The sequence below is a fragment of the Colwellia chukchiensis genome (assembly GCF_002104455.1).
Taxonomy (GTDB): domain Bacteria; phylum Pseudomonadota; class Gammaproteobacteria; order Enterobacterales; family Alteromonadaceae; genus Cognaticolwellia; species Cognaticolwellia chukchiensis.
Map to the genome: position 1 here is coordinate 173,015 of NZ_NBOC01000001.1, position 57,671 is coordinate 230,685.

Genomic DNA, 57,671 nt, shown 5'->3' on the forward strand with positions numbered 1-57,671 from the left:
ATTGACGTAAATGAAACTGTTACTCAGGCACTAGGCTCAGCCGCTGCTGAATATGAGAGTGTCAGGGAAGCTTTGCAGCAAAACCGTGAGCAAGCTCGAGAGTTAAGAGAGCAGCAACGTGACTTAGCCTATAGTTTACGAGAAATTGCCCGCGAAAAACGTGATCTAAGCTACCAACTTGCCCGTGCTAATGATGACGATAAAGCAGAGCTCGAACAAGCATTAGCTAAGTTAGCTGAAAAAGAAAAAGCGCTACAAGATGAGCAACAATCTTTACATCAAATCGGCCAGGAAATGGCTATGGCGCAAAAAGCCAAGCAAGCTGCAAAGGCGAAAGCGCGTAGTGAGCAATATCAGCAACTTACGCAAAGTTTAGTCGCGACCTTATGTTTATATGGTAATGGCCTAAAAGCGTTACCTAGCAATGAGCATGTCAGTATCATTGTTAAATCAGCAGGAGAAAAGTCAGAGCGAGGCTACCAAGATAGAATTATGGTGTTTAGCCAAAAAGATATTGCCCGTTGTGCTAAAGATAGCATTAATGCACAAACACTGATGGAAAGCGCCAATGCTTATCAGTTTTAAGGGTGAATAATATATTAAGCGCAGGTGGGGTTATTTAATTACAGCGCTAATGTTGATGAAAAAAGTCGCTACTAAGCGACTTTTTTGTTGATAAGCTACAGATTAAAGCTAAGGGTTAACTTTTTGCTGCTCTTAGCTACTGCTTTTAGCGCGGCAGGTTGTTATTGGTTTTTTCGCTGTAACTTGGCTAATTAAATAGCTATTTTCAGCTCTAGGGCTTTCATTATAAGATTTATTTTTGCCATCACTCTCTGCTGATGACAAGTCAAAAAAGGCCAGTATTTGTTGCAGCGTATCGTTAAATTTTGCCGCAAATTCAAAGATAGAGTTTTTTTTCTGAATGCCGTTTGGCGTTATTATGGCAAAATCGACGACTTCGATGCCAGCTAATGGTTTTACAGGCGCTTTGGGTAACGAGATGAATCCCTGACTTGGATAGGAAATAAAAACTTCACTCGTCAGGCTAGGGTAGGCACTATTGCCAGCTAAACTGGGTACTTTTGGCACAAGTTGATAGGCGCTGATACTTGCTAGCGCGTTGTTTATCGTATGAGGGGCGGCTAGTATATTGGAATTATATAAGCCAAGGGTCGACAAAAGTGTGATAGATAAGGTTATCTTTATTTGTTTGTTCATCTCAACTCCCCCATAATATTTTCGCAGCCTCAATCCTTGATGACGGCGCTATAGTACTAAATTGTTACAAATTAATATAGTGTGGTGTTGGCAATTGCGCGACAAAAATAAGATAAAAGGTACTGTTTTTCAGACCAACAGCGCAGTAACCACTGTAACAACAAGGCCGAGTCACTTTTCTGACTAAGCGTTGTGATAGTTATAACTGCTAGCTAAGCGCCTGAGCTAAGCATCTATTATAAGAACCCGATATCCGCAAATAAATTTCACCATAGCGTAACGAAACTTAATCATGCTAACGGCTGATCGCAAACTTAACTAGCCCAAGCTGATGAAGAGCTTGGGCTTAGTTAGCATGGCTGAGAGTTATTGTTGTTTAGTGAGCTTGAGCCACGCTTTTAAATAACGCTCTATTTTTATGCAGCAGGGGTTCGGTATAGCCATTAGGTTGTAAATGTCCTTCAAACACTAAGGATAATGCAGTTTGAAAGGCAATATTATTGTCAAAATCAACAGCCATGGCGTGATATTGGCTGTCATTTTGATTTTGCTTGTCGACAACCCGCGCCATTTTTTTCATGCTGGCTAACACTTGCTCAGGTGTACAAATGTTATGTTGTAGCCAATTCGCCATGTGCTGACTCGATATGCGTAAAGTTGCGCGATCTTCCATTAAACCAACGTTATTGATATCAGGAACTTTTGAACAGCCCACGCCTTGGTCAATCCAGCGCACTACATAGCCTAAAATGCCCTGAGCATTATTATCTAACTCGTCGCTGATTTCTTGACTTGTCCAGTTGCTATGCTCGGCTAATGGTATTGTTAAAATATCATCCAAGCGCGCAGGTGGCCGTCGCTTTAGCTGTTGTTGTAATTTAAAAACGTCAACTTTATGGTAATGCAAAGCGTGTAAGGTTGCGGCGGTTGGCGAAGGCACCCAAGCCGTATTTGCGCCTGCCTCGACATGGTTGATTTTTGTCGCCAACATATTGGCCATTTGATCCGGTACTGGCCACATACCTTTGCCGATTTGCGCCTTACCACTGAAACCGCAGGCTAGGCCAACGTCAACATTGTTGTCTTCATAAGCGCTGATCCACTTAGTTAATTTGATATCGGCTTTTCGTGCCATAACACCAGCTGCCATTGAAGTATGAATTTCATCACCGGTGCGATCAAGAAAGCCAGTGTTGATAAAGACAACGCGCGCTTTAGCTTGATAAATACAGGCTTTTAGGTTGACACTGGTGCGGCGTTCCTCATCCATAATCCCCATTTTAATGGTGTTGCGCGGTAGCGATAGTAAGTCTTCTGTGCGGTCAAATAACTCATTAGCAAAAGCCACTTCATCGGGGCCGTGCATTTTGGGTTTAACTATGTAGATAGAGCCGGTGGCACTATTGGTTAAGGCATTTTTTTGTTTGACATCATAGCTAGCAATTAATGCCGTGATCACCGCATCCATGATACCTTCAGGTACCTCAAGGCCTTGCTGATCAAGTATCGCATTATTGGTCATCAAGTGGCCAACATTGCGTACAAACATTAAGCTACGGGCTTTAAGTGTCGCTTTACTGTCATTAAGTGTTTGGTACTCTATATCTTGGTGCATAGCACGGGTTTGTTGTTGGCCAGATTTTTCAAAGGTTTCCGTTAATGTACCTTGATTTAAGCCAAGCCAATTTTGATAGGCAATGACTTTATCCTCAGCATCGACTGCCGCAACGGAGTCTTCACAATCCATTATCGTGGTTAGTGCAGACTCGACCGCAATATCACTAATACCTGCGATATCGCTTTGCGCTATGGCGCTTGCTTGCTCAAATTCGATGATAAAATGTAAATCGTGATGTTTAAACACTAAGCCTTGTGGACAGTCTTTGGCTCCAAGGTAGCCGATAAATAATGCGGGCTCAACTAACTGGGTTACTTGATCGTTGTTTAATACAACCGTAAGGGTGTTATCAACAATGTGATAACCTTTGCTTTCGTGATGAGAGCCGGCTTGTAAAGGAATGGTTTGATCTAAAAAGTCGCGGGCAAAAGCGATAACCTTGCCACCTCGAACTGGATTATAGGCTTTATTCTTTTCTGCACCATGATCGCTACTAATAACATCTGAGCCATATAGTGCATCATATAAACTGCCCCAGCGCGCATTGACCGCATTTAACGCAAAGCGGGCGTTCATAACTGGCACTACCAATTGTGGTCCAGCGATGGTGGCTAGCTCGGCGTCGACATTGTCAGTGCTAATGGTAAAGTCTGCAACTTCGGGCGCTAAATACCCAATACGCGTTAAAAACGCTTTATAGTCATTAAAATCAAAGTCACTTGCGGATTGCTGTTGATGATAGTCGTTAATTTGCTGCTGTAAACTGATGCGTGTTTGTAATAGCGCGTGATTTTTTGGGCTGAGATCGGCAATAATTTTCGCAAAACCAGCCCAAAAACTCGCTTCAGTAATCGCTAAACCAGGCAGTACTTGCTTGTTAACAAATTGATATAAAGATTCTGCAACTTGCAAGTTTTCAATGGTAATTCGTTTTGTCATGGGGCACCTTTTTTAAAAAAGTAAGCAAGCTGTTTGAATAAACTACGCGCTTTAAAGAACTTATAGTTGCAATGTAAAAATATTAATCGGCTTATGCAATAGCACTGCGCGCGCTGATTGCTATATTAAAACGCCATGTGCAAGCATTTTAATAAAGTTCGAAGTTTTAAGTCTTTGTAAGTTATGGATTAAAAAGTTAAAGCAGCACTTTTGAAAATAGGTGTATTCATAGTATTGTTTGTTACTATTATTATCATTCATATCGTGAATGTTTGGGTGGGTTCTGCAAATCATACCGCTAAGAGAAGACTGGATAAAAAGTTAATGATAAACGGGCTGGTTAATGCGGTGATCACGGCAGAAACAATCAGCGCTAGTGAGCTATAGGCAGCATGTTGGTAGCTAATATTGCTAACCGTTGCTGTGCCTATGGCATGACTTGCCGCGCCTATGGCTAAACCTTGTACTTTTGCAGAGTTTACGTTAAGAAACTTTAGCCAAGGTGGGCCGATAATGGCGCCAAAAATACCGGCCAATATAATCGCAAACGCAGTAATAGCAGTATTGCCATCGAGCTGGCCTGCGATTGCCAGTGCAATCGGTGTGGTGACCGACTTTAGAGCTAACGCCACCGCTATGCTGTGATCAGCGATGATAGCGATAGTGAGCAAAAAACTGCTGATAATGGCCGTGAAAGCGCCAATACATAACACTAACAGGATAGCTTTCCACTGTTTTATTATGGTGCCTAAATGCTGATAAAGTGGAAAACCCAAGGCGACAACCGCCGGCTCTAATAATGCATTGAGCAGCCAGGCGTTTGAAAAATACTGCTCGAAGCTAATACCTTGCCAAAGCATAATGGCGATAAGGGCTAAAATAGTCATTAGCATTGGCTGTAGCCAAATCAATCGCAGTCTTTGCTGTAGCCGGGCAAATAACTGAAACAATATAATGGTGCCACCGACCGCCAATATGGACGAAAACAGGTGGTGAGAAATAAAGCCTGTCATTATTGCCTGCCTAGTTTTTCTCTTGGCTGCACTGCTGATAGCAAAGCGCAACTAAGGTTAAAAGCAAGAAAGTTGTGGCAAAGGTTATGGCAATAATAGTCAACCCAAATTGCTTTAGCAGCTCAAAATGGTTGATAATGCCAACACCGGCCGGCACAAAGCATACCGCCATATGCTTAATGCTCCAAACCACACTGGCTTTGATCTGATCGGCGTTAAATAACCGAAAATGCAAGGTCAGGGTAAAAATAATCAGGCCGTACAGACTTGCCGGTAAAATAGGGGCGAGTAAAGCGCAAAGCTTACCTAAACCTAGACAAGTCATGATAGCAAAAACACTATATAACACCTGAGCCATGTGGTTTTTAAACATGGTTACACGCATGGCCATATCGTTTCGTTTTACCCTTCATTGGCCGCTTCAATTACTAATTGTCGAAACCAAATATGGCTAGCGTCGTGATGTAGTAGCGGGCTCCAGATCATTTTTAACTCAATATCTGGAATATCAAAGGGGGGGTTGACTATGGTGTAATTACTGTCATTCTTATGAATCAGCGCGGCACGAGAAGGCAAAGTGGCGACCAACTCGTCTTCAAATGCCAGTTGCATAGCAACATGGTAATTACGGGTAAAGACTTTAATATCGCGCTTTTTGCCTAATCGCGCTAGTGCCTCATCAACCCAGCCAAGCTTCTGTACGTCTTTGGGGTCCATACCCACACCGACACCAAAGCCTGTTTTTGATACCCAAACATGCTTAGCGCTGAGGTAAGAATTAAGATTAAACTTTGCCACTACGGGGTTGTCGGCACTTAATAAGCAAGAAAACGAATCGCGCCAGATGGTTTTTTGGTGAAAAGACTGTGGTAATTCATCAAAGCGATTAATTGCCATATCAATTTTTCCCGCTTCAACGTCGTGAAAGGTCACATCACTTGGCGTCATAATATCAATAGTAACATTAGGCGCAATTTGATTAATACGTTTTAACAATTTAGGGAGTAGTGTTGATGCTGCATAATCGCTAGCCATAATGCGAAATACACGCTGACTATGTTGTTCATTAAACTCTTCTTCTCCTTGAAGTGCTTCTTCTAGCTCTAATAATATTTTTCGAATGGTCGGCGCTAACGCCCGAGCTCGTTCTGTCGGCACCATGCCATCAGAGGTACGAACCAATATCGGATCATTAAATAGCGTGCGTAAACGCTTCAAACCATTACTCATGGCTGGTTGCGTAATGTTTAATTGACCAGCCGCGCGAGTGACGTTTTTTTCGCGTAGTAAGACATCAAGATAAATAAGCAGGTTTAAATCAATTTTTGAGATATTCATATTACTAATAATTTAGCGGAAAAATATAACTCAAATATATGTCATGGCTAAAAATGATAATCAAGTAAATTTATGAAATAAATGCCTTTAGTAGGCTAAAGTTTGCGCCAACCGATAATGGCTAAGTCAAGATGGTGAAAAACTACACTAACTAACCAGACATAGATGTTGTGTATATAATGATGTATTCATGGTGTGAATGATAAGGATGTTTGGTATGTATTTTGTTTATTTCTATATTGTGGTTTAGTATTAATGGTGTTCGGTATCACAGCATACCCCAAGCATCAGCATGATCATAAATCGAGTCAGTTAAGACTTTTTGGAGAACCACTATGTCGAATTATCAAAGCGCAATAGCAGCAGTACGAGCAATTAAAGAAAAAGCAGGCAGCTCTTGGGATGCCATTAATCCAGAATCTGTGGCTCGTATGCGGGTGCAGAATAAGTTTAAAACCGGTTTGGAAATAGCACAATATACCGCTGATATTATGCGACGAGATATGGACGCGTATGATGCTGACAGTTCTAAATATACTCAGTCGTTAGGTTGTTGGCATGGTTTTGTTGGTCAACAAAAAATGATTTCGATTAAAAAACACTTTGGTGGCAATACTGACCGTCGTTATTTATACCTGTCTGGTTGGATGGTAGCGGCCTTACGCAGTGAGTTTGGTCCATTACCCGATCAGTCCATGCACGAGAAAACAACGGTTGCTGACTTAGTAAGAGAGCTATATACCTTTTTGCGTCAAGCTGATGCTCGTGAATTAGGTGATTTATTTCGTGCCTTAGATGCGGCAAGCAGTGAGAGCGAAAAAGCGGCAATACAAGATCAAATTGACAACCATGTCACGCATGTCGTGCCGATTATTGCCGATATTGATGCGGGTTTTGGTAATGCTGAAGCTACCTACTTAATGGCAAAGCAAATGATAGAAGCTGGTGCTTGTGCACTGCAAATTGAAAACCAAGTGGCAGATGAAAAACAATGTGGTCACCAAGACGGTAAAGTAACCGTACCACACGCTGATTTTCATGCCAAAATTCGTGCACTGCGCCATGCGTTCTTAGAGCTGGGTATTGACAACGGCATTATTGTGGCGCGCACCGACTCTGAAGGGGCGGGGTTGACCAAAGAAATTGCCGTTGTAAAAGAGCCTGGCGATCAAGGTGATCAATATAACTCTTACTTGGATGTTGAAGAAATCGATGTAGCTGATATGGCTGAAGGAGATGTATGTTTTAATCGCAATGGTAAACTTGTGCGCCCTAAGCGCTTACCTTCCGGTTTATACCAATTTCGTCCAGGGACAGGTGAGGCGCGTTGTGTATTTGACAGCGTAGAAGCCATTAAAGCCGGTGCTGATTTGATTTGGATTGAAACCGCGACACCGAATGTGGCTGATATTACCGCCATGATGACAGAAGTGCGTAAAGAGATCCCTAATGCTAAGTTAGTGTATAACAATAGTCCGTCATTTAACTGGACCTTGAACTTCCGTCAACAAGCTTATGATGCCATGGTTGAAGCAGGCGAAGATGTCTCTGAATATGTGCGTGACGACTTAATGAATGTTGAATACGATAACAGTGAACTTGCTAAGCGTGCAGATGATAAAATTCGTAGCTTCCAAGCTGATACGGCCAGAGAAGCGGGTATTTTCCATCACCTGATCACCTTACCAACCTACCATACCACAGCATTATCAGTGGATAATCTAGCGAAAGAGTACTTTGGTGATGCGGCGATGCTAGGCTATGTTGAAGGGGTACAACGTAAGGAAATTCGTCAAGGTATTGCCTGTGTTAAACATCAAAACATGTCTGGCTCTGACATTGGCGATGATCACAAAGAATATTTTGCTGGTGAAAACGCTTTAAAAGCTGCTGGCGAGAAAAACACCTCAAATCAATTTAACTAAGCTCTCCTTAGTTAGCCAAGGTAAAGCACTGTTATTTAACATGTCGTCATTTAACAGTGCTATTTACCATTAATGCAATAAAAAACCAGCGCCTAGGCACTGGTTTTTTTTAATGTTTACTTACTTTTGAATTAGCTTTTAGAAGCTGTAGACCAAAGTCATGGCAGTTTCAGTATTTAAGTTTTCTTTGTCCTCATCAACCTCTGTGTTGTAATCCAAGGTTAAGCTAAACTTAAGCTGTAAGGTTTCAATTAATTTAGTTGAAATTGAGGTGCGTGCTTTATAGGTACTGTTTTCACCTGATTTAGGCGAATACTTAGCAACAAGTAATTGTCTAAATAACACATGCTCATTAATCTGACGTTTGTATAGCGCTTGTGCCTGAATGATAAAGGCAGAGTTGGTCTCTTCTGGTTCGGTATTCGTCGCTCGTAATACATCACGTTTGTAACCTGGACCAATATCGGCATCTAGCGTGGCTTTTTCAGTTTCAAACCAACGACGACCCCAACCAGTTGAAATCGAACTTTGGCTTTCAAAGCTACTAAAGCGATTATCTTCATAGGAAACGTTACCATAGATATAGTTTGGGCTGGCTTTATCTAAGGTGTAGTTGGTTTGTGCCACAGCGGTCCATTTCTGGTCACTGGTGATAAAATGATCTTCACCGTTGTCATCTTCCTGCTCACTTTTTTTCACGAGTAGGTCTAACTGTAGTGTAGATTTCCAGCGTTCAAGCTCATGCGTTAAGTCAAAGCCTGCCTTAATATCTGCGCTTTTTGTATCACCGGTTTTAAATAATAAACCTAACTCGGCCGAAGCGGTATATGGCGACTTGGCTTTTTCAATTTTTGCTTCTTCAGCAGCTGTTGCCAGTGAAACACAGCATAGCGCGGCTGAAATTAATTTATGACGCATGTTTTTCCTCTTTATTCATATGAATAGATACTTGTGGGTAGGGTATTTCGATGCCTGCATCGTCTAATGCGATTTTGATTTTTTCCAGCAAATCGCGATGTAAAGGCCAGTAGTCGCCCGAGGCTACCCAAGGGCGAACGACAAAGTTGACTGAGCTTTCGGCTAACTCCTGCACCCCAATAACCACTTCTTTATCTTTTAAAACTAACTCATGCTCACTGGTTAGCTTGGTAAGTAGCGCTTTGGTTTTTGCTAGATCTGCGTCATAACTGACCCCTATCACTAAATCTAGACGTCGCTCAGGCTTAGTTGAAAAATTGGTGATAGTGTTAGAGGTTATTTTATTATTTGGAATAATCACCGCTTTATTATCGCCGGTGCGTAATTTAGTTGAAAAGACATGTATTTCTTCTACTATGCCAGACACACCCGAAACATCAATAAAATCGCCGGCTTTAAAGGGTTTAAAAACAATCAGCAAAACACCAGACGCAAAGTTAGATAATGAGCCTTGTAATGCTAAACCTATCGCTAGACCAGCGGCACCGACAATGGCGACTAATGAGGTGGTATTAAAGCCTAAATGAGAAATAGCAGCAACAATAACGATAAAAAACAGCATGCTATAAAGTAGGCTACCGATAAAAGAAATGATCGCAGGATCTATACCTTTGAGGCGTAAAACTTTTACCACCCCTTGGCGGATTATATTAGCGACCAGTTTACCAATTAACACAATGGCGATAGCTGCCAATAATTTAAGGCTAAAATCATACAGAATTTGTTGGTTGTTAATTAGCCAGTTTTGTATCGTTTCCATGGTTTACCTTACAGCAGTGTGCGAAATGTCAAATTATAATCAACATGTCATCAAAAATCATTAGCTTATGTTTGCTTTTTTAAGGGATACATTCATTATTTACAGCACTATGGCCCGATAAAAAGCAAAAGACGACCTTGAGGTCGTCTTGTTATTATTTTAGCTCGCTGTTAGCGCTTTACTTGATTATGGCATCCAATTTACCCGACTCGTATTGCATAAACATATTCTCTAACGAAATAGGTTTAATTTTGTCGGCTTGACCAACAGCACCGAAAGCTTCGTAGCGAGCTTTACAAATTTCAGACATGGCTTGTGTTGACGCTTTTAAGAATTTTCTCGGGTCAAATTCGCTTGGATTTTCTGCTAAAAAGCGACGAACGGCACCGGTTGACGCTAAACGTAAATCAGTGTCGATATTAATTTTACGCACACCATTTTTTATACCTTCTTGAATTTGTTCAACCGGTACGCCGTAGGTTTCGGGTATTTTACCACCAAACTCGTTAATCACTGCTAACCAGTCTTGTGGTACTGAAGACGAGCCATGCATAACTAAGTGGGTATTTGGAATGCGGTTATGTATCGCTTTAATGCGATCGATGGCTAAAATATCACCTGTTGGTGGTCGGGTGAATTTGTAAGCGCCATGAGAGGTACCACAAGCAATAGCTAACGCGTCCACTTGGGTTTTTTGCACAAAGTCTGCCGCTTCTTCTGGGTCGGTTAGCATTTGTTCCATGGTTAATTTTCCGGCTGCACCAACGCCATCTTCTTCACCTGCTTCGCCAGTTTCCAGTGAGCCTAAACAGCCTAACTCACCTTCAACAGAGACGCCACATGCATGCGCCATTTCTACCACGCGACGAGTTACATCTACATTATATTCGTAACTAGACGGTGTTTTACCGTCAGACATTAATGAGCCGTCCATCATTACGGATGAAAAACCTAATTGGATAGAGCGTTGACAAACCGCAGGAGAAGTACCGTGATCTTGATGCATTACCACAGGAATATGAGGGAATTCTTCAATAGCCGCTAGGATCAAGTGACGTAAAAATGGCGCACCGGCATAGGCTCGTGCGCCAGCAGAGCCTTGCAAAATAACGGGGCTGTTGGTCTCATTAGCTGCAAGCATGATGGCTCTAACTTGTTCTAAATTGTTCACGTTAAAGGCTGGGATACCGTAACCATTTTCGGCGGCATGATCTAACATTTGGCGCATAGAAACTAAAGCCATGAACTAACTCCTGTGATTGAATATGGGCAATAATAAATTTCATGAAGTTTCGTAGTGAAACTTAACACTTTCATGTCGTAATTATATCAGATGGGTTTAACAATTTGCACTAGAAAAAATCGCCTTAGTCACAGGCTAAAGGCTATGATTTTGCTTATAGATCAATAATGTTTTTTTATTACTTTATAACGGTGAGTTTAAATGCTCTTAATGGTTGTAAAGAGCCTTTGATGTAATTTAATTACGAAAAATGATATTAAATAACAGCTGAGACCATGAAAAAACTTAACATGAAAAAACTTAAAACGGAGAGTGGTAAGTTCGAAGCTGTCAGTAAAAACAAAAAACAAAAAACAAAAAACAAAAACGGCCTGAATAGTTTATGCTCTGCAGACCGCTTATAACCTAAAGTTTTAACTGCTATTTTTAGTGTGCTTGCTTAGCTCGAGCCTCTAAAATTTCTACCGCCGGCAACTTCTTGCCTTCTAGAAACTCAAGGAAAGCGCCGCCACCTGTAGAGATATAAGAAATTTTATCGGCAATATCGTACTTATCCACGGCTGCTAAGGTATCACCACCGCCGGCAATCGAAAACGCTTTGCTGTTAGCAATGGCGTGAGCGATAACTTCTGTACCTTGGCCAAATTGATCAAACTCGAACACACCAACTGGACCGTTCCATACTATAGTACCGGCGTTTTTGATAATTTGTGCTAGTGCTTGCGCGCTGTCTGGACCAATATCAAAAATCATATCGCTATCGTCAACATCACTTACTTGTTTTAAAGTTGCTTGCGCAGTGGCAGAAAACTCTTGCCCTACCACCACATCACTCGGTACAGGAATGTCACCATTATTGTCTTTTGCTTGTTGTGTTAGGCGTTTTGCTTCAGGTACTAAGTCTGCTTCAAATAACGATTTGCCGACATTGTGGCCTTGGGCAGCAATAAAGGTATTAGCAATGCCACCACCGACAACAAGTTGGTCAACAATACCGGCTAATGAGTCAAGTACGGTCAGTTTAGTGGACACTTTCGAGCCACCAACAATTGCCACTAACGGACGAGCAGGGTTGTCTAATGCCTTTGATAATGCCGCTAATTCACCAGCTAGCAGCGGACCGGCACAGGCGATGGGGGCATATTTGGCCACGCCATGAGTACTGGCTTGCGCACGGTGTGCGGTACCAAAGGCGTCCATGACAAAGACATCACATAAGGCGGCTAATTTTTTTGATAAGGTTTCGTTGTTGTTTTTTTCACCGTCATTAAAACGAATATTTTCAAATAAGACTAACTCGCCAACGTTGACTTCTACGCCATCGAGGTAAGCTTTAACTAAGCGCACAGGGTAGTTTAGCGCGGCTGCAAGGTAGTCGGCAACGGGTTGTAAAGAATATTCTGGGTTGTATTCGCCTTCTGTTGGGCGGCCTAAGTGTGACATTACCATCACTTTAGCACCCGCTTCTAACGCCAACTTAAGGGTAGGTAACGCGGCTTTTAAACGAGCATCTGAGGTGATCTTGCCATCTTTAACGGGGACATTTAAGTCTTCACGGATCAGCACGCGCTGATTGCTAAGCGCTAAATCGGTCATTTTAATTACAGACATGTTATTTTCCTGTTGGTAAAAGTAAGGTATAAATTTATCTAGTTGTAAGCCGTGAGTCTGAGCTTGGCAAAGTTAACCTGCATCCGCCATGGCAGATGCAGTATCAAGCAAGCGATTGGCAAAGCCCCACTCGTTATCACACCATATCAACAACTTGACTAGGCGTTTATGGCTAACCCGTGTTTGGTTGCCATCGACAATACATGAGTGCGGATCATGATTAAAGTCAATGGAAACTAGCGGCTCAGTGGTATAGCCTAAAATGCCCGCTAAACCATTATTTTGAGCACTGACAATGGCGTTATTAATATCGGCAATACTAACATCGCTCGCTAAGTTAAGGCTAAGATCCATCGCGGTCACATTGATTGTAGGTACGCGTACCGCAATGGCTTCAAAGCGACCAGCAAACTTTGGCAGTATGCGTTCAATGCCTGCAGCGAGCTTAGTATCAACCGGAATAATGGATTGGCTGGCAGCGCGGGTACGACGCAAATCCGGGTGATAGGCGTCGATCACTTGTTGGTCATGCATTGATGAATGTATGGTGGTAATAGCGCCACTTTCGACACCAAAGGCTTTATCTAACACTTGAATTACCGGCACCACACAATTGGTGGTACACGAGCCATTAGATACCACTTTCTCGGCAGCGGTTAGTCGCTGGTGATTAATACCATAGATAATGGTGGCATCTAGATCTTGCGAGCCAGGGTGGGAAAACAACACTTTTTTCGCACCTTGAGCAATATGCTGTTGCCCATCAGCTTGGCTACCATATTTACCCGTACAATCAATAACAATATCAACTTGGTGTTGTTGCCACGGCAGTTGTGTTATATCGGCTTGATGGCTAAGCGCTATTTCATCACCTGCGATATAGAGCTTATCTTGATTCTCTTGTACAGCAAATGAAAAGCGACCATGGGTCGAGTCATACTTGAGCAAATGCGCTATTCCTGCAGGCTCAGCAAGCTCGTTGATGGCGACTAGCTTAAATTCGTCGGTTCTGGCGTTTTCATATAGCGCTCGAACCAAGTTTCTACCTATCCTGCCAAAGCCGTTTATCGCGATATTTATTGACATATTTTTCTAATGTGTAGCGCCTAGCGTTGAGTTAAAGCTCGACCTGAACGCCTAGCTGATTAGGAGTAAAATAGCCAGTTATATAGCAGTTAACTGGCTATTGCGCTCGGGTTATTTACAGGCTGTTAACGGTATTGATGACGTTATCAACCGTAAAGCCAAAGTGCTCTAACAATACGTTACCTGGCGCTGACTCGCCAAAGGTGGTCATGCCAACGACTTTACCGTTAAAACCAACGTACTTGTACCAGAAGTCAGTATGCGCTGCTTCAATGGCAACACGCTTGGTAACGCTTGCTGGCAATACAGACTCTTTATAAGCCGCGTCTTGAGCATCAAAGATGTTTGTTGATGGCATAGATACCACACGCACCTTATCACCTAAACTTGCTGCTGCTTTTAACGCTAAAGATACTTCCGAGCCAGTGGCAATCAAAATCACTTCTGGTGTGCCAACGCTATCTTTTAAGATGTAAGCCCCTTTAGCAATATCCGCTACTTGTGTTGCAGTGCGACTAAGTGCAGGTAACCCTTGGCGTGAGAAAACTAGTGAGGTTGGCGCATTTTGGCGCTGCACGGCATTTTTCCACGCAACCGCAGACTCTGTAGCATCGGCAGGGCGCCAGGTCACCATATTCGGTGTGGTGCGTAAATTAGTTAATTGCTCAATCGGTTGATGCGTTGGGCCATCTTCACCTTGACCAATTGAGTCATGGGTATAAACAAAAATGTTTTGAATGCCCATTAATGCTGACATGCGCACTGCGTTGCGGGCGTATTCCATAAACATCATGAAAGTTGCACCATAGTTGATAAAACCGCCGTGCAACGAAATACCGTTCATGATGCCGCTCATGCCAAATTCACGCACGCCGTAAAAAATGTAGTTACCGGCGGCGTCGTCTTGAATGCCTTTAGAGCCAGACCATAAGGTTAAGTTAGAGCCGGCTAAATCGGCTGAGCCACCTAATAATTCAGGTAAAATCGCACCAAAAGCTTCAATGGTGTTTTGCGAGGCTTTACGGGAGGCAACATTTTCTGCTTTTGCTTGACACTCGAGGATATAAGCATTGGCTTTTTCTTCAAACTCAGCGGGTAAATCACCCTTAAGTACACGTCTTTCATATTCTGCCGCTAGCTCAGGGTGCGCTGCTTGGTATGCGGCAAATTTTTCATCCCAATGGGTTTGTGCGGCACTGCCTTTTTCTTTTTGATCCCACTGTGCGTAAACATCAGCAGGCACTTCAAAGGGTGCATGTGGCCAATTTAAGAATTCACGGGTGGCAGCAATTTCATCGTCACCTAATGGTGCACCGTGACAATCATGAGTACCAGATTTATTCGGAGAACCAAAGCCGATCACAGTTTTGCAACAAATCATGGTTGGTTTATCCGTGACTGATTTAGCCTCGGCAATCGCTGCGGCAATCGCTGCGCTGTCATGACCATCAACATCACTGATGACATGCCAACCGTATGATGCAAAGCGAGCAGGGGTGTCGTCAGTAAACCAGCCTTCTACGTCACCATCAATTGAAATACCATTGTCATCCCAGAACGCGATAAGCTTGCCTAAGCCTAAGGTACCCGCTAATGAACAGGCTTCATGAGAAATACCTTCCATTAAACAGCCATCACCTAAAAACACATAGGTGTTATGATCGACTATGTTATGACCTTCACGGTTAAATTGTGCAGCTAAGGTTTTTTCCGCAATCGCCATACCTACGGCATTAGAAACACCCGCACCTAATGGCCCAGTGGTAGTTTCTACGCCTGGTGTATAACCGTACTCAGGGTGGCCTGGTGTTTTTGAGTGTAATTGACGGAAGTTTTTCAATTCGGCAATGGGTAAATCATAACCGGTTAAATGCAGCAATGAATAAATCAGCATTGAGCCATGGCCATTTGATAAAATAAAACGGTCACGGTCGGCCCAGTTAGGGTCGCTAGGGTTGTGCTTTAGAAAGTCACGCCAGAGAACTTCAGCGATATCTGCCATACCCATAGGGGCTCCAGGGTGTCCTGATTTAGCTTTTTGTACAGCATCCATGCTTAAAACTCGAATTGCATTGGCCAGTTGTTGACGCGACGGCATAATTGCTCCAATTAATGTTAATTTTGAAAGGATATAAATTGCGCTTATTTTCGCCTAGACCACACCATAACTGCAAATTTAATTGTCACTTTTTTGAAAATTATTTTTACTCGGTTACTTTTCCTATCTTTCATGTCTTAAATGCGGCGCAATTACTCGGATAAGTCTACGCAACGCCAATGTTTGATAAAAAGTCAAGGTGCTAAAGCTAGCCAAATCTTATGTTGGCTGGCAAAAGGTTACTTGGTATGAGAAAAAATTATGCGTAATTTTTCTAGGTTATTGAAATTAAAACGATGTTGCGCTAGTGTAATTAGGTTGTATGTACAAATAATAACTACAAAGATATAACCTGACATAGGAAAAAATCATGAACAGGTCGTCGTCACGCGGTTTTAAGCTGACTACGGTAATATTGGCGGTATTAATATTAGCTGTATCAGCGGTGTTGAGCAGTGGCTCAGCAGCAGGCGACAAGGACGTTGTTATAAAGCAAAGTAATATGGAACAAGTCAATACTGAGTCTGTAAACGAACTCAGTAATTAATATAAACCTCGCAATCGCGAGGTTTTTTTATGCGTAATTATTTGCTCAGTCGCGTTGGCGAAGTTGAAAAAAGAAAGCCCCAAAAATTTGCAAGCTGGCGTCCCCACCAGGACTCGAACCTGGAGCAGCGGCTTAGGAGGCCGCAGTTTTATCCAGTTAAACTATGAGGACTGACATAGCATCGCACTTTAGCTTGTTATTTTATTGTCAAATAGCCAAAAATCAATACAGATAAATGCAGTACAATTTAATAGCGCACCACGAGATCATTGATTTGAATATTGTCTAATATATGTTGTTCTTTAGTTGTGGCATGGGCGCTATCTTGACTTACAGCGTGAACAATCACCTTATAGGGGCTGATGTTAAAGCTTGGGTAAGAGCGTTGGTCGTCACTTATAATGTTGTGTAAATGTAGTAAAGAAAATTCATCGCCAACTTGCACGCCATGACGTTTGCCAAGATTGAAGGTTATTTGATTACCGTTAACTTGAACTATTCGGCCTTGGCTTGGCTGGCACATCATGTTCTCATCAATATCGTTGACCATGTCTTCAAGGGTAAAATTAATTTGTTGACCATAATCGCTTTGCCAAAAGTTATGACTCGTAACGTCAACTTGTTGGCGTTTATCAAAGCGCCAAGGAGCTGAGTTGTGGTATTGTTTCGTCAATAATCGTTCACCTGTGGCACCATCATGAATATAAAACGCAACTTTAAAGTGGCGTTGATAAACATTTTGTTGCCAAAATTGCCATGGGTTGTTTTCTTGCTCTGCCAGCGATAGATCTTGAATTTCTGAAAATAAAACATATTGGCTATCGGCCATAGCAGCGAGTGATTTGCTTAAGTTTTTCAGGTTTTGTGTTTGTAAGCTCTGATTTAAGCGTGAAAACTCTGTTTTTGTTTGTAATGCCAATGTGGTGTTTAAGTATAAGCCTTGTTGTTGTATTTTATTGGCAAGTTGTCGCATTAGCGTTTTATCTAAATTGTAAATCTTGCCTATGTTAGCTTGCTCGCGATGTAAAATGTTGCTGCGGGTTAATAACAGCGACTTTTTATAGTCTGCGGCAAAACATTGCTTTTCTTTGGGGAAGATATCGGCACGTATTGTGACTGTGACAGTATTGTTATTATATTGCTCGCGGACAAGTTCGAGTGAGTTGACGCTACCACTGGCGCGAATACTGATTTCATCTTGGGTTAGTAAACCATTGACGACCTGCTGAACGCTAGACACTGACGCGCCAGCAACCAATAAAGCTTTTTTAAGCGCGTTTTGCACTGCTTGGGCTTTTGCCGCTTTAGTATCACCATTTTTGATGCTAGCGATACCTTGTGATTCATACCACTGACTTGTCGCAGAAACACTAAATATAATTAAACCAAGGCAAAGTAAATATACGCGCATAATCTTCTCTTGTTAGCTTTATAACATGGGGTCGCTGTTTTATTTTAGCTTATGCAGTTTTTGTGCCTTTTTAAAAAGTCAGCTCAGATAAGCCGATATAGAAATATTGGCGCGGATCATGCTTTACTAATTCCATTCATATAAAGATATAGATATTAATTGAGGAGAGCTCAATGAAAAATGGCCTTATCGCAGCACTATTATTGACACTTATGTCATGCTCTATGGAGTCTAGTGATGATTTTTATCGCTCAACTTATGCCGATAAAAAAGAAATTAACAGCTATAAATTGCCACGCCATGCCATAAATGATGTGGTTAAAGGTTTAGCGTATCAAATGCTAGCTAGCAGTTCTTTTGTTAACCCAAAAACACCGATTGCGATTGCCTCGTTTGTTGATTTAAAAAACTTAGAGTCAACTAACTGGCTGGGTAATCAATTGTCAGAAAGTTTTGTTCATGAAATGCAGCGCCATGGTTTAGTGGTGATTGACTTTAAAACTACTGGACATATCAGGGTTACCGCCGATGGTGATTATGTGTTTAGTCGTGATTGGAAAGAGTTGCCCGAACGTCAGATAATTGACTATGTCGTTGCTGGTACTATGATGCAACAGCAAGATGGTATTTTAGTTAATGCCCGTATGATAGGCATGCAATCGCGGGTTGTAGTGGCGACCGCCCAGTCATTTATACCTGCATGGGTTGTGGGTGAAGACTTTAACCATAGTGAAAATGTGAAGATGAAAGACGGCATGATTTTGCGTGACAGCGCCATGTTGGTCGATGATGCTCGTGCGATTGCAATTCAGCAATAGTAGGGTTTTATTGCGTAAAGACAATAGCGAAGGTAAATAGTGATATGTTAAACAAATACATAAGCGTTTTATTTATTGTGGTGGGCTTAAGTGCATGTTCATCTATGTATGATAAACATGTGCAATGGCAACCCGTGAAGCCAGAGCGTTTTCCTGTGTTAACCGCAATAGGGCAGGCACCTATTAGTTTACAAAGCTCCGCTGACAAAACACAACGCATGCTAATGGCGATGAATGCTTCTAAAATAGCTGCGTATGCAGAATTAGCCGAGCAGGTTTATGGGCAACGTATTGATGGCAAAACAACTGTCTCTAATTTAGTGATCAATGACCAGCAACTTAAAGCGTCTGTTCAGGGGGTTATTCGTGGGGCTAAAGTGGTGAAAAGCTACCCAGTTGGTGACAGTTATACCACAGAGTTAAGTTTAGATTTTCGTGAAGTTTATGATTTGTATAACGCCAACGCAAATCGACAAGAAATAAAACGTATTTCTTATTATTAGCGCCGTGCTTTTATAGGGTTGACAGTGCTTGGATGCTTACGCCTTAATGCCCAAGCTATTGAGGCCGCCAGATGTTTTACCTTTATTATCATAGGTCATCGACGATTTATTGTGGTTTTCTAGCAGTGTGGTTTTCATGCGCTCAACGGCAAGTTGTGATTGGCTGATGATCAAACCATTAAGTTCATTTTGTTTTTTGCAACGGCTTAAACAAGCGTCAATTTCAGACATTTGCTCATTAAAGTTACCAGCTAGTCTTGCTTGTTTAAATTCAAAGCTTTGGCCAATGACGTTATCGACGTCTTGAATGGCCATTAATAAATTATTTTTTTCTTGTGTCAGTTGCAGCAGTGCTTCTGGATTTTGTTGTACAAGGATTTCTTTTTCCGTGTTTAATAGCGCCTCTAATTGCGTCAACTGTGATAATTGTTGAGCAACCATTTGCTCTGGCGTTAGCTTATCTGACACTCATTTACTCCGTTTTAACTTAGCTCAAACTCAAAGCTAGCTATACTGGCGGCAAGTTTTTCAGGGTTGATTTTGTACTCGCCGGCAGCAATCGCACTTTTGAGCTCAGCAATTTTCTTTTGATTTAATGCCGGTGCAGAGTCGCTGGCCTTTTTTTGCAGTTCATTCATCTGCTTTGCTTGTGGTGTTATTGAGACAGAATCACGCGCTGCTATTTTCGCTTGTTGCGATGTTTGCGCATTTTCGTTCACTTGTTGTTTGTTCTGAACTTGCTGCTCAAGCTTTTGTTTGACTTGATTGGTGTTACTCAAGTTGTTGATATTAATAGCCATTAGTTTGTCCTAGTTACAACAGGAATTAGTTTCTAATCTTTTATCGGCAATATTACAGAAAACTTAACCAATATTATAAATTAATTACAACTTGGTTGATAGCGCTAACTTGTCCTTGTACGACACGGCCTGATTTTTTATTTTTTACCGAAATTAGCTCGCCTAAGCTGCCGTCTTGTAAAGCCATTCCTGCTGACTTAATTTCAAAGCCAGCCGAAGATGCTACGATATTAACCGCTTGTCCTTTGCAAACAAAGCAGGTGTTGCGGTTGGTAATAGCACTGCCTTGCGACAGGTTTCTTTTGGTACGAGCGCCACTTATTTGCGCTATCTCACTAAGCGTTGTGCCGCGAATTTGTCCACTGTCTTTATAAACTACTTCAATATTATTGTGATCTAAGAGTGTCCCTTTGGCTAAACGCCTTTTGGTGACAACAATAGGGATAATGGTATGAATTTTTACCGGCACAAATAAATACCAAGACTGTTGATCAGGACAAACAATTTTAATATTTACGTTTCTACCGTTATGATTTTCAGGTATATTTGCCGTTAAGGGCGCAGAACAAGCTTGTAGGCTAATCCTAGGGTCTATTGGCGATACCTCAATTGATAACTTGCCATGCTCAGGCGCTTTGATTTGACTTTTCACATGTGTTTTTATGAAGTTATATAGGTAGTCACGATCTATTGTCATGGCATTAGCGAAATTTAATGCCGTTAAATAAATCACCATAAGTATTGTAAAAGTATATATTTTACTCATAAATTGTTTATTTGCCTGTTCGGGATAAAAGATACTCGTCTATGCTTATTAGTGGTTCAATACCAATTTTTTTGTGCTGCGGATACCTTTGCCGCGTTGCTTAAATTGTACTAACTGTAGCATTCTGGTGCTGATTTTATTATTGTTATTGATAAACTTAACTTGATGGTTGAAAACTAATAAGCTAAAGCTATCAGTACGTTAACTAGCACTTAGTTGAAAGTTAAATAAGCGCGGGTAAATAAATGTCATCAATCACCGAAAACGTCAAAATAATTACGTTATTGGTTGTTGATAAATACAATCAAGAATTGTGCCTTTGTTCTACTTTCATTGGCAATAGCGAGAGGTTTTTATGGCGGGTATATTAGATTCAGTGAACCAACGAACGCAATTAGTTGGTCAGAACAGACTTGAGCTGTTGTTATTTAAGCTGGTCGGTCGCCAACGTTTTGGTATCAATGTTTTTAAAGTGCGTGAAGTTATGCCATGCCCTCGGTTAACCGCGTTTCCTAAGCAAGATAAGTTCATCAAAGGCGTAGCACATATTCGCGGACAAACGATATCTGTAATTGACCTGAGTAAAGCGACCGGTGGGCCTGAGATTCAGCAAACGGAAAATAGTTTTGTGATCATAGCAGAATATAACCGCAGCGTGCAGGGCTTCCTTGTCTCAGGTGTTGAGCGCATTGTCACTTTGAGTTGGAAAGATATTATGCCACCGCCTGAAGGCGCGGGTAAGTCAAGTTACCTGACCGCAGTGACGGAAATTGACAAAGAAATGGTATCAATTTTAGATGTCGAAAAAATACTTAATGAAATTAGCCCTATCTCAACAGAATTAAGTGCAGGTGTTGCTGATGTGAGTGTCGGTAAAGAAGTAGGCGATCGCGTGATCATGATTGCCGACGACTCAACCGTGGCAAGAAACCAAGTGAAACGTGCACTTGAGCCGCTAGGTTTAAATATGTTGCTTGCCAAAAATGGTCATGATGCATTAATGCAGCTGCAAGATATTGCCGCAGAGTGTCAAAATTCTATCACCGAAAAGGTGGCGTTATTAATTTCAGATATAGAAATGCCGGAAATGGATGGCTATACCCTGACCGCAGAGATCAAGCAAAACGAACGAATGAAAGATATTCCGGTGATTTTACATACCTCGCTCAGTGGTGTGTTTAATAATGCTATGGTTGAGAAAGTGGGAGCTGAAGACTTTATTCCTAAGTTTCACCCAGATGAATTAGCCACGGCAGTTAAAAAGTGGTTAAAACATGATGAGATTTCTTAAATATTATAGAGTGACATAATTAAGATGGATTTTAGCGCGTGTTAACAAAACAACTTGATGATAAAAGTTATCTTCAATTTAGCACCTTTTTAGAGCAGCAATGCGGCATCGTTTTAGGTGCAAGCAAACAATATTTAGTGAAAATCCGCCTTGCCCCGCTGATGATAAAATTTAAGATCGCCTCGCTATCTGAATTAGTTGCGCAGACGCTAAACCCTGCCCAACGGCAATTACGCGCCGCTGTGATTGACGCTATGACCACCAATGAAACCCTTTGGTTTCGTGATGAATATCCCTTTGAATTACTGAAAAAACGTTTATTGCCTGAGCTTAAAGGTCAACGCACACCACTAAAAATTTGGTCAGCAGCAAGTTCGTCAGGGCAGGAGCCTTATTCCATTGCAATGACGGTTTATGAGTACTTGCAAAGTAATCCAGGCGCATTTCCAGCCGGTGTTCAAATTATTGGCACTGACATTTCAAATACTATGCTAAACCAGTGTAAAGACGCGCAATATGATAGCCTAGCTTTATCCAGAGGCTTATCTTTAGCGCGTAAAAAGCAATTCTTTCAAGCTTGTGATAATGGTATGTATCAAGTCAAAGATGCGATTAAAAACATGGTCAGCTTTCGCCAGCTGAACTTGTTAAACAGTTATAGCTTAATGGGGCGTTTTGACATCGTTTTTTGCCGCAACGTGCTGATTTACTTCTCTCCAGAGCTGAAAGCGAAAATAATTTCACAAATATATGGCGCGTTAAATCCTGGTCGCTATTTATTGCTTGGTGCTTCAGAATCTCTGGCGAGCATCAATCAAAATTTTACTATGGTGCGTTGTAACCCCGGTATTATTTACCAAAAAAAATAACCATGTCGCCAGCTCTGGCATAAATATTGAATGTCACTATTTATGTAATTGGAGGTATTCTTATGGCGATTAGTTTTGAAAAAGCATTTGGTATTCACCCACAAGGCCTGCAAGTGCGTGCCCAACGCGCTGAACTTATTGCTAGTAACATAGCGAATGCCGATACACCTGGCTATAAAGCCAAAGGCATGGATTTTAAAGCGGCATTGGCACAAGCAAGTGCTAAGCAGCAATCCGGTATGACTCGTACCAATGAAAAACACTTTGATGTTCGTACAAGCCTTAACAATGGTGTGGGATATCGCGTGCCTGATCAACCAGATACAGGTGATGGCAATACCGTAGATGTACAAGTGGAACGAAACTTGTATCTAGAAAATTCAATGGAGTATCAAGCAAGCCTTCAATTTCTTAACAGTAAAATTAAAGGCTTGAGAAAAGCAATCACTGGAGGGCAATAATCATGAGCCTATTTAACGTATTTTCTATTTCTGGTAGTGGTATGAGCGCACAGTCAGTGCGTTTGAATACCACCGCCAGTAATATTGCCAACGCAGATAGCGTCAGCAGTAGTGTTGATCAAACCTATCGAGCGCGCCACCCAGTTTTTGCCGCTGAGATGCAAAAAGCTGCCGCTGGGCAACAGCAAGCAACCGGCGTGCAGGTGTTAGGAGTGGTGGAAAGCGATAAACCACTGCAGGTGGAATATGCTCCTGACCACCCCATGGCCGACAAGGAAGGCTACATTTACAAGCCCAACGTGAATGTGATTGAAGAGATGACCAATATGATCTCAGCATCTCGTTCGTATCAAACCAATGTGCAACTAGCGGAGTCAGCAAAAAATATGCTCAATAAAACGCTAACACTGGGCCAACGTTAAGGGTAAATAGGAACGAACATGGATACAGTATCAGGTAGTAAGCCGCTGGATAATATGCGCTGGCAGCAAGAACCAACGACGCCAGAGAGCGATAAAAATCGTGGTATGTTAACGCAGGAAGACTTTTTCGCCTTATTAACCACAGAGCTTTCGCATCAAGATCCCACTAAGCCAGTTGAGAACAATGAAATGATTTCTCAAATGACGGCATTTTCAACCACAGATGGGGTCACTAAGCTAAACGATCAGTTTACCAACTTTGCCGCGGCCATGTCGTCCAGCCAAGCATTACAGGCATCGTCTTTGGTGGGGCGTAGTGTCTTAGTTGAAGACAATGTGTTTGGAATGGAAGCAGGACAAGAGGTTAAAGGTAAGCTTGTTACCGATAAACCGGCAAGTAATGTCAATATTTATGTTGAAAACGTGGCAGGTGAAATTATTCAAACGGTGCCAGTAGGTAGTGTTAAAGCCGGTGAGTTTACCTTTAATTGGGATGGTCAAAATGCCAATGGAGAGCCAGCACCAGCAGGGGCCTATCGTTTTCGGGTTGCGGGTTTAGTCGAAGGTGAAGCATCAGAGTTACAAGCCATGACTTACCGGAAAGTTGACAGTGTTACCTTGGCGGGAACGGGTGGCAGTATCTTATTAAACCTAAATGGTGGCAACACCATGAAGCTATCAGACGTTGTTGAAGTTACACAGGGCTAAACTAACAGAATTTATTACGAGGTGAAATTATGTCATTTAATATTGCATTGAGCGGATTAAACGCAGCTCAAAAAGATTTGGATGTAACATCCAATAACATTGCCAACGTCAACACTACTGGCTTTAAAGAGTCGCGTGCAGAGTTTGTTGATGTCTATGCCGCATCGTTGCTTTCCTCTGGTAAAACAAAGGTTGGCGATGGTGTGCTAACCGCAGATGTAGCACAGCAGTTTTCTCAAGGCAGTATTCAATTTACCAATAACGCCTTAGATTTAGCCATCACAGGTAATGGTTTTTTTGCCACCGTACCAGAATTGGGGAGTTTAGAAACTTCTTATACCCGAGCAGGGCAATTTAAATTAAATCAAGATAATTTTATTGTTAACTCGCAGGGCGGGCATTTACTTGGCTTTCCAGTTAACCCAGATGGCACATCAGCGTCAGTCAGTTTAAGTACTGCTGAACCGATTCGTATTCCTACCTCATCCGGTGCGCCGCAGCAGTCATCAGAAGTGGATATTCGCATGAACTTACCAGCAGGTGACGCATATATTTCAGGGGCGCCAGGCAATTTTGATCAAACCGATCCCTTGACTTTTAACCACTCAACATCGGTTACTGTCTTTGACTCACTCGGTGATAGTCATATCATGACGTATTACTTTGTCAAAGATGATCCATCCACCAACCCAAATGAGTGGAATGTGTTTGCGGCTATTGACGGCACTATGGTAGATCTAGTCGCCGATCCTGGTTTAAATAACCCTATTGGTGGTAATGCGTCTGGGCCATTATCAGCACGACCTTTACCGTCACCACCTTACGCAGCAGCAGATAGAGGTGTCGTTGGCGGCAAATTACAATTTGATTCGTCAGGCGACTTTATTAATCAGATTCCAAGTTTGGCCAATGGTGGTTTTATCACTAACCCATTTGGCGCGGGTATTCTTTCAAACGGCGCTGATCCAACGCAAACCGTTAAAATTGACTTCAACTTAGATGTTTTAGCACCTAACCCCAATGAGCCAACCCAGTTCGCCTCGAATTTTGAAGTGACCTCGTTGCAACAAGATGGTTTGGCGGTTGGTCGTTTAACTGGTATTGATATTGGCACCGACGGCTTAGTTCGAGCGACCTATAGTAATGGTACTTCAGAGCCATTATCTCGCATCGCTATGGTCAACTTTGCAAATGAGCAAGGCTTAACACAAGTGGGTAATACGGGTTGGAAAGAAAGCATTACCTCAGGTGAAGCGCTTGCCGGTGAAGGTGGCTCTGGCACCTTTGGTACCATAAACTCATCGGCGCTTGAGCAATCAAATGTCAATTTAACCACAGAGTTAATAGACTTAATTTCTGCACAGCGTAACTTCCAAGCCAACTCACGAGCGCTAGAAGTAGATAACCAGCTGAACCAAACTATTCTACAAATTCGTTAATTAACGAAACGTTAACGTAAATACCAGCCAGCTATTGTTACGCCATTAGCTGGCTTTTTTGTATTACATACACGCCCCTTAAAAACACATAACTTATCGCCATTTTATTATGGCACTTTAATTGCATTAATTGAGCTATAACTAACTTTTTAGGGTAAGTTCATTATGGATAAGATGCTGTATATAGCGATGAGCGGTGCTAAGCAAAACATGCACGCCTTATCAGTGAATGCCAATAATCTCGCCAATGCTAAAACCACAGGCTTTAAAGCCGACTTAGCTAATGCTCGCGCTATGCAAGCCTTTGGTGATGGTTTACCGACACGGGTATTTTCTATGACCGAACGGGCGGGCCAAAACTTTGACAGTGGTGCCTTGCTGACCACAGGGCGTGATCTCGATATTGCCATTCAAGGACAAGGATGGATGGCAGTGCAAACTCCCGATGGCAAGGAAGCTTATACCCGTAACGGACAATTACGACTTAACAACAATGGCGCCTTAGAAACCAATAATGGTGATCTAGTAATGGGCGCAAATGGTCCGGTGTTTTTACCGCTACCGGTTAATAACATTAATATTGCTAGCGACGGCACTATCATGGTTCAGCCGGAAGGCGCACCAAGCTCAGTGCAAGAAGAAGTGGCGCGTATTAAGTTTGTTAACCCAGATAATCGCTTGCTAGAAAAAGGCAATGATGGCCTGTTTCGTCGCAAAGATGGCAATAATGAAGCTGCTGATATTTCAGTTACTGTGGTTAATGGCGCGTTAGAGTCAAGTAACGTCAATCCTATTGGTGAAATGACCGATATGATCGCACTGCAGCGTCAATTTGAAATGCAGTTAAAAATGATGAAGACCGCCGAAGAAGTTGATGCCAGTGCCGCATCGTTATTACGCGCATTCTAAACAAATTATTACGAGGTGATGTATGAACCCAGCATTATGGATCAGTAAAACAGGCTTAGATGCACAAACAAAAGAAATTGCTGTTATTTCTAATAACTTAGCTAACGCCAGTACCGTTGGCTTTAAAAAGAGCCGTGCCGTATTTGAAGACTTACTCTATCAAAACATTAACCAGCCTGGCGGGCGCTCAGCACAAGACACCGAAATGCCCTCTGGTTTAATGTTAGGCGCTGGTACCAAAGTGGTGGCAACACAAAAGATACATACCCAAGGCGACATGCTCAATACCGATAATGCTTTGGACTTGATGATCCAAGGTGAAGGTATGTTTGAAATTTTAATGCCAGATGGCTCATCAGCCTATTCACGCAATGGCCAATTTACCATGGACGAAGAAGGCAATGTAGTGACACCGGGTGCTGGCTACTTAATGCAACCGCAAATTACCATCCCAGAAGATGCCTTAAGCATAATAGTCTCGCAAGATGGTGAGGTGTCGGTGACATTACAAGGGCAAGCCGAGCCGGCCGTGATTGGACAAATTAATACCGTTAATTTTGTTAACCCAACGGGCCTAGAGCCGATCGGACAAAACTTGTTTGTTGAAACAGCGGTCAGTGGCGCACCTCAAGAAGGCGTTCCAGGGCTAGAAGGTTACGGCATGATAGTGCAAGGGGCGCTAGAAACTTCCAATGTCAACACCACGGAAGAGCTAGTCAACCTGATCGAAAGTCAGCGTGTCTATGAAATGAACTCAAAAGTGATTTCTGCCGTTGACCAAATGCTGAGTTACATCAACCAACAGCTATAGGCTTAGGGAGCATATTATGAAAGGCAAGCCAGCTTCTTTATTTAACAGGCTAACTACCTTGGCAATATTGAGTGTTCTGTTTACAGGGTGCGCCAGTATAGAGCAAGCGAAAACCTTGCCAGATGACCCTGACTTTGCGCCTATTCTGCCTGAAGCCGAAGACCAACCGATAGTACCAACCGGTTCGCTATTTAAGGTTAATTACGTTAATAACATATATTCGGACTCAAAAGCACATCGAGTCGGCGATATTATCTCGGTGATTTTAAGTGAGAGTACACAAGCACAAAAAAATGCTAAAACCGAATTAAAGAAAGAAAACAGTGCTACTTTGAACCCAATCACGGGCTTTGGTGGCTCGCCGATCAATATTAAAAATAAAGCCATTCAATTTGGTTACGATCAAAACTCAGACTTTAAAGGTGATTCAAAAGCCAAACAAGGCAATAGCTTGTCAGGCAATATTTCTGTGCATGTGTTACGAGTTTTGCCCAATGGCAATTTAATGATCCGCGGCGAAAAGTGGCTGTCATTAAATAATGGTGATGAATATATACGTTTAACCGGCGTTGTGCGCTCGCAAGACATAAGCTCCAATAACACGGTTACCTCAAGCAAGGTTGCTAATGCACGAATTGAGTACGCTGGCACTGGCACTTTTGCCGATGTGCAAGAGCAAGGGTGGTTAGCAAAATTCTTCAGTAGTTCTTGGTGGCCGCTTTAGGTGGATAAAATGATGAAAACATATTTATATACAATAGCTTGTTTACTGCTGTTGGCTTTATCAACAGCAACTCATGCGCAGCGCATTAAAGACTTAGCTGATGTTGCGGGTGTGCGCAGTAATCAGTTGATTGGTTATGGTTTGGTGGTTGGTTTACCTGGCACAGGTGAGCAAAGCCCTTTTACTGAGCAAAGCTTTAAAACCATGCTCAGTAATTTCGGTATCACTATGCCGCCCAACTTAAAGCCGAAAATTAAAAACGTTGCTGCGGTGGCTGTACATGCGGAATTACCGGCGTTTGCTAAGCCAGGGCAAACTATAGATGTCACAGTTTCCTCTATGGGGAGCGCACAAAGTTTGCGTGGCGGCACTTTACTACAAACCATACTAATGGGCCTCGACGGCAACGCTTATGCGGTAGCACAAGGCAGTTTAGTGGTCAGTGGCTTAGGCGCCGAAGGTCTTGATGGCTCAAAAGTAATTGCTAATACGCCAACCGTCGGCCGAATTGCTAATGGTGCTATGGTAGAGCGAGAAGTGTTATCGCCTTTTACCTCAGGCGATCATATTACTTTTAATCTGCATAAGGCAGACTTTACCACTGCCAAACGACTCTCAGACACCATCAATAACTTAATTGCTGGCTCAGCACGAGCTGTGGATGCGACATCGGTTCAAGTTACCGCACCTAGAGATGCCGCGGACAGAGTCAGCTTTTTAGCAACATTAGAAAACCTAGAGTTTGAACCTGCCTCGCCAGCGGCAAAAATTATTGTTAATTCTCGCACCGGCACCATAGTGATTGGCGCGGACGTGCGTTTATTACCGGCAGCAATCACCCATGGTGGTATTACGGTAACCATTAATGAGCTTGAAAATGTATCTCAACCTAATGCTTTTGCAGAAGGTGAAACGGTTGCCACCAACCAATCCATAATAGACGTCAATCAAGACGACTCAAGGATGTTTGTGTTTAACCCCGGCGTTAGCCTAGATACCTTAGTACGCGCCATTAACCAAGTCGGTGCAGGCCCAGGTGACGTGATGGCGATACTTGAAGCCCTAGATCAAGCTGGCGCTTTACGAGGAGATTTGATCATTATTTAATGATCAAAAAATACCCAGATGACAACACGGATTGCAGACGCACAAAACTTTCTTGATATTAATGGTTTAAATGCCATTCGCCAAGACGCGAAAACAGGTGATAAAGCCAGTAAAGAAGCGGCATTAACGCAAGCGGCAAAACAGTTTGAAGCGATTTTTATGCAAATGCTGATGAAAAGTATGCGTCAAGCACAAGACGTGTTGGAGTCCGATAGCCCGTTTAACTCAGAATCGACCAAGTTTTATCGTCAAATGCATGATCAACAAATGTCATTGGAGCTTTCCAACAACGGTGCGCTTGGTTTGTCTGAGTTGATTGTGCGTCAACTTGGTGGCGACAGTGAAAACTTTACCCCGCACAGTATTTTACGATCAGACGGCAATATCGACAGCCGCGGCGGCAAACAGGTTAATAATCAAGCGCTGATAAAACCATTAGCAGCAGTCAATAATTCGTCAACCAAGCAAGTTGCAGCGCCGGATCGTCAAACTAATGGCAATATTGCCGCACAAGCGGCAAATATGTTGCAAAGTCCAGTTTTTGAGCAGCCGAAAGATTTTGTCAGCGCATTAACTGGCCCCGCAAAAAAAGTACAGCAAGTCATTGGCGTGCCTTTTCAAGTGGTGATTGCGCAAGCAGCACTGGAAACTGGGTGGGGACAAAAAATCATTAAAACCGACCAAGGCACCAGCTCAAATAACCTGTTTAATATTAAAGCTGATAGCCGTTGGGCGGGTGAAAAAACCCATAAAGAAACCTTAGAGTTTGAACAAGGCGCCATGGTGAAAAAGCGTGAGCCATTTCGCGTCTATAAAACACTGGCCGACAGCTTTAATGACTACCTCAAATTACTCACCACAAGTGATAGATATCAAGGCGCTTTAGAACAGGCTGGCAATGTGGAACAATTTCTGCATGGTTTACAAAGTGCTGGTTATGCCACTGATCCTAATTACGCGAAAAAAATAATGGGAACCCTGCGGACAGTAACTGGCTTATTAAATAAATAAGTGTACCGGTGACTTCAAGTATTAAGCGTTGAAGTTAGGGTTGGAGCAGGAGTTTACGTCATGTCGATTAATTTGTATCAAACTGGTGTCAGTGGCTTATTAGCTGCACAGCAACAGTTAGCGACGACTGGCCACAATATCGCCAATGTCAATACTGAAGGATACAATCGCCAACGCGCTGAACAAAATGCCGCCGCAGGTATTGTCAATGGCGGCAACTATATTGGCGCCGGTACTTATGTACAAGATATTACTCGTATTTATGACCAATTTGCTCATAAAGAACAGCTGTTAAGCCAAAGTAACTTAGGTAATGCCGACTCGTTGAGCATCAATTTAAACCAGCTTAACGATATAATGTCTCAGTCTGGGGATGCTATTTCCGGTTCTATTGATCGTTTCTATCAAGCAATGAACGGCATTGCTGATAACCCAAGCGATCTTGGCTTACGCAATATCGCCTTAAGCCAAGCAAATATCTTAGCGAGTGATTTTAATACGTTAAATGCTAACTTTGATCAGTTAGAAAAAGCCGCAAACGGTGAAATAAGTCAAATTGCCAGTAAAATTTCGCAAATATCGTTAGAAATAGCAAAGATTAATGACCAAGTACTACAAAATAAAGATATCACGGTGGCGGGGCAGCCGAATGACTTGCTTGATAAACGTGATCAGCTTGTTGGTCAGTTAGGCGAGTACACCTCAGTCAATACCATAGAAGACAGCCATGGTGTTATGACGGTGATGATAGGCAACGGTGCGACCTTAGTTGCCGGTATTACCCCGTTAACTCTAACGGTGCAAGCGGGCAACCCCGACCCATTACAAACCAAATTACAGCTCAATAGTGCCAATGGCAAAGTGTCAATCGATGGCACCCAACTCGGCGGCGCACTCGCGGCAAAACTCAGCTATCGCGATGAACATTTATTACAGGCGCGAAGCGAAATAAACCGTTTAGCCATGGCAATATCAGAAACCTTGAATCAGGCACAAGCACAGGGACTTGATTTAGATGCACAGCAAGGACGTGATTTATTTACTGATATTAATAGCAGTGGCATACAAGCCGCGCGAGTTTTACCTTACAGCACTAACGCAGGCAATTTAGCCGGCAGCGTAAACATCAGCGATATATCGCTGATACCCAATGCTGAGTTCGAGCTAAAGTTTGATGGCGTAGATTATCAGTTAACCAACACCACTGACGGCTCAGTGACCAATTTAGGCGCGCCGGGTGCGGGTACTTATAGCACAGCGTTTGGTTTTGAATTTATTGAAACTGCCGGCGTACCCAGTACCGATGATAAATTTACCATTCGTCCATCTGAAAATGCTGCTGCGTTAATGAAAGTGACCTTAACTGATGCGAAAGCTATTGCCGCCAGTACCTCGGTGGCCGTTAACCCTGATAGTAATAATATCAGTGACGGTGCGGTTAATATCATTAATGTAACCGACCCTGTCACCGCCAGAGCGTTTACTGAAGGGGTCAATGCCAAGTTAACGGTTGATGTTTATGAAAGTGCCCCAGGCACCTTTGATTATCGAGTATATGACGCCGCCAACCCGCCACCTGCGCCTGTGCTCAGTGCTGGTAGTTTTGCTGCCGGTAATTCCGCCGTTATTGATATGCCACCTTTGCCAGCCGCTGCGGCTTTTCAAATTGAAATATCAGGTTTGCCAGTTGGACAAGGGCCCTTAGCACGAGAAAAGTTTACTGTCTCTGATGCTTTTGGACCGGGTAATGGTAGTAATGCGTCTTTAATAGCCATCACGCAAGAGCAAGCCATTGTTGGCGGAAGTTCTCAAACCTTTAGTCAAAGCCTAGCGGTTACCACAGCAAAAATTGGTGCTAATGCTAGCTCGGCAGCATTAGTCGCTGATACCGCACAAGCATTATTTACTCAAGCATATAACCGCAACCAATCAACCTCGGGTGTCAATTTAGATGAAGAAGCCGCCAATATGATTAAATTTCAGCAAGCTTATCAGGCATCGTCACGCATCATTTCAGTGGCCAATACCCTATTTGACACCTTGTTGTCGGCGGCAAGGTAGGAGTTTTTATGAGAGTTTCAACGGCACAATTTTATTTTCAAAATAGTCAGCAGCTCACAAGCAAGCAGTCGAACGTTAATGATCAAATGGGCTATTTATCCAGTGGTAAACGAGTACTTACCGCTAAAGACGATGCGGTAGCCTACGGCACCTTGGCCGGTTATAAAGACGAACTGGCCAATATTGAAAAATATAAACGTAATATTACCCAAGCGGAAAATCGTAATTCGCTGCAAGATAATGCTTTTGCAAACGCAGAAAACATGATGCAAGAGTTAAAGCGCATTTTTACGCAAGCCAATAACGGTACTTTATCAAGTGATGATTTGGTGTCTTTGGCAGAGCAAGCAAAAAACTCACAATCGCAACTACTCGATATTGCCAATACTAAAGATGAAACGGGTGGCTATATTTTTGCGGGCTTTCAAACCCATAAAGAGCCATTTTCATTGCAGTTGGACAACACAGTTACTTACCAAGGTGATAGTGGTATTAGGCAATTACAGATTGCGAAAAATGTTTTTGTTGAGACCAACCAACCAGGTGATCTCGCTTTCGCCAAGATTGCTAACGATATTGGCGACTTTGGTACTAATTATATTAATAATAGCTCAGGGTTTAGTGTCAACAATGCCACTGTGGTTGATCCGAGTAGCTACGACACCACAACCAACCCCCCTAATTATAAATTAAGCTTTAGCGCCCCTAATGATTTAACCGTCACTGACGGTAATGGCGCTGTGGTAGTGCCGAGCGCACCTTATGTAGCAGGGCAAACCATTGCCTTTAATGGTGTCGAGGTACAGCTAAGTGGCAACCCTTTGCCGGGAGATGAAGTTGATCTTTATCCACAGCAAGAGGTTAATATTTTTAGCACCATAAAAGCGGCAATCGATTGGATGGCCAGCGGCAGTACCCCAGCTAATCCACTACAACATGAAGTGGACTACGCGCATATACTATCGCAACTTGACCAAGGGCTAAATCATTTAACAACGCGGCGCAGTGAATCGGGCATCCGTTTGCAGCTCATTGATAGCCAAGCCAATAACCATGCCGATACGGAATTAACCTTAGCGTCAGGTAAATCCAATATAGAAGATTTAGATTTTGCCAAAGCTGTGGCTAACTTTGAGCAGTCAAAAGTGGCATTACAGGCAGCACAGCAAAGCTTTGTACAAGTAAAAGACTTAAACCTATTTAACTTTATTTAAAAATTTTTAATAAAAATTATGTTTTGGCACACGATATGCTTAGTTAAACAGTGTCAAATATTAGCAATGTGGTTCCACCAATGTGTTGTTGTCAGCAATTGAGCCACACCCTATAACGTAGGAGAGGATAACAATGGCTTTAGTCGTAAACAGTAATATCGCATCTTTAAATTCACAACGGAATTTGAGTGGTTCTACCAATGACTTACAAACTAATTTTGAGCGTTTATCTTCGGGTAAGCGTATCAATAGTGCAAAAGATGATGCAGCAGGTTTGCAAATATCAAGTCGTTTAACCGCACAAATTAATGGCTTAAATCAAGCGGCGCGTAATGCCAATGACGGTATTTCACTCGCGCAAACTGCAGAAGGGGCACTAGACGAATACACCAACTCACTGCAGCGAATGAGAACCTTGGCCGTACAAGCATTAAACGGCTCTAACAGTAACGTTGATCGTAAAGCATTGGATGCAGAATTCTCTGAATTAGAAACCGAGTTAACGCGTATTTCTACTGATACTGGCTTTGCCGGCGAAAAACTATTAAACGGTACCTACACCTCGAAGTTTTTCCAGGTTGGTGCCGATGCCGGACAGAAAATTGAAGTCAGCATAGGGCAAAACTTTGCTGCCACCAGTATTTTATCTACGATAGCTGGTGTTTCGCAGGCAAGTCATGCCTCGCGCGCTTTAGTTAAGGTTGATTCTGCCTTAGCTATTGTAAACAGTACCCGAGCTGATTTAGGTGCTAAACAAAATCGTTTTGCCTCGGTTATTCGCAGTAATGAAAATACCGCACAAAACTTATCTGCGTCTCGTTCTCGCATTCAAGATACAGATTATGCAGCAGAAAGTGCAGCACTTGCGCGCAGTACCGTATTGCAGCAAGCGTCGAGCTCGATGTTAGCGCAGGCGAATCAGCAGCCCCAAATAGCGTTGTCTTTACTACAGTAATTACCCCTCGTGGTACTGAATGCGCTAGTCTTAAGCTAGTGATAAAATGCGCAGCTATCAAAAGCCTCCTTGGAGGCTTTTTTTTTGTTTTTAGGGGCATCTGTACTTAATATCTGTACTTATGTAGTCGTGTTCAAAGCTAGTGAGTTAAAATAATTTTAAATTTAAAGTCAATAAATACAGTGGGTTACTGGCTTTTGTGGTGATAAAAGAGAAATATTAAGAAAAAAGATTAAAGTTCGCTGATTGTTGTCCGATAAAGGTTACAAGAAGCATTTATTGACCATTAATAATCGCTTCGCAATTAACTAAATATATAGGGCAATTAGCTCAGGAGCATTATCATGGCTTTAGTCGTAAATAGTAATATCGCATCATTAAATTCACAACGTCAATTGTCAGGTTCTACCAATGCCTTGGCAACAAACTTTGAGCGTTTATCTTCAGGTAAGCGTATTAATAGCGCCAAAGATGATGCTGCTGGTTTGCAAATTTCAAGTCGCTTAACTGCGCAAATTAATGGCCTTAACCAAGCGTCTCGTAACGCTAATGACGGTATCTCTTTAGCGCAAACCGCTGAAGGTGCGTTAGATGAGTATACTAATACTCTACAACGTATGCGTACTTTGTCGGTACAGTCGCTAAATGGTTCAAACAGTAACGCTGACCGTACGGCACTAGATGCAGAATTTTCTGAATTAGAGTTAGAGCTAACGCGTATTTCTACCGATACAGGTTTTGCCGGTGAAAAACTGTTAAACGGTACCTATACCTCTAAATTTTTCCAAGTTGGTGCTGATGCCGGTCAACGTATTGAAGTCAGTATTGGTAAAAACTTTGCCGCAGCGTCTGTGTTATCTACTGTTGGTATCTCGGCAGCCAGTATGGCGTCTCGCGCCTTAGGTAAAATTGATACTGCTTTAGCATCGATCAACAGTACTCGTGCCGATTTAGGTGCTAAGCAAAACCGTTTTGCTTCAGTTGTGCGTAGTAATGAAAACACCTCGCAAAACCTTTCTGCTTCACGTTCACGTATTCAAGATACAGACTATGCAGCGGAAAGTGCCGCGTTAGCGCGTAGCACGGTATTGCAACAAGCGTCGAGCTCAATGTTAGCGCAAGCAAACCAACAACCACAAATCGCTTTATCGCTACTATAATTATTACGGTAGTGTTATTGATGATAAAATGGCACTCAAGTTGAGTGTCATTTTTGTTTTTATATCGACACGTTGGAGGTTTGTATGAGTACGCAAATAACTGCCACACAAAGCAGTTTTGCTAATCAAGCACCGGAAGTCAGCACTGCTGCAACAAACAAAGTTGGCGAAAATAGCGAAGATAAGCTCAGTAAAGATTTGACTCATCGAGTGGAGCGAGCTAAAAAAAATGACAAGCTAACTAATGAGGCGTCAGCCTCAAATGCGAGCAAGCCGCAAACTGCAAGTGAGTTAAAAAACGAGCAAGAGTCGTTGGTGCTTGATGAAGCGCTTGAAGTAATTGCTGATTTTATGCAGTTATCGTCTCGCAATATTAATTTTCAGCAGGATGATGTTAGCGACAAAACCGTGATAAAGTTTTTTGATACCGAAAGTAAAGAGTTGATAAAACAATTTCCATCGGAAGAAGTGCTAGAGATTGCGCAAAAAATTATTGCCCTGCGCCAAGATGTTGGTGAGAAAACTGGCATATTTCTTGAAGAAAAGGTTTAATATCGCCTAACGCTTGAGTGGAGGTCAAATGAATATTACATCAGCTGGTATCGGGTCTGGACTAGATCTCGAATCAATTATTGAAGCCTTCGTGACGGCAGAGTCTGTCCCCACCGAAATAAGACTGCAAAAGAAAGAAGAGCGCATTACCGCAGAGCTATCGGGTTTAGGTAGCTTTAAATCCGCCTTGGCTTCGTTTCAAAGCGTTGCTGATAAATTGAAATCGGTCGAAAATTTCAATGAACAAGTGCTGAATGTCGGTAATGATGATATTTCAGTAACCACCAATGGCTTTGCCAGTAACGGCAGCTTCGAAGTCAGTGTCTTGCAACTGGCGGCAGCAACCCGTATTCAAACCCCTGATTTTGCTAGCTCAGCCAGCACAGTAGGTACAGGCACATTAACGTTTGCGGCTGGTGCTGATAGCTTTGATGTTGCCATTGATGCCGCTGACGATCTTTCGACTATTCGCGATAAAATTAATGCACAAAGTGGCAACTTTGGTGTCACAGCATCGTTAGTTAATAGTGATTCTGGAACTTATTTAAGTTATACCTCCAACAACACGGGCACCGCCAATGAGTTATCAGTGTCGACGAACGACGCCGCACTGGATAATTTAGCCACTAATGCCACTATCACCCGAAATGCGCAAGATGCCATTATTGAAATTGATGGTGCGGGCAATACAGTGACCAGTGCCAGTAATGAATTTAAAAACACCATAGAAGATGTCACTGTAGTAGCAAACAAAGTGAGTGTTGCCGGTGCGGCAACGTTAGATATTTCGCAAAATAATCAAGTTGCTATCGATTTGGTCAATGAGTTTGTAAATTCATTTAATGCCCTGGCAGACAGTATGGATGTTTTAGCGTCTCCAAAATTCGGTAAATTGGCGTTTGACTCTGACTTGCGGGCAATGAAAGGCCAACTCAGCAATATTCTTAGCAATACCGTAGGTAGCATGACTGGCGATATTCAGTCGTTAAGTGATATCGGTGTTTCGTTTGATAAATTTGGCAAACTTGAAATATCAGCGGTTGGAATCGGCACTTTAGATAGTGGTGTTGAAACACTGGCCAAAAAAGTTGATAACAATTTAGGCGAACTTGGCCAGCTTTTTGCTTCTTCAGATGGTATCGTCAGTCAATTGTCAGCACTAATTGACAATTATAATGACAGTGACGGTACATTGACAAAAAGGCAAGCCGATCTAAATAAAGACTTATCAGGTATTTCAGATGAGTATGATAATTTAGAAGCGCGCTTAAGAAATTATGAAGATACATTAAGAAAGCGCTTTGCTTTTCTTGACTCGACGGTTGCGGGTTACAATGCAACATCGAACTTTTTAACGTCGGCATTAAAGCCGGTCTCAAAAGATTAATATAGCTCTTCATAGTGCAAGCGAATTGGTAAGGTAACTATCATGAGACAAAATTTAAAAGCGTATAAGCAAGTTGACGTAAACAGCAGTTTATTAGAGTCAAACCCACACCAAATCATCTTAATGATGTTTGATGGCATGCTACAAGGTATTGCCGTGGCTAAAGGTGCAATTGAGCGCAAAGATTACGAACTTAAAGCAAAGTCAATTTCGAAAGCGATCAATATTTTGCAGGCTTTGCGTCAATCACTCGACTTTGAAAGTCAGCCAGAAATATCCAATAACTTTGATGTTATGTACAGTTACTGTATTGATAAGTTAACCGATATTAGCGTGTCATTAGATGTAGATGGCTTCGCCGAGGTTGTTGATATGTTGAAACCCTTAAGGGATGCCTGGTTTGCAATGCCGGAAAGCGGTAAACAGGAAGGACTGACATTACTAGCTGAAAAAAATAAGCAAGTAGCTGGGGCTTAAGTGGTATTTGAGCGCTTCACTTGTGAAATAAAAGATTTATCAGCACAAATTGAAGCCTTGATAGCTGCTGGTAATGAAGCGTCCTGTGCCGCATTACTAGAGCAGCGCTTAACCTTACTAAAAGCACTGGATGAGCATATGGCCACTGATCCTGCAAAGTCAGCGCACTATCGTGATTTTTTGCTATCTATTCAAGCCCGAGATAATCAAGCCTTAAAGCTTGTTCATGAAAGTAAAAATAAAATAGTCGCAGTGGCAAGCCAGCAAAAAAAACGCACTAATGCGTTAAACGCTTATCAAAAATTTAGTGATTGATTACTTCCCATTGAATCAGTGATATTATCAACAAAATCACTGATTTATTTAGGTTTATACTTATGCTGAAAAAGCGCGTATTGGTCACTGGCGCCGATGGTTTTATTGGCTCACACTTGGTTGAGTTGCTATTAGCTAAAGACTTTCAGGTCACGGCATTAGCACAATATAACTCCTTTAATACTTGGGGGTGGCTAGAAAGTGTGCCAAAACACCCGAACTTAACCATTATCAGTGGCGATGTGCGCGACCCGTTTTTTTGTCAAAAAATAACGCGCGAAATAGACACCATATTTCACCTTGCAGCCCTGATTGCCATTCCGTATTCTTATAGCGCGCCACAAAGTTATGTGGCAACAAATATCAATGGCACGTTAAATTTATGTCAGGCAGCACTAGAAAATCAGGTGTCGCGTTTTATACATACCTCAACTAGCGAGGTTTACGGCACAGCCCAGTATGTTCCCATTGATGAAAAGCACCCATTACAGGCTCAGTCACCTTATAGCGCCTCTAAAATTGGTGCAGATGCCATGGCAATGAGTTATTACAACGCCTTTAATTTGCCACTAAGTATTGCAAGACCGTTTAATACTTATGGTCCAAGGCAGTCTGCTCGTGCCATTATTCCTACCATTATTAGCCAAATCGCGAATGGCGAAAAACAAATTAAACTGGGTGATTTGACCCCGACACGAGACTTTAATTATGTTGGAGATACCTGCCGCGGCTTTTTAGCGATCGCTGAAAGTGATCAAGCCATAGGAGAGGTGGTTAATATAGGCTCAAATTTTGAAATTAGCATGGCAGATACCTTGAATTTAATTAAAGAGATTATGCAAAGTGATGTTGAGTTTATTAGTGATGAAGAAAGGATTCGCCCCAGCAAGTCAGAGGTTTTTAGACTCTGGTGTGACAATAAAAAAATTCAAACCTTAAGTGAATTTACGCCCGCGTATTCCATAAAACAAGGCTTAACGGCAACGGTTAATTGGTTTCTTAAACCCGAAAACCTGCGCCTGTATAAACATGATATTTATAACCTTTAAATTAGCCGTTAAGGCAGGTAAATGAAGAAGCTAGCAGTGTTCACCGGCACGCGTGCCGAGTACAGTTTATTGTATTGGCTGTTAAAGTTCTTGCAGCAAGATAGTCAGTTTGATTTGCAGTTATACGTCGGTGGTACCCATCTATCGGCTGAGTATGGCAATACTATTGACGAAATTATTGGTGACGGTTTTGATGTCACCGCAACGCTTGATTTTCTTTTGCCGTCAACATCGCCCAATGCCACCAGTAAATCTTTAGCCATGGCCATTAGCACCAGCGCTGATGTCATAGCTACACATAGGCCTGACGCTATTGTTATTTTAGGAGATAGATATGAAGCCTTTGGGGTTGCACAAGCGGCCATGATAGCCCAAGTACCTATTGTCCATATCCATGGAGGTGAAATTACCGAAGGCGCATATGATGATGCCATCAGGCATGCCATTACTAAGCTTTCCCACCTTCACTTCACTGCGACTGAGTCTTACCGACAACGGGTAATACAGTTAGGCGAATTACCGCAACATGTTTTTAATGTTGGCGCCCCCGGCATTGACAGTATCAAGAAGTTAAGTCTTTTTAGTCGTCAAGAAGTCAGACGCTATTTCGATGACAAATTAGATAAGCCTTATTTTATGGTCACTTATCATCCCGTTACCTTGTCAAAAGGCGGGGCAGTGAATGGCTTAAAAAATTTATTACAAGCGTTAACACGTTTTGTTGATCATCAAGTGATCATAACGTATCCCAATGCGGATAGCTTTGGGCAAGACATCATTCAACACTTAGAGCATTACGCACAGCAGCATCACGAACGAGTGTTTTTAGTGAAAAACTTAGGTCATCAACGTTATCTATCTGCAGTCAAACATGCAGAAGCTGTGGTGGGCAATAGTTCCAGTGGTATTATCGAAGCGCCATCGCTAAAGGTCGCAACGGTTAATATTGGCGACCGACAAAAAGGCCGCGTTGCCAGCCAAAGTGTCATCCATTGTCAGCATGATACCGATGCGATTGTTGACGCCATTACGCAAGCGTGCAGCGCTGAGTTTAAGTCGGCGCTACCGACAATGGCAAACCCCTATGGACAAGGTGGCGCGTCACAAGCGATATATGACACACTAAAAACTGTTAACTGGGATAATATTCTACAAAAACGTTTTTTTAACCTCACTAATCCATAAGCGATGCAAGAGTCAGGCAACGTTTAGGTTACATCACTTTTATAGAGGCGATTATGGACTCGACTTTAATTATTGCGGAGGCGGGCGTAAACCATAATGGGCAAGTAGAGCTTGCTTATCAACTTGTTGACGCTGCCGTGGCTGCGGGTGTTGATATCATTAAGTTTCAAACATTTAAAGCTGAAAATCTTGTCACACCACAGGCTCAGCAGGCCGATTACCAACGCAAAAATAGCAACCAAGTTGAATCACAATATCATATGCTGAAAAAGCTAGAGCTGAGCTTTAGCCAGCATTTGTTAGTGCGCGACTATTGCCAACAGCAAGGGATTGCATATTTATCCACCGCGTTTGATGCTGACAGTTTGCAGTTTTTAATTACAGATATTAATTTGCCAATGCTAAAAATCCCCTCGGGTGAATTAACCAATGCCCCTTTGTTATTAGCACACGCCTATACGGGGCGAGAACTCATTATGTCAACCGGTATGGCAACCTTAGCTGAAATAGAATTGGCGTTAGGGATTATTGCCTTTGGCTTATTGCATAAGGCAGCAAACGAAGTCACGCCAAATTTAGCGGCGTTTAAAGCGGCCTATAATGCGCCTGAAGGTAAAAAGCTTTTGGCTGAGAAAGTTTCGTTGTTACATTGCACTACTGAATACCCCGCGCCCATTAATGAGGTCAATCTTAATGCCATGGAGCTGATGCGTGAAACTTTTGGGTTGCCCGTGGGTTATAGTGATCACACTGAAGGTATTTTAGTGCCAACCATGGCAGTGGCGAAGGGGGCGGTTATTATCGAAAAGCACTTTACCTTAGACAGAAACCTGCCCGGCCCAGATCATCAAGCGTCACTCGAGCCAAGTGAATTAAAACAAATGGTGCAAAATATTCGTCAATTAGAGCTCGCTTTGGGTGATAAGCGTAAATCACCCACCAACAGTGAGCAAAAAAATATTACGGTGGCCCGTAAAAGTCTGGTTGCTAAACAAGCCATCACTAAAGGTCAGCCATATAGTGAAGATAACTTAACGGTATTAAGACCAGGTAGCGGTATTTCTGCGGTTAACTATTTTGACATATTGCACACTAAAGCCAATAAAGACTACCAGCCTGGTGACTTAATTACGCCCTAACGCACGACTTGGCGTAATAATTGTATTAATACTTATAAAGCGCGGAATAAGTCGCTTGTTTATTATCATGGTTGCGTAAGTAAAATTATAGTGAGGGCTAAATATGAGCCATAATTGGCAGGAGATCCTCGTTTCACCCACGACTTGTATGGAAGAAACGATTTCCGTAATTGATAAAGGTGCATTGAAGTTGGCGTTAGTGGTTGATAATAAACGTCAATTACTTGGCGTAGTGACTGACGGTGATATTAGGCGGGCGCTAATTAAACATCTGAGCATGGACGTGGAAATTGCACAAGTTATGCATAAAACGCCATTAATTGCGCCACCTGATACCTCGCGTAGCAAACTATTAGCTATGATGAATAGCAAGGGGCTTACTGCCATACCAATCGTTAAAGATGGTATTGTTGTTGGTTTAGAAACCCTGCAAAAAGTCATGGATGCCAAGCGATATGATAATCCCGTTTTTTTAATGGCGGGTGGCTTTGGTACACGCTTAAAGCCTCTTACCGACAACTGCCCAAAGCCATTGCTAAAGCTGGGCGATAAGCCCATTTTAGAAACCATTTTAGAGAACTTTATTGCTTCCGGCTTTCATCAATTTTATATTTCCACTCACTATATGCCCGAGGCAATACGCGAGCACTTTGGCAATGGTGAAAAATGGCAAGTCGATATTCATTATGTTCACGAAGATTCGCCGTTAGGCACAGGTGGTAGCTTAGGTTTATTGCCTAAAACTCTGCCGGATTTGCCGGTTATTATGATGAATGGTGATGTACTGACCAAGATAGACTTTGAACTACTGCTGCAATATCACAACCAACATCAACCTATTTGTACTATGTGTGTCAGGGAAGATGAATACCAAGTTCCTTATGGTGTGGTTGAGGCCGATGACAGCCGCATTGTTAGTTTAGTTGAAAAGCCGGTACATAAATACTTTATTAACGCTGGCGTTTATGTGGTTAGTCAAGCGCTAATCCACAAAGTTCGCACAAATCAACGGGTGGATATGACAGAGCTGGTTGAAGCAGCCATAGCAAATCAAGAGTATATTGCTATGTTTCCCGTGCATGAGTATTGGTTAGATATTGGTAAAATGGTGGACTTCTACCAAGCACAAAAAGACGTTATGCAAGGTGGCAGATTCGATGGCTAAGTGTGAAAAAAATAATCAACAGCAGCAATCAGCGAAAATATTAGCGATTATTCCCGCCCGAGCAGGTAGTAAAAGGCTACCCGGAAAAAACAGTAAGTTGCTTTATAATAAACCCTTAATCCAATGGACTATCGAGGCGGCACAAGGCTGCGTGCAATTAACTGATATCGTGGTAAGTACCGACAGTGTTGCGATTGCAAACATTGCCGCCGATTGTGGTTTGCCGGTACCTTTCATGCGCCCAAAGGTCTATGCTGGCGATAAATCAACCGCTATTGATGTTATCGAACATGCCATTGAGTTTTTTGCCGCTCAGCAAAAACATTATGATTATGTACTTTGGTTGCAACCGACTTCACCATTGCGCACCACAGAAGATATTAACGCGGCTATTGCCACCTTAATGGCAAAAGAGGCCGATGCTGTGATCAGCGTTTGTCCGTGCGATCACTCACCGCTTTGGAGTAACACCTTGGATGAAACCGCGAGTATGGACAACTTCCTTTCTCCGTTTGTAAAAAATAACCCGCGCAGTCAGGCATTGCCAGATTACTATCGGTTAAATGGTGCCATATATCTCGCAAAAACAGCGCAGCTACTGCAAGAAAAAAGTTTCTTTTTAACGCAAAATGTTTTTGCATATCAAATGGCGAAAGAGTCATCGATAGATATCGACAGCCGGCTTGATTTTACCTTAGCAGAGCTACTGCTGACCGAACGATTGCGGCGCTAGTCGCTAACCAGTCTTGCTTGTTAGTAAGCCGATAAGCGCCGAATTAAAGGTAAAAGCCAACACTGTTTAGGCTGTTATGTTATTAATTTTATGTAGATAAACTTGCGCTTGGCTGTGTTCACTATCTTGAGCAATAACCTTATCAAATGCCAGTTTTGCCGCATCATTGGCGCCAAGTTCAAAGTAAAAAATACCTAAACTACACCAGATATAGGTATCTTCTGGGTGTTGGTGCAGAAAATCGGTATAACATGCAATCGCTGCCTCTTGTTCACCCAAGAGTAATAGTAGCTTGGCATATTGTGGAATATAAATACTGGCGATAGTGGCCAGCTGTCCAAGGCATGCTTTTGCTAAGCCATAATTCTCAACCTTAAAAGCGATACTGGCAATTTGCTGTAATTCATCCTCTAAAATATCTTCGCTAGGGAGTAGCTCAAAATTTTCAAGCGCTTGACGCTCCTCACCTGAGGCGGTGAAAAAATAGGCCAAACATAAGTGGTACAAAGGCGTTGCTGCAGGGTTAGTTTCTTTATGAAGTTTTAGACTTTGTGCCAAGGTGTGTAATGCGGCGCTGTTTTTTTGATGAAAAAGTGTGATCACTTTGCGTCTGACACCATGTAACGATGCTTCATTTTTGGTGCGCTGTAAATGCTGAGTATCTTCATTGGCGATAATTTTCTCAAACTCAACTTGAAAGTGATTAAATTGCTCCAGCACATCTGCTGTTAATGTGTTGGCAACTGTTGGCCTAGCATCAAGCCAAATTTTGGCACGACCTAGGTTGTTGTCTGCGCGCCACTGCGCTAGCAACGCCGGAATATTAGCTTTCGTTTTATGCTCTTCAATGCGGCTTTTTACGCGGCTTTGTGTGCTTGATAAGTGGTTAATGAGGTTGTCACAAGTTTCGATATAAGCTTGATAATACAAGCGTCCGGTTTGCTCAAGTTTTTCATTTGACCATTCTGCAGACGAGTCAGTTTGTGCTGATTTGATAAACTTGTCGATACCAAAGTTTTTGACAAATTTAGCGGTTTTTTTAAAGCGGCTATTTAATTGTCGCTCAATTTTATCCATTTGTACTTTATATTTAAAATTTTCACTTTCTTGGCCTTTTTCGGCGAATAGCTTGTCATTGGCTTGCAGGGCCTCTTTGGCCAAGATGCTAATTTTTTTCACATCCGCTAAGGTTTTCTCAACTTTGTTCAGTACCTCATTGTAGTCTTGTACTATCTCGCTACTGGTTTTTTCAGGGAGTAATTGGGCGATTTTTTCTTGAAACAAACATTGCTCATCAGTAAAGCTAAGTGCACTCAGTGGGATGTGGCTAATATTGTCAACTTTTGCTGCGTTGGCAGATAAATTATACACTGCGCTCGCTTGCTTTTTAGCACGCGCGGCTTCGCTGGCAAGACCTTGTGCCGCTTGTTCAAAGACCACTAAGGTTTCAACAATATTCCCACGGTAAGTTTCAACCCATTTGCCAGTTTGCCCAAGTGTCGGTCCTATTTTGGCTTCATTGCTGCCAGAGGCATGAGTGACCCCCTTTTCTGAAAAGCATAAATCAACACCGGCGAGTAAAATGTTACTAAAGCCCATATCAATGGCGGCTTTAAGTGCCGTATTGGTAACAGTCGGGCCACAGGAGTTTAAATTCGCATCATCACCTTCGACATCCCATGGGTAGCGACGATCCATATAAACACTTTTACCCGACCATTGGCCAAGCAATAATGGCGTGACATTATTGCTATGAATAAAGAGTACCGAGTCAGGAAAGCATAGCTGCTCTTTTGAAACATCAAAGCTGATATCAAAGGGGTCAACCGAGACCACAATGTCGGGTATGATCCCCACTTGCAAGAGCTTTTTAGCAATACGAGAGACCGCCATCACCACGACATGTTGTTGGTTGCTTTTTATCCAGTCAATGCTTTCGTCTAATGAAGGGCCACCGGCTAACAGCACACAGCTATCATGGCTAAATTGGTCTTTAAGAATACGCGCTGGGGTGTTATTTTCACAAATGTTTTTCAGCTGTGTACCCATAAATGGCGATACCGCCAGTGTTGCGCGGGTAAAAAAGCGTACACTTTGAAAGTCTTGCTCAAAAGAAAGAATGGCTTGATTATAATCAGGTAAAAACGAGTCTATAGCGGCTAACGATTTAATATATTTACAATTATCTTTATATAGGTATAGCTCAATGCCAAAATCAGCAGCAGTGTCCTGCCAATTGTCCAACGTGCAAAGTTTAATATGCTCTGGTAAGTCAGTTAAGTCATATTTGTTGTTTAGCTGCGCTATAACTTGCGGTAATTCAATAAACAAAAAGCGGCTATCATCGGGGACCTCTTGCTGCAAAATATAGTTGAGTAAGAGGCCTGAGTCTGTGCCTAATAGCAAATAAAAGCTGTTTTCTTGGTTAAGCTTATCTTTATATATGCGCTTAAAAACTGATGTTGATGGTTCTTTAATAAAGCTATTGCGGTTAATGGAGTATAGGTATTCTTCATCAAATGCAGATTTTAAAAAACTTTCTTTTACGTCCATAGGGTACTCATTACTTAATGGCTACAGGTTCAACATTAACCACAGGGATAGCTAATGGCCCAGCTTGTCTCAAGGGTTTTAAATTAAACGCGTCTTGCGGCACCGCCACAGGCTGTGTTAGCGTTTGTGCCTTACCCCAGTGTTGTTCTGACTGATCCAGTAATCGCAGATCTTTAAGGTAAACAATTTGCTGCAAGCCTAATAATTGCAGCGCCGAAAACTCATGAGAAATCACCGCGGTAATTTTACTGGCATCCCCTAAGTCCATAATATAGGCCTCAAGATCGCCGTTATATTGCGCTAATATTGAGTGTTTATATTGGTAATACCACTCAGAGCCTGGATACGGTGTCGCAAAGTGCGGTTTTGCGGTTATACCCAGCTCTTTTAAGGCGGTAATGGTATTTCTCACGCTGGTAAAGCTTTCTTCAGGGAAGCCAATAATAATATTGGGAATAGGTTTAATACCAGATTCTAAACATGTGGCAATACTGTTAAAGTTCTTTCTGGCATTGGAGCCTTTACCTAAGTTTTTTAATATTTTAGGGTCAAAAGATTCTAAACCGTAAACTAAGTGCGTGCAGCCGGCTTGATGCATTAACTTTAACGTTTCGGGGCGATGCAACCCAGCATGGCTTGTGCCATTCCAATGTACACCACGACAGTTTTCATCATGTGGAATACCTTGCTGTCGACAAGTGGGTTGTAAGCCTGCCTCAATCCACTTTTCACATAACTCTTTCAGCCAAGTGCCTTTACTGGCCACATCCATGGTCATTAAATTTTCGTCGATAAAAGCGGCAAAATCAATCTGATAAGTCTCATGTAAGTGTTTGACCATGTTAACAATATAGTCAGCGCTATGATATCGAATGTTACGACCATAGGTAAATACAACGTCATTATCACCGTTTTCATTAGGTTCAATAAGCATGTCGCCGGTTGTACCTAAGTGCCAACAGTATTTGCATGTTAAGCCGCAGCCAAAACTGCCATTAATATCCATTCGACGTTTAGAGGTAAACGACTCTTCACTAAATAGTGAGGCCGAATTTTCGAAATAAATATCCAGTGGAAATAACTCCCAAGCCGGCCAAGGTAGGGTATCTAAGTCATGAATATTGGGTCTGACGTTAGTCAAATGCGCCTTGGCATTGCTATCACGGTAAATCACACCAAGTATGGATGAAAAGTCATGGTTACCATTATCAATCTGTTTTAGCACTTCGGGGAAAGTAACAAATGATTCACCAATGCAGCCAACGTCTAATTCAGGTAGCCATTGAAATATCTCATGTGGCATACTCGTTAGAAAACCGCCGCCGGCAATTAGGGTGGCATTGGGTGCCGCTTGGCGAATTAATTTACAGGCATTTTTGATGTAATTGTAGCTAGTGGTTAAACCACCTATGCAAATAGCATCCCAATCGTCTGCTTGGCAAACTTCAGTGATGGTGCTGATGGGCAGCCGCCAAGCATTGGCATCATAGACCTGTACTAAATGTCCCTCCTTCATAGCAATGGCTGCTAATAGCGCAATACCATAAGGAATATGTCTTGGCACATCTTCTTCACGAACTATGGGGTTAATAAATAAAACTTTAGCCATGTTATATCTACCTAATTGATGTATTCGTTAAGGGGCATACAGGGTAAGTTGTCAGCAAATAGCGTGCCCGCCTCTGAACAATTAAATGTTTCACCTGCGGCTTTTTCTAACAATTGCAAAAAATTATGTCGGTACCAATAGTAGGTAGGGTCGGTGTAAAATACTTCACCAGTGGCAGGGTAAGTAAACTTTGGAAAAAAGGCGTTAAACTCTTCAGGGCTGTTGGCAAACTCTTGTAACTCATAATAGGTTTGGGTCATTTCAACTGGCGTGTCTAGATGATACCCCAAGTCCATACCGGTTAAGGCAATGCGCCCAATGTTTAAAATTGCATTAGTAAATACCCATGCCGCGGTGCCGACATTGCCACCGGTATTCATGCAAGGAAATTTATTGATCTGGTAGATGGCTCTGGTCAAACTTTGTGCTTGCTGTGGGTCATCGACAATGGGGTTCCACCAATACATTTGAAAACCCGCTTCTTTAGCCCTTTTCACCACGTTTTTTGGTGCTGAAGAACAAATAATTAACTTAATTTGCGGCGCATATTGATTAATCAGGGCAATATTGGCTTCGTTTTCAGCGATAGAGTTATTTCTAAAGTTTATATCTAAGTCTTGGCGGCTAAAATAATCATCATTTTTCGTATGTTCAATAAAGTTATCATCGCCAAACCAACGAACCATACGCGTAGGATGAGGATCAAGTGTTAAAACATAGTCTGGTATAATACCTTGTTTGAGGCACTTAACTAACGAACCATCAATGGCAACAATAGTACCTTGATAATGACTGGCTTTGATCTTCTCTAGCTGATTTTTTTTGTGCAAACTTGGCCCTGCACTGATCACTATCGCCTGTTGCTGTTTTGCAGCGCTCAGTGGCGGCAAGTCTTTTAAGCTTTTTTGATCAGGCTCTACGTTATTTTTTGCATTAATGATCAGATCATCGGAATGCCACGCTTTGCCAATATCGGTAATTTGTGCCACCACTTTTTTAAAGCTGCTATCTAGCTTATTATCTTGCATAATCCTAACTAACCTTTAGCTTATTCGTCATCGCCAGACCAAGTTAAATCTGTTCGCTCAACATAGACCATGCTGCCGCCAATTGAGTTAAGTGCTGCCTTTTTAAATTCTGCTTGTAATGAGCTGTCTTCACTTTCTTGTGTATTAGCTTGAACTTGTTTTTTCGGGGTGAAGTTACCTTTTAATAAATTACTCATGACTCTACTCGCTTATAAAAGTTGCAAATGTTGTTGATTGCCTGTTGCTATGACTGTAGGCATTTAATCCGACTGAAGCAATAACCAAGACAAAATTATTGCCACACTTACGCTTGTTGTAAGCATGAACCATGCCGTTGTGTTACATAAAGGCTAAATCGCATCCGTTTACCTGTTTTGCCATATTGGCGGCAAAACGCGCTAAATCCTTGTAAGTAAAAGTCAATTATCTGACACCCAGTGTCAAATTATTGTTGATTAATCATAACAGCAAGTTAATATAAGCTTAATTTAGAATAATAATGGCTGATTAGAGCACTATGTTAGGGCAAAAAATGCAAGCGCAAAAGCATATTTTGGTGGTTGATAACGACGCCGAACGACGTCAACAGCTGGCAACAGTACTGGCATTTGTTGGTGAGCAATTTCAAGTGCTTTGTGAGGCCGAAATCGAACAGCACTTAGCCGAAACCCCTAATATTTTGACGATAATTTTGTGTGGCGACATTTCGGCAAAATTACAAAACCTGATAAAAGCAAACCCCACCTACCCGTTTGTGTATCACGATATTTTAGATAAAAAGCAAGTTAATGGTTATGCCAATGTGATTGGTGAATTAACAACACCACTGAACTACGCGCAATTAACGCAATTGGTACATCACAGCCATCAATACCATAATAATTTACCGAATAAGCGCGATATTACCCGTTCCAGCGCCTTATTTCGCTCTTTAGTTGGGGTAAGTGCACCGATGCAACAGGTGCGCTTTTTAATTGAGCAAGTGGCAAGTACAGCGGCCAACGTCTTGATTCTCGGTGAGTCAGGTACTGGTAAAGAAGTGGTGGCGCGCAATATTCACAATTTATCAGATCGCCGTAAAGGGCCATTTGTACCGGTAAACTGTGGTGCTATCCCAGCTGAGTTATTAGAAAGTGAGCTTTTTGGTCATGAAAAAGGCGCGTTTACGGGGGCTATATCGATGCGCAAAGGCCGCTTTGAGTTGGCAGAAGGCGGTACTTTATTTCTCGATGAAATTGGAGACATGCCACAACCGATGCAAGTAAAGCTGCTGCGCGTGTTACAAGAGCGCACCTTTGAGCGCGTTGGTGGTGCTAAAAGCATTAAAGCGAACGTGAGAATTGTTGCCGCAACGCATCAGCATTTAGAGGAAATGATCAAAAGTAATCAATTTCGTGAAGACCTTTACTATCGCCTTAATGTCTTTCCCATTGAAACGCCAGCATTGCGAGAGCGCAAAGAAGACATTCCATTATTATTGCAAGAGCTATTAACCCGTTATTCTTCTGAACAAGGGCAGTCGGTGCGCTTTACCGAGCAAGCGATTGCTTCGCTACAAGAGCACCCTTGGCCAGGTAATGTTCGCGAACTGTCAAACTTAATTGAACGCATGATCATCATGTATGGTGAGCAAGTGGTGAATGTTGGGCAGTTGCCGCTAAAGTATCAACACCTAGATGTTGATGAACAGGCGATTGAGTACCCTGAAGAAATCCAAGAGCGTGAAGCCATTAATGAGTTGTTCGCCGGTTTTGATTATGACGATGAAGACGATACGCAAACCAACACAGAGCATGAGCTAACCACGTCAGCCACCAATAGTAATTCTGCAGTAGATATCCTGCCGCATCAAGGCTTGAACTTAAAAGAATACTTGGCAGAGCTTGAAGTTGCATTGATCACACAAGCCTTGCATAAAAATGATTGGGTTGTTGCTCGCTCGGCTGAGCTGTTAGGTATGCGTCGTACCACCTTGGTGGAAAAAATGCGTAAATATAATCTGCAAAAAGACGCTTGATCAGTGCTTGTAAGCGTTAGCGCTAGCGGTGCTTTTTAGCGCATAAATGGCGATTGCTATCGGTAAAAGTCACCCTTAGTTAGTGCGGTAGTTCGGGTTTAAGTGTGTTTAGCTAGCGTACTTTTTCAGTATTCAAACCACTGTTAGCCATTTTATTGACAACCCATTGCTATGCCAATAAAACTACGTTAGTTGTTGATAATTAAAGCGTTAATTCTTTGGCATAGATCATGCTTCATCTGAGTGTACTATTTGATTCAGGTGGATTTATTATGGCTTTTGCCTTTTCGACAGCAAATAACGCTTATTCAGCTAACCCCATTCGCAATGCCGACGTTAGTGCTTTTGCGCGTGTAACCCTACCACCTGAGCAAAGCCAAGCGTTAGCACAAGAAAATTTCGCAGGTGAACTGGCTTTATTGCGCCAACAAAATCAACAGCTTCAGCACGTTATCGATGTTATGCCAACGGGCATGATCATGCTCAATGGTGATGGCATAGTGGTAAAAATGAATAACACCGCCCAGCAGCTGTTAGACGAACCTATTTTAGGACAAGCTTGGTTTGATGTTATTAAACGTTCTTTTAAACCCAGAGCCGACGATTGGCATGAAGTTTCGTTAAATGACGGACGCCGAGTTAAGTTGGAAATCACCGCCTTAGGTGAGCAACCAGGGCAGTTGATCATGATCACAGACCTGACCGAAACGCGTTTATTACAAGACAAGCTCAGCCAACTGCAACGGTTATCGTCGTTAGGGCGTATGGTGTCAAAGCTGGCCCATCAAATTCGCACCCCTCTTTCTGCTGCGATGTTGTATGGCGCCAACTTGCGCAATCAAAAATTGGCTCATAACGCGCGCGAAAATTTTCAAGATAAACTCATGCTGCGTTTGCATGACTTAGAGCAACAAGTAAACGATATGTTGTTGTTTGCAAAAAGTGGTCAACAAGCCGTTGTTGAACCGGTGAATATTAATCATCTGATCACCCAAGCCAAGCAGGCCATTGAAGCCCAAGTTAGCCAAGCGAATGCGCAAGTAAATTTACATTTTTGTCAGCAAGACTGTGAAGTTTTGGGAAATGCCAATGCCTTGTCTGGGGCAATTCAAAACTTAATTCACAACAGTTTATCGGTGATCAAAGCCGATGCCATTATTGATATTAGCGCTTATTGTCGAGCCGACTTTACCTATATCAGTGTCCGCGATAATGGCCCAGGTATATCATCAGAGCTAGCCGATAAAATATTCGAACCATTTTATACCTCCAGAAGCCAAGGTACCGGCTTAGGTTTGGCAGTTGTTAAATCTGTTACCAATGCCCACCAAGGCGAAGTAAGCTTGCTAAGCAAGCCAGGCGAAGGGGCACATTTTTGTATCAAGATACCTAAGCTATGCACTAACAAGGCAGAGCAAAAAAACACCATCAATGAAAACGACGCAATGTTGTCTAAGGAGTTCACTAATGAGCACAAGTAAAATCATGGTAGTCGAAGATGATGCTGGGCTTAGAGAGGCACTTGTAGATACCATATTGTTAGCGGGCTACCAATGCCTAGCGGTTGATTCAGGTGAGGAAGCGCTGCTCAAGTTAAAGTCCCATAACATCGACCTAGTGGTCAGTGATGTGCAAATGGGGGAGATGTCTGGCTTGACCTTACTGAAAAGTATCGTCAGTAATTACCCTAAATTGCCGGTATTAATTATGACCGCCTATGGCACCATAGATGATGCAGTACAAGCCATGCAAGACGGTGCCTGTAACTATATGGCCAAGCCATTCGCTCCTGAAGTTCTTTTAAACATGGTTAACCAATATGTGCCACAAAAAACCGCACAAAGTGGCGATCCAGTTGTTGCCGACAGCAAAAGTTTAGAACTGCTTAACTTAGCGAAAAAAGTTGCGGCAACAGAAGCTTCGGTAATGGTACTGGGCCCAAGTGGCTCAGGTAAGGAAGTGCTCGCTCAGTATATTCATAATCATTCAAGCCGAGATCAAGCCCCATTCGTCGCGATCAACTGCGCTGCTATACCTGAAAATATGCTAGAAGCTACCTTATTTGGTTATGAAAAAGGGGCTTTTACTGGCGCTATTCAAGCCAGCCCAGGTAAATTTGAACAAGCGCAAGGTGGCACCATATTACTGGATGAAATCACGGAAATGGATTTAGGCCTACAGGCTAAAATTTTACGGGTATTGCAAGAGCGCGAAGTTGAGCGTATTGGTGGTCGTAAAACCATCAGTTTAAATGTGCGGGTGATTGCCACTAGTAACCGCGACCTAAAAGAGGCAGTACAAGAAGGCGTGTTTAGAGAAGACTTATACTATCGATTAAATGTTTTTCCGCTGACTTGGTTGCCACTTAAGCAACGCCGAGATGATATTTTGCCGTTGGCAAAACATTTAATCGCAAGAAACTGTCAAAAAGAGGGGAATAGTATTCCTGAGTTTACCGCGGCAGCGCGTAGCAAATTATTAGCGTATGACTGGCCGGGTAATGTTCGCGAACTAGACAATGTTATTCAGCGGGCTTTGATATTGCAAAGTGATCGCTGTATCGATGCCAATGACTTGCTAATTGATAACTTTGATACCGCGCAATTACCGAGCGAAACGGAAGTAAGCGAAAAAGCCGATAAACTGGGCAGCGAATTAAAGTTACAAGAACATCAAATTATTTTAGATACCTTACAAGCTTGTCGAGGTAGCCGCAAAGATGTCGCTGAACGTTTAGGCATCAGCCCACGCACCTTACGCTATAAAATTGCTCGGATGCGAGATAGTGGCATTCAAATACCGCTATAACAAGCGTGTAATACGACTCCGTCATTACAGCTCATGACTACTAAAAGCAACTTTTCTAAGTTGCTTTTATGCTTTTAAACCCATGTAATGTATTGATTTGTATGGCATAAAGATGATTGTGCTGCAGGGGTTTTGTTCTTGGCATTATGTTTGCTTTAATCTTGTTAATTACTCAGTAACAAGAAATTGACACAAGTGAGTTAGCCATGGATATTAAAACCAACTCTTTATATGCTCAAATGCAAAGTATGTCGCTACAAGCCACAGGTAATCGCTTAGCCATTGGTGATGAAAGCGCGATGGCGAGTCCCGCAATCAATAAAGCCAGTGGCGACTTTGGTAGCCTACTCAAAGATGCCATCGCCAATGTTAACGAGCTACAACAAGATGTCGGTGCTAAACGAACCGCCTTTGAAATGGGCGATCGCAATGTCACGCTTGCCGATACTATGATCGCCGCCTCAAAGGCAGGCATTGCTTTTGATGCCACAGTACAAGTACGCAATAAATTTGTAGAAGCATATAAAGAAATCATGAGTATGCCTGTGTAGCAGCTTAGTAAGCTGAGCAAACTAAGCAGAGATGATAATTAATACAACACAGTAGTTAGGCGGAGAAGTAAAAGTGGCAGATTCAACAGACAATACAAGCATAGCACTAGCCGAAGGCAATAATGACCTTGTGGCAAGTGACGGCGATGATGGTGTTGTTGGTGAACAAAAGTCTGGTTTTGCCGGCGCGTTAGGCAATGTCGACTTTCTACGCCAAATTACCATAGTCATGGCCCTAGCTATTTGTTTAGCTATCGCTATCTTTGTTATCTTGTGGGCGAACCAACCTGAATATCGCTTCTTAACAAAATTACCCACAGAGCAGTTGATCACCACTATGGACTTTCTTGACGCTAATAAAGTTAAGTACCGTCAAGAAAACAACACCATCTCAGTACAAAGTGATGAATATCAAAAGGTTAAATTATTGTTAGCCCGTGAAGGCTTAAATGAAGGGCCGTCAGAAGGCAGTGAAATTTTAATGCAAGATATGGGCTTTGGTGTGAGCCAGCGGCTTGAAAGTGAACGCTTAAAGCATTCACGAGAGCAGCAACTTGCCCGTACCATCGAAGAATTGCAATCCATCACCCGAGCGCGCGTTTTATTAGCCATTCCACGGGACAATATTTTTGCTAAGCGTGTTAAAAACCCATCGGCTACTGTCGTAGTTACCTTACGTCGTGGTCGTTTATTATCCGAAGAAGAAGTGGACTCTGTAGTGGATATTGTTGGCTCAGCGGTGCAAGGGTTAACACCCAGTAGAGTAACAGTGACAGATCAAAACGGCCGGTTACTAAACTCTGGCTCACAAGACTCAGTATCATCACGTTCGCGTAAAGAGTTTGAAATCGAGCAAAAACGTGAAAAAGAGTACATGGATAAAATAGACTCTATTTTAATCCCTGTGGTTGGTTTAGGTAATTACACCGCACAAGTTGATGTGGCGATGGACTTTACTAATACTGAAGAAACGCAACGTCGCTACAACCCCGACTTACCAGCACTGCGCAGTGAAATGAAAGTGGAAGATAACACCATTGGCGGCTTGCTCGGCGGTATCCCTGGCGCGTTAAGCAACCAACCTCCGCTTGATAGCAATATTCCTGAAAACGCCAGTGCCAGTAACAGTCAGCAAGCCATGCCGGGCCGTAAGCTGACGGAGTCAACGCGTAACTATGAGCTTGATGAGGCCATCAGCTACACCAAACAACAAACCGGTGTTATTCGTCGCATCAGTGTTTCTGTGGCTCTAGACTACTTACCGCAAGCTAATGCCGAAGGCGAAGTGATACCGACACCACGCTCGGTGCAAGAGTTAGCCAATATTCGCCGTTTACTGCAAGGTAGTATCGGCTTTGACTTGCAACGAGGCGACTCGCTTGACGTAGTTACCTTGCCGTTTTCACGCCCTGACGTGATAGCAGCAGAACAACTACCTATTTGGCAAGAGCCTTGGTTTTTAAAGCTGACCAAGCTGATTCTTGGCGCCTTGGTGATTATTGTTTTGATATTGGCTGTAGTTCGCCCGATGCTGAAACGCCTTATTTACCCAGATCAAACCCCGAGTGATTACGGTGAAAAATCTTTGGATAGTCACATTGATTTGGGCGATGAGACCATGGATATGTTAACATCAGATTTCGATGCCGGCGCTGTAGGCTTTGCCCCAGATGGCAGTTTACAATTACCGGATTTACACCGCGATGAAGACGTCTTAAAAGCCGTTAGAGCCTTAGTGGCGAATGAACCAGAGCTATCATCGCAAGTAGTTAAAAGTTGGTTGAACGAAGATGAGTGATGAAAATCAAGAGTTAGCGACCCAGCAACCGGCTGGCTTTGACGTCAATAAACTCGATGGCGGTGAAAAAGCGGCGATTTTACTGTTGAGTTTATCGGAAGAAGATGCCGCGCAAATCCTAAAGCACTTAGAACCAAAACAAGTGCAGAAAGTCGGCATGATTATGGCGGGTATGGAAGACTTTACCCAACAAAAAATAACCGCTGTCCATAAGTTATTTATTGACGAAATTCAAAACTTTTCCACCATAGGCTTTCAAAGTGAAGAGTTTGTTCGTAAAGCCTTAACCGCAGCGTTAGGTGAAGACAAAGCCGGCAACCTAATCGATCAAATTGTCATGGGCGGCGGTGCAAAAGGTCTCGACTCATTGAAATGGATGGACTCGAAACAGGTTGCCAACATTATTCGCAATGAGCATCCACAAATTCAAACCATAGTACTGTCATATCTAGAGCCAGAGCAATCCGCAGAGATCATGACCCAGTTTGCTGATAAAGTGCGCTTAGATCTCATGATGCGTATCGCTAACCTAGAAGAAGTGCAACCGGCCGCATTACAAGAATTAAATGAAATTATGGAGAAACAGTTTGCTGGTCAAGCGGGTGCACAAGCGGCGAAAATGGGCGGCTTAAAAGCGGCTGCTGATATTATGAACTACCTAGAGACGAATGTTGAAGGGGTATTGATGGACTCAATTCGCGAGCATGACGAAGAAATGAGCCAGCAAATTCAAGACTTAATGTTTGTCTTTGAAAACCTCGCCGATGTTGATGACCGTGGTATTCAAGCCATTTTACGCGAAGTGCAGCAAGATGCGCTGATGAAAGCCATTAAGGGCACAGATGAAGCGTTGCGAGAAAAAATCATGTCCAATATGTCAAAACGCGCTGCAGAAATGTTAGCAGATGACCTTGAAGCTATGGGGCCGGTGCGTATCAGTGAAGTTGAAGCGGCGCAAAAAGAAATTTTATCCGTTGCCCGTCGATTATCAGATGCCGGTGAAATTATGCTTGGTGGCGGTGGTGGTGGCGATGAATTCTTATAAGTCACAGCTAGGCACTCACACAGGCAGCGCACGCTATGAGCACTAAACCAGCCGCTAAGACTGACACGACAACTGGTGCGACAGAAAAGGCAACAGAGGCGCAGGTCGCCACTTGGCAAATTCCCAATGTACAAGCAAGCGAACACGCGGACCTTGAGCAAACCAATGCCCTAGGGAAGTCAAGAAACTGGCGCTTTGAGCCACCTGAAGAAAGCGAAGTTGTTGAGCCTACGCCATTAACAGCCGAAGACATCGAGGCGATAAGACAAGCCGCCTACGAGGAAGGTTTTTCGCAAGGCAAAGAAGAAGGCTTTGGTAAAGGCTTTGCTGAAGGTAAAGCAGAAGGGCACGAACAAGGCTTAAGTACAGGTTTTGATGAAGGTGTTAGTCAAGGCTTAGCTGAAGGCAAAGACACCAGTGATCAGCATATTGCCAGTTTACAA

The 57,671-nt window shown here is 42.6% G+C and carries 55 protein-coding genes and 1 tRNA gene (2 of these 56 running past the window's edge); 36 read left to right on the top strand and 20 right to left on the bottom strand.

The genetic code is table 11. The annotated features are described in order from the left end of the window. Positions 1 to 585 carry the 3' portion of an AAA family ATPase gene (locus tag B6K83_RS00840; protein ID WP_085282295.1) on the top strand. The gene continues 360 nt to the left of window position 1, outside the view, so 585 of the gene's 945 nt are visible here — the last part of the coding sequence; its start codon lies beyond the left edge, outside the window; its stop codon occupies positions 583 to 585. Between the two features lie 132 nt (positions 586 to 717). Here the strand turns inward: B6K83_RS00840 and B6K83_RS00845 are convergent, their stop codons facing one another. The 5 genes from B6K83_RS00845 to B6K83_RS00865 all read right to left on the bottom strand — a co-directional run bounded on the left by B6K83_RS00845 (position 718) and on the right by B6K83_RS00865 (position 6,129). Continuing rightward, positions 718 to 1,221: a hypothetical protein gene (locus tag B6K83_RS00845; RefSeq protein WP_085282297.1), complete on the bottom strand. Its 504-nt coding sequence runs from the start codon at positions 1,219 to 1,221 to the stop codon at positions 718 to 720. A 376-nt stretch (positions 1,222 to 1,597) separates the two neighbouring features. Then, positions 1,598 to 3,778 carry a malate synthase G gene (locus B6K83_RS00850; protein ID WP_085282299.1) on the bottom strand — a complete coding sequence of 727 codons (2,181 nt, stop codon included), beginning with the start codon at positions 3,776 to 3,778 and terminating at the stop codon, positions 1,598 to 1,600. A gap of 290 nt (positions 3,779 to 4,068) precedes the next feature. Beyond that, entirely contained in the window at positions 4,069 to 4,791 is a 723-nt protein-coding gene (locus B6K83_RS00855; protein ID WP_085282301.1) for an LrgB family protein, read from the bottom strand. A gap of 10 nt (positions 4,792 to 4,801) precedes the next feature. Continuing rightward, on the bottom strand, positions 4,802 to 5,182 hold the full coding sequence (locus B6K83_RS00860; protein WP_085282303.1) for a CidA/LrgA family protein: 381 nt from the start codon (positions 5,180 to 5,182) through the stop codon (positions 4,802 to 4,804). An 11-nt stretch (positions 5,183 to 5,193) separates the two neighbouring features. After that, the gene (locus B6K83_RS00865) at positions 5,194 to 6,129 is read right to left on the bottom strand and encodes a LysR family transcriptional regulator (protein ID WP_085282305.1); all 936 of its coding nucleotides are present in this window, start codon (positions 6,127 to 6,129) and stop codon (positions 5,194 to 5,196) included. A gap of 335 nt (positions 6,130 to 6,464) precedes the next feature. On the opposite strand from B6K83_RS00865, the gene B6K83_RS00870 reads away from it, so the two are divergent. Next, positions 6,465 to 8,054, top strand: coding sequence for an isocitrate lyase (locus tag B6K83_RS00870; RefSeq protein ID WP_085282307.1), 1,590 nt, complete (start codon positions 6,465 to 6,467; stop codon positions 8,052 to 8,054). Between the two features lie 138 nt (positions 8,055 to 8,192). Here B6K83_RS00870 and B6K83_RS00875 read toward each other — a convergent pair whose 3' ends face one another. The 6 genes from B6K83_RS00875 to tkt all read right to left on the bottom strand — a co-directional run bounded on the left by B6K83_RS00875 (position 8,193) and on the right by tkt (position 15,830). Then, positions 8,193 to 8,972, bottom strand: a complete 780-nt coding sequence (locus B6K83_RS00875; RefSeq protein ID WP_085282309.1) for a DUF481 domain-containing protein — start codon at positions 8,970 to 8,972, stop codon at positions 8,193 to 8,195. Further along, entirely contained in the window at positions 8,962 to 9,792 is an 831-nt protein-coding gene (locus B6K83_RS00880) for a mechanosensitive ion channel family protein (protein ID WP_085282311.1), read from the bottom strand. The genes B6K83_RS00875 and B6K83_RS00880 overlap by 11 nt, the downstream gene beginning before the upstream one ends. 178 nt (positions 9,793 to 9,970) lie before the next feature. Beyond that, a complete protein-coding gene (gene fba, locus B6K83_RS00885; protein ID WP_085282313.1) occupies positions 9,971 to 11,035 on the bottom strand; it encodes a class II fructose-bisphosphate aldolase in 1,065 nt (354 codons plus the stop codon). A gap of 426 nt (positions 11,036 to 11,461) precedes the next feature. Further along, a complete protein-coding gene (locus tag B6K83_RS00890; protein WP_085282315.1) occupies positions 11,462 to 12,646 on the bottom strand; it encodes a phosphoglycerate kinase in 1,185 nt (394 codons plus the stop codon). A gap of 72 nt (positions 12,647 to 12,718) precedes the next feature. Beyond that, positions 12,719 to 13,732 (bottom strand): erythrose-4-phosphate dehydrogenase, encoded by a 1,014-nt coding sequence (gene epd, locus B6K83_RS00895; protein ID WP_085282318.1) that lies wholly within the window; start codon positions 13,730 to 13,732, stop codon positions 12,719 to 12,721. A gap of 115 nt (positions 13,733 to 13,847) precedes the next feature. After that, positions 13,848 to 15,830: a transketolase gene (gene tkt, locus B6K83_RS00900; RefSeq protein WP_085282320.1), complete on the bottom strand. Its 1,983-nt coding sequence runs from the start codon at positions 15,828 to 15,830 to the stop codon at positions 13,848 to 13,850. 370 nt (positions 15,831 to 16,200) lie between these two features. Between tkt and B6K83_RS18270 the strand changes: the two genes are divergently transcribed. Then, a complete protein-coding gene (locus B6K83_RS18270) occupies positions 16,201 to 16,377 on the top strand; it encodes a hypothetical protein (RefSeq protein WP_158088300.1) in 177 nt (58 codons plus the stop codon). Positions 16,378 to 16,472: 95 nt separating this feature from the next. Here B6K83_RS18270 and B6K83_RS00905 read toward each other — a convergent pair. Together B6K83_RS00905 and B6K83_RS00910 are read right to left on the bottom strand one after the other, a co-directional pair. Further along, positions 16,473 to 16,548, bottom strand: a tRNA-Arg gene (locus tag B6K83_RS00905). A 76-nt stretch (positions 16,549 to 16,624) separates the two neighbouring features. Then, positions 16,625 to 17,788: a flagellar assembly protein T N-terminal domain-containing protein gene (locus B6K83_RS00910; protein WP_085282322.1), complete on the bottom strand. Its 1,164-nt coding sequence runs from the start codon at positions 17,786 to 17,788 to the stop codon at positions 16,625 to 16,627. Between the two features lie 173 nt (positions 17,789 to 17,961). Between B6K83_RS00910 and B6K83_RS00915 the strand changes: the two genes are divergently transcribed. Further along, positions 17,962 to 18,606: a FlgO family outer membrane protein gene (locus B6K83_RS00915; RefSeq protein ID WP_085282324.1), complete on the top strand. Its 645-nt coding sequence runs from the start codon at positions 17,962 to 17,964 to the stop codon at positions 18,604 to 18,606. Between the two features lie 44 nt (positions 18,607 to 18,650). After that, the gene (locus tag B6K83_RS00920; RefSeq protein ID WP_085282326.1) at positions 18,651 to 19,109 is read left to right on the top strand and encodes an LPP20 family lipoprotein; all 459 of its coding nucleotides are present in this window, start codon (positions 18,651 to 18,653) and stop codon (positions 19,107 to 19,109) included. Between the two features lie 36 nt (positions 19,110 to 19,145). Here the strand turns inward: B6K83_RS00920 and B6K83_RS00925 are convergent, their stop codons facing one another. From B6K83_RS00925 to flgA, 3 genes are all read right to left on the bottom strand, one after another. Then, positions 19,146 to 19,577 carry a flagella synthesis protein FlgN gene (locus B6K83_RS00925; protein ID WP_233143766.1) on the bottom strand — a complete coding sequence of 144 codons (432 nt, stop codon included), beginning with the start codon at positions 19,575 to 19,577 and terminating at the stop codon, positions 19,146 to 19,148. Between the two features lie 14 nt (positions 19,578 to 19,591). Next, positions 19,592 to 19,909, bottom strand: coding sequence for a flagellar biosynthesis anti-sigma factor FlgM (flgM, locus tag B6K83_RS00930; RefSeq protein WP_085282328.1), 318 nt, complete (start codon positions 19,907 to 19,909; stop codon positions 19,592 to 19,594). Positions 19,910 to 19,982: 73 nt separating this feature from the next. Further along, positions 19,983 to 20,675 carry a flagellar basal body P-ring formation chaperone FlgA gene (gene flgA, locus B6K83_RS00935; RefSeq protein ID WP_085282329.1) on the bottom strand — a complete coding sequence of 231 codons (693 nt, stop codon included), beginning with the start codon at positions 20,673 to 20,675 and terminating at the stop codon, positions 19,983 to 19,985. A 355-nt stretch (positions 20,676 to 21,030) separates the two neighbouring features. Between flgA and B6K83_RS00940 the strand changes: the two genes are divergently transcribed. The 24 genes from B6K83_RS00940 (at position 21,031) to B6K83_RS01055 (ending at position 43,819) form a co-directional block, all read left to right on the top strand. Beyond that, positions 21,031 to 21,966: a chemotaxis protein gene (locus B6K83_RS00940; RefSeq protein ID WP_085282331.1), complete on the top strand. Its 936-nt coding sequence runs from the start codon at positions 21,031 to 21,033 to the stop codon at positions 21,964 to 21,966. A gap of 38 nt (positions 21,967 to 22,004) precedes the next feature. Continuing rightward, positions 22,005 to 22,835, top strand: a complete 831-nt coding sequence (locus B6K83_RS00945) for a CheR family methyltransferase (RefSeq protein ID WP_085282333.1) — start codon at positions 22,005 to 22,007, stop codon at positions 22,833 to 22,835. Positions 22,836 to 22,897: 62 nt separating this feature from the next. After that, positions 22,898 to 23,296 carry a flagellar basal body rod protein FlgB gene (flgB, locus tag B6K83_RS00950; protein ID WP_085282335.1) on the top strand — a complete coding sequence of 133 codons (399 nt, stop codon included), beginning with the start codon at positions 22,898 to 22,900 and terminating at the stop codon, positions 23,294 to 23,296. Between the two features lie 2 nt (positions 23,297 to 23,298). Further along, positions 23,299 to 23,718: a flagellar basal body rod protein FlgC gene (flgC, locus tag B6K83_RS00955; protein WP_085282337.1), complete on the top strand. Its 420-nt coding sequence runs from the start codon at positions 23,299 to 23,301 to the stop codon at positions 23,716 to 23,718. Positions 23,719 to 23,736: 18 nt separating this feature from the next. Beyond that, positions 23,737 to 24,426, top strand: coding sequence for a flagellar hook assembly protein FlgD (locus tag B6K83_RS00960; RefSeq protein WP_085282339.1), 690 nt, complete (start codon positions 23,737 to 23,739; stop codon positions 24,424 to 24,426). Between the two features lie 29 nt (positions 24,427 to 24,455). Continuing rightward, positions 24,456 to 25,865 carry a flagellar hook protein FlgE gene (gene flgE, locus B6K83_RS00965; protein WP_085282340.1) on the top strand — a complete coding sequence of 470 codons (1,410 nt, stop codon included), beginning with the start codon at positions 24,456 to 24,458 and terminating at the stop codon, positions 25,863 to 25,865. Positions 25,866 to 26,030: 165 nt separating this feature from the next. Further along, the gene (gene flgF / locus B6K83_RS00970; RefSeq protein WP_085282342.1) at positions 26,031 to 26,774 is read left to right on the top strand and encodes a flagellar basal-body rod protein FlgF; all 744 of its coding nucleotides are present in this window, start codon (positions 26,031 to 26,033) and stop codon (positions 26,772 to 26,774) included. 22 nt (positions 26,775 to 26,796) lie between these two features. Further along, the gene (gene flgG / locus B6K83_RS00975) at positions 26,797 to 27,585 is read left to right on the top strand and encodes a flagellar basal-body rod protein FlgG (RefSeq protein WP_085282344.1); all 789 of its coding nucleotides are present in this window, start codon (positions 26,797 to 26,799) and stop codon (positions 27,583 to 27,585) included. 16 nt (positions 27,586 to 27,601) lie between these two features. After that, positions 27,602 to 28,309, top strand: a complete 708-nt coding sequence (flgH, locus tag B6K83_RS00980) for a flagellar basal body L-ring protein FlgH (RefSeq protein WP_085282346.1) — start codon at positions 27,602 to 27,604, stop codon at positions 28,307 to 28,309. 12 nt (positions 28,310 to 28,321) lie between these two features. Continuing rightward, the gene (locus B6K83_RS00985; RefSeq protein ID WP_175474812.1) at positions 28,322 to 29,416 is read left to right on the top strand and encodes a flagellar basal body P-ring protein FlgI; all 1,095 of its coding nucleotides are present in this window, start codon (positions 28,322 to 28,324) and stop codon (positions 29,414 to 29,416) included. 18 nt (positions 29,417 to 29,434) lie between these two features. After that, positions 29,435 to 30,427, top strand: a complete 993-nt coding sequence (gene flgJ / locus B6K83_RS00990; RefSeq protein ID WP_085282350.1) for a flagellar assembly peptidoglycan hydrolase FlgJ — start codon at positions 29,435 to 29,437, stop codon at positions 30,425 to 30,427. Between the two features lie 60 nt (positions 30,428 to 30,487). Then, positions 30,488 to 32,488, top strand: coding sequence for a flagellar hook-associated protein FlgK (gene flgK, locus B6K83_RS00995; protein WP_085282352.1), 2,001 nt, complete (start codon positions 30,488 to 30,490; stop codon positions 32,486 to 32,488). Between the two features lie 8 nt (positions 32,489 to 32,496). Then, on the top strand, positions 32,497 to 33,702 hold the full coding sequence (gene flgL, locus B6K83_RS01000; protein WP_085282354.1) for a flagellar hook-associated protein FlgL: 1,206 nt from the start codon (positions 32,497 to 32,499) through the stop codon (positions 33,700 to 33,702). A 133-nt stretch (positions 33,703 to 33,835) separates the two neighbouring features. Further along, positions 33,836 to 34,657, top strand: a complete 822-nt coding sequence (locus B6K83_RS01005; RefSeq protein WP_085282356.1) for a flagellin N-terminal helical domain-containing protein — start codon at positions 33,836 to 33,838, stop codon at positions 34,655 to 34,657. Between the two features lie 344 nt (positions 34,658 to 35,001). After that, positions 35,002 to 35,817 (top strand): flagellin N-terminal helical domain-containing protein, encoded by an 816-nt coding sequence (locus tag B6K83_RS01010; RefSeq protein WP_085282358.1) that lies wholly within the window; start codon positions 35,002 to 35,004, stop codon positions 35,815 to 35,817. Positions 35,818 to 35,901: 84 nt separating this feature from the next. Then, positions 35,902 to 36,369: a flagellar protein FlaG gene (locus tag B6K83_RS01015; RefSeq protein ID WP_085282360.1), complete on the top strand. Its 468-nt coding sequence runs from the start codon at positions 35,902 to 35,904 to the stop codon at positions 36,367 to 36,369. Positions 36,370 to 36,397: 28 nt separating this feature from the next. Then, positions 36,398 to 37,756 (top strand): flagellar filament capping protein FliD, encoded by a 1,359-nt coding sequence (gene fliD / locus B6K83_RS01020; RefSeq protein ID WP_085282362.1) that lies wholly within the window; start codon positions 36,398 to 36,400, stop codon positions 37,754 to 37,756. A 42-nt stretch (positions 37,757 to 37,798) separates the two neighbouring features. Next, on the top strand, positions 37,799 to 38,233 hold the full coding sequence (gene fliS, locus B6K83_RS01025; RefSeq protein ID WP_085282364.1) for a flagellar export chaperone FliS: 435 nt from the start codon (positions 37,799 to 37,801) through the stop codon (positions 38,231 to 38,233). Next, the gene (locus tag B6K83_RS01030; RefSeq protein WP_085282366.1) at positions 38,234 to 38,548 is read left to right on the top strand and encodes a hypothetical protein; all 315 of its coding nucleotides are present in this window, start codon (positions 38,234 to 38,236) and stop codon (positions 38,546 to 38,548) included. Between the two features lie 62 nt (positions 38,549 to 38,610). Further along, a complete protein-coding gene (locus B6K83_RS01035) occupies positions 38,611 to 39,597 on the top strand; it encodes an NAD-dependent 4,6-dehydratase LegB (protein ID WP_085282368.1) in 987 nt (328 codons plus the stop codon). 21 nt (positions 39,598 to 39,618) lie between these two features. After that, positions 39,619 to 40,782: a UDP-N-acetylglucosamine 2-epimerase gene (gene neuC, locus B6K83_RS01040; protein ID WP_085282370.1), complete on the top strand. Its 1,164-nt coding sequence runs from the start codon at positions 39,619 to 39,621 to the stop codon at positions 40,780 to 40,782. A gap of 53 nt (positions 40,783 to 40,835) precedes the next feature. Beyond that, the gene (gene neuB / locus B6K83_RS01045; RefSeq protein WP_085282371.1) at positions 40,836 to 41,921 is read left to right on the top strand and encodes an N-acetylneuraminate synthase; all 1,086 of its coding nucleotides are present in this window, start codon (positions 40,836 to 40,838) and stop codon (positions 41,919 to 41,921) included. Positions 41,922 to 42,024: 103 nt separating this feature from the next. Then, positions 42,025 to 43,086, top strand: coding sequence for a nucleotidyltransferase family protein (locus B6K83_RS01050; protein ID WP_085282373.1), 1,062 nt, complete (start codon positions 42,025 to 42,027; stop codon positions 43,084 to 43,086). Next, entirely contained in the window at positions 43,079 to 43,819 is a 741-nt protein-coding gene (locus B6K83_RS01055) for an acylneuraminate cytidylyltransferase family protein (RefSeq protein WP_085282375.1), read from the top strand. The genes B6K83_RS01050 and B6K83_RS01055 overlap by 8 nt, the downstream gene beginning before the upstream one ends. A 66-nt stretch (positions 43,820 to 43,885) precedes the next feature. Here the strand turns inward: B6K83_RS01055 and B6K83_RS01060 are convergent, their stop codons facing one another. Genes B6K83_RS01060 through B6K83_RS18275 form a run of 4 tightly spaced genes read right to left on the bottom strand, consistent with a single transcriptional unit; the run spans position 43,886 to position 49,206 of the window. Then, a complete protein-coding gene (locus B6K83_RS01060; RefSeq protein WP_085282377.1) occupies positions 43,886 to 46,372 on the bottom strand; it encodes a motility associated factor glycosyltransferase family protein in 2,487 nt (828 codons plus the stop codon). 10 nt (positions 46,373 to 46,382) lie between these two features. After that, positions 46,383 to 47,981, bottom strand: coding sequence for a B12-binding domain-containing radical SAM protein (locus B6K83_RS01065; protein WP_085282379.1), 1,599 nt, complete (start codon positions 47,979 to 47,981; stop codon positions 46,383 to 46,385). Between the two features lie 11 nt (positions 47,982 to 47,992). Further along, positions 47,993 to 49,009, bottom strand: a complete 1,017-nt coding sequence (locus B6K83_RS01070) for a 6-hydroxymethylpterin diphosphokinase MptE-like protein (protein ID WP_085282381.1) — start codon at positions 49,007 to 49,009, stop codon at positions 47,993 to 47,995. A 20-nt stretch (positions 49,010 to 49,029) separates the two neighbouring features. Beyond that, the gene (locus B6K83_RS18275) at positions 49,030 to 49,206 is read right to left on the bottom strand and encodes a hypothetical protein (protein ID WP_158088301.1); all 177 of its coding nucleotides are present in this window, start codon (positions 49,204 to 49,206) and stop codon (positions 49,030 to 49,032) included. Positions 49,207 to 49,526: 320 nt separating this feature from the next. On the opposite strand from B6K83_RS18275, the gene B6K83_RS01075 reads away from it, so the two are divergent. The 7 genes from B6K83_RS01075 to fliH all read left to right on the top strand — a co-directional run. Continuing rightward, complete coding sequence (locus B6K83_RS01075) at positions 49,527 to 51,026, top strand: sigma-54 dependent transcriptional regulator (protein WP_269843974.1); 1,500 nt, start codon at positions 49,527 to 49,529, stop codon at positions 51,024 to 51,026. 272 nt (positions 51,027 to 51,298) lie between these two features. Further along, positions 51,299 to 52,507 carry a sensor histidine kinase gene (locus B6K83_RS01080; RefSeq protein WP_085282382.1) on the top strand — a complete coding sequence of 403 codons (1,209 nt, stop codon included), beginning with the start codon at positions 51,299 to 51,301 and terminating at the stop codon, positions 52,505 to 52,507. Continuing rightward, the gene (locus B6K83_RS01085) at positions 52,494 to 53,834 is read left to right on the top strand and encodes a sigma-54-dependent transcriptional regulator (protein WP_085282384.1); all 1,341 of its coding nucleotides are present in this window, start codon (positions 52,494 to 52,496) and stop codon (positions 53,832 to 53,834) included. The genes B6K83_RS01080 and B6K83_RS01085 overlap by 14 nt, the downstream gene beginning before the upstream one ends. A 206-nt stretch (positions 53,835 to 54,040) precedes the next feature. Further along, positions 54,041 to 54,385 carry a flagellar hook-basal body complex protein FliE gene (gene fliE, locus B6K83_RS01090; RefSeq protein WP_085282386.1) on the top strand — a complete coding sequence of 115 codons (345 nt, stop codon included), beginning with the start codon at positions 54,041 to 54,043 and terminating at the stop codon, positions 54,383 to 54,385. 73 nt (positions 54,386 to 54,458) lie between these two features. Continuing rightward, positions 54,459 to 56,183, top strand: coding sequence for a flagellar basal-body MS-ring/collar protein FliF (gene fliF / locus B6K83_RS01095; protein WP_085282388.1), 1,725 nt, complete (start codon positions 54,459 to 54,461; stop codon positions 56,181 to 56,183). Then, positions 56,176 to 57,228: a flagellar motor switch protein FliG gene (gene fliG, locus B6K83_RS01100; protein ID WP_085282390.1), complete on the top strand. Its 1,053-nt coding sequence runs from the start codon at positions 56,176 to 56,178 to the stop codon at positions 57,226 to 57,228. Before fliF ends, fliG begins: the two co-directional genes overlap by 8 nt. Before the next feature lie 35 nt (positions 57,229 to 57,263). Beyond that, a protein-coding gene (gene fliH / locus B6K83_RS01105; protein WP_085282392.1) for a flagellar assembly protein FliH crosses the window boundary here: on the top strand, positions 57,264 to 57,671 show its 5' portion. The gene runs 399 nt beyond the window's last position; the window shows 408 of its 807 coding nt (coding positions 1-408); the start codon lies at positions 57,264 to 57,266; its stop codon lies off the right edge, out of view.

Coding starts and splice junctions, on each gene's coding strand:
- B6K83_RS00845 (WP_085282297.1), bottom strand. CDS start 1,221: ATGAACAAACAAATAAAGATAACCTTATCTATCACACTTTTGTCGACC.
- B6K83_RS00850 (WP_085282299.1), bottom strand. CDS start 3,778: ATGACAAAACGAATTACCATTGAAAACTTGCAAGTTGCAGAATCTTTA.
- B6K83_RS00855 (WP_085282301.1), bottom strand. CDS start 4,791: ATGACAGGCTTTATTTCTCACCACCTGTTTTCGTCCATATTGGCGGTC.
- B6K83_RS00860 (WP_085282303.1), bottom strand. CDS start 5,182: ATGGCCATGCGTGTAACCATGTTTAAAAACCACATGGCTCAGGTGTTA.
- B6K83_RS00865 (WP_085282305.1), bottom strand. CDS start 6,129: ATGAATATCTCAAAAATTGATTTAAACCTGCTTATTTATCTTGATGTC.
- B6K83_RS00870 (WP_085282307.1), top strand. CDS start 6,465: ATGTCGAATTATCAAAGCGCAATAGCAGCAGTACGAGCAATTAAAGAA.
- B6K83_RS00875 (WP_085282309.1), bottom strand. CDS start 8,972: ATGCGTCATAAATTAATTTCAGCCGCGCTATGCTGTGTTTCACTGGCA.
- B6K83_RS00880 (WP_085282311.1), bottom strand. CDS start 9,792: ATGGAAACGATACAAAACTGGCTAATTAACAACCAACAAATTCTGTAT.
- fba (WP_085282313.1), bottom strand. CDS start 11,035: ATGGCTTTAGTTTCTATGCGCCAAATGTTAGATCATGCCGCCGAAAAT.
- B6K83_RS00890 (WP_085282315.1), bottom strand. CDS start 12,646: ATGTCTGTAATTAAAATGACCGATTTAGCGCTTAGCAATCAGCGCGTG.
- epd (WP_085282318.1), bottom strand. CDS start 13,732: ATGTCAATAAATATCGCGATAAACGGCTTTGGCAGGATAGGTAGAAAC.
- tkt (WP_085282320.1), bottom strand. CDS start 15,830: ATGCCGTCGCGTCAACAACTGGCCAATGCAATTCGAGTTTTAAGCATG.
- B6K83_RS18270 (WP_158088300.1), top strand. CDS start 16,201: ATGAACAGGTCGTCGTCACGCGGTTTTAAGCTGACTACGGTAATATTG.
- B6K83_RS00910 (WP_085282322.1), bottom strand. CDS start 17,788: ATGCGCGTATATTTACTTTGCCTTGGTTTAATTATATTTAGTGTTTCT.
- B6K83_RS00915 (WP_085282324.1), top strand. CDS start 17,962: ATGAAAAATGGCCTTATCGCAGCACTATTATTGACACTTATGTCATGC.
- B6K83_RS00920 (WP_085282326.1), top strand. CDS start 18,651: ATGTTAAACAAATACATAAGCGTTTTATTTATTGTGGTGGGCTTAAGT.
- flgM (WP_085282328.1), bottom strand. CDS start 19,909: ATGGCTATTAATATCAACAACTTGAGTAACACCAATCAAGTCAAACAA.
- flgA (WP_085282329.1), bottom strand. CDS start 20,675: ATGAGTAAAATATATACTTTTACAATACTTATGGTGATTTATTTAACG.
- B6K83_RS00940 (WP_085282331.1), top strand. CDS start 21,031: ATGGCGGGTATATTAGATTCAGTGAACCAACGAACGCAATTAGTTGGT.
- flgB (WP_085282335.1), top strand. CDS start 22,898: ATGGCGATTAGTTTTGAAAAAGCATTTGGTATTCACCCACAAGGCCTG.
- flgC (WP_085282337.1), top strand. CDS start 23,299: ATGAGCCTATTTAACGTATTTTCTATTTCTGGTAGTGGTATGAGCGCA.
- B6K83_RS00960 (WP_085282339.1), top strand. CDS start 23,737: ATGGATACAGTATCAGGTAGTAAGCCGCTGGATAATATGCGCTGGCAG.
- flgE (WP_085282340.1), top strand. CDS start 24,456: ATGTCATTTAATATTGCATTGAGCGGATTAAACGCAGCTCAAAAAGAT.
- flgF (WP_085282342.1), top strand. CDS start 26,031: ATGGATAAGATGCTGTATATAGCGATGAGCGGTGCTAAGCAAAACATG.
- flgG (WP_085282344.1), top strand. CDS start 26,797: ATGAACCCAGCATTATGGATCAGTAAAACAGGCTTAGATGCACAAACA.
- flgH (WP_085282346.1), top strand. CDS start 27,602: ATGAAAGGCAAGCCAGCTTCTTTATTTAACAGGCTAACTACCTTGGCA.
- B6K83_RS00985 (WP_175474812.1), top strand. CDS start 28,322: ATGAAAACATATTTATATACAATAGCTTGTTTACTGCTGTTGGCTTTA.
- flgJ (WP_085282350.1), top strand. CDS start 29,435: ATGACAACACGGATTGCAGACGCACAAAACTTTCTTGATATTAATGGT.
- flgK (WP_085282352.1), top strand. CDS start 30,488: ATGTCGATTAATTTGTATCAAACTGGTGTCAGTGGCTTATTAGCTGCA.
- flgL (WP_085282354.1), top strand. CDS start 32,497: ATGAGAGTTTCAACGGCACAATTTTATTTTCAAAATAGTCAGCAGCTC.
- B6K83_RS01005 (WP_085282356.1), top strand. CDS start 33,836: ATGGCTTTAGTCGTAAACAGTAATATCGCATCTTTAAATTCACAACGG.
- B6K83_RS01010 (WP_085282358.1), top strand. CDS start 35,002: ATGGCTTTAGTCGTAAATAGTAATATCGCATCATTAAATTCACAACGT.
- B6K83_RS01015 (WP_085282360.1), top strand. CDS start 35,902: ATGAGTACGCAAATAACTGCCACACAAAGCAGTTTTGCTAATCAAGCA.
- fliD (WP_085282362.1), top strand. CDS start 36,398: ATGAATATTACATCAGCTGGTATCGGGTCTGGACTAGATCTCGAATCA.
- fliS (WP_085282364.1), top strand. CDS start 37,799: ATGAGACAAAATTTAAAAGCGTATAAGCAAGTTGACGTAAACAGCAGT.
- B6K83_RS01035 (WP_085282368.1), top strand. CDS start 38,611: ATGCTGAAAAAGCGCGTATTGGTCACTGGCGCCGATGGTTTTATTGGC.
- neuC (WP_085282370.1), top strand. CDS start 39,619: ATGAAGAAGCTAGCAGTGTTCACCGGCACGCGTGCCGAGTACAGTTTA.
- neuB (WP_085282371.1), top strand. CDS start 40,836: ATGGACTCGACTTTAATTATTGCGGAGGCGGGCGTAAACCATAATGGG.
- B6K83_RS01050 (WP_085282373.1), top strand. CDS start 42,025: ATGAGCCATAATTGGCAGGAGATCCTCGTTTCACCCACGACTTGTATG.
- B6K83_RS01055 (WP_085282375.1), top strand. CDS start 43,079: ATGGCTAAGTGTGAAAAAAATAATCAACAGCAGCAATCAGCGAAAATA.
- B6K83_RS01060 (WP_085282377.1), bottom strand. CDS start 46,372: ATGGACGTAAAAGAAAGTTTTTTAAAATCTGCATTTGATGAAGAATAC.
- B6K83_RS01065 (WP_085282379.1), bottom strand. CDS start 47,981: ATGGCTAAAGTTTTATTTATTAACCCCATAGTTCGTGAAGAAGATGTG.
- B6K83_RS01070 (WP_085282381.1), bottom strand. CDS start 49,009: ATGCAAGATAATAAGCTAGATAGCAGCTTTAAAAAAGTGGTGGCACAA.
- B6K83_RS18275 (WP_158088301.1), bottom strand. CDS start 49,206: ATGAGTAATTTATTAAAAGGTAACTTCACCCCGAAAAAACAAGTTCAA.
- B6K83_RS01075 (WP_269843974.1), top strand. CDS start 49,527: ATGTTAGGGCAAAAAATGCAAGCGCAAAAGCATATTTTGGTGGTTGAT.
- B6K83_RS01080 (WP_085282382.1), top strand. CDS start 51,299: ATGGCTTTTGCCTTTTCGACAGCAAATAACGCTTATTCAGCTAACCCC.
- B6K83_RS01085 (WP_085282384.1), top strand. CDS start 52,494: ATGAGCACAAGTAAAATCATGGTAGTCGAAGATGATGCTGGGCTTAGA.
- fliE (WP_085282386.1), top strand. CDS start 54,041: ATGGATATTAAAACCAACTCTTTATATGCTCAAATGCAAAGTATGTCG.
- fliG (WP_085282390.1), top strand. CDS start 56,176: ATGAGTGATGAAAATCAAGAGTTAGCGACCCAGCAACCGGCTGGCTTT.